Genomic DNA, 42,434 nt, shown 5'->3' on the forward strand with positions numbered 1-42,434 from the left:
CGCGAATGCTAAACTGCGCGGGGACCGGATCAGTCGCAATGCAGCAACGAACATCCAGCAACGCCTCTGGGTTCCGCCCCCAAGCCGGTTTAGAATAGCGCTCGTTTTTTCCGCCTCAAACGGATCTCCGCGTATATGACAACTAACACGCACGTGGCCAAACAGCCGCTACCCTCACTCGCCGTAGCGGCTATCGGCGTGGTGTTCGGCGACATCGGCACGAGTCCGCTGTACTCCCTCAAAGAGGCGTTCAGCCCCGCCCACGGCATTCCGCTTAACGACACTTCCATCCTCGGCGTCATTTCGCTGCTGTTCTGGGCGATCGTGATTGTCGTCAGCATCAAGTACGTGCTCCTCGTGATGCGCGCCGACAATAACGGCGAAGGCGGCGTGCTCGCGCTCATGGCGCTCGCAATGCGCTCGTTCGATCGCAGGAGCAAGGCGGCCGTGGTGCTCACCGCGCTGGGTATCTTCGGTGCCTGCATGTTCTATGGCGACGCCGTGATTACGCCGGCGATCTCCGTGATGTCGGCGGTCGAAGGCCTCGAACTCGCCGCGCCCAAGCTCACGCATCTGGTGCTGCCGATCACCATGGTGATCCTGATCGCGCTGTTCTGGATCCAGCGCCACGGCACCTCGCTCGTTGGCCGCCTGTTCGGGCCGATCATGGTGCTGTGGTTCGTGACCATTGCCGTGCTGGGTGTCGCCCGCATCGTGCAGCAGCCGGGCGTGATCGCCGCGCTCAATCCGTACTACGCCGTCACCTTCATGGGCGCGCATCTGCTGCAGGCCTACGTGGTGCTCGGCTCGGTCGTGCTGGTGCTGACTGGCGCGGAAGCGCTCTACGCGGACATGGGCCACTTCGGCGCCAAGCCGATCCGCTGCGCGTGGTACACGCTCGTGATGCCTTCGCTCGTGCTCAACTACTTTGGCCAGGGCGCGCTGCTGATGCAGGACCATAGCGCGATCGAAAACCCGTTCTTCCTGCTCGCGCCGGACTGGGCGCTGCTGCCGCTCGTCGTGCTCTCGACGGTCGCGACCGTGATTGCTTCGCAGGCCGTGATTTCGGGTGCCTATTCGCTCACGAGTCAGGCCATTCTGCTCGGCTACGTGCCGCGCATGAAGGTGTTGCACACGTCGGATCTCGCCATCGGCCAGATCTATGTGCCGGTGGTGAACTGGATGCTGCTGTTCATCATTCTGTGCATCGTGGTGGCGTTCAAAAGCTCGGACAATCTCGCCGCCGCGTACGGTATTGCCGTGACCGCGACGATGGTGATCACCACGGTGCTGGTCGCCGTCGTGATGACCAAGGTCTGGAAGTGGAACCGGGCGCTGGTGGCCTGCATCATCACGGTGCTGCTGGCCGTCGATCTGGGCTTCTTCGGCGCGAACCTGCTGAAGGTCGAAGAAGGTGGCTGGTTGCCGCTGGGCATTGGCGCGCTACTGTTCTTCCTGCTGATGACGTGGTTCAAGGGGCGCATGATCGTCAAGGAGCGCACGGCGGCCGACGGTATCCCGCTCATGCCGTTCCTGCAGGGGCTGCTGGCGCATCCGCCGCATCGCGTCTCGGGCACGGCCATCTATCTCACGGGCAGCGACACGCTCGTGCCGGTGAGCCTGCTGCACAACCTCAAGCACAACAAGGTGCTGCACGAGCGCACGATCTTCCTCACGTTCAAGATCCGCGACATTCCCTATGTGCCGAATGCGGAGCGCGTGGTCGTGCGCGACATCGGCGGTGGGCTGTATCTCGTGAAGGCCGATTACGGCTTCAACGAGACGCCGGACGTGAAGGCGGTGCTCGAAGAGGTGGGCCGCGCGCAGGGCCTGTCGTTCGAAATGATGGACACGTCGTTCTTCCTCGCGCGCGAAACCGTGGTGCCGACGCAGTTGCCCGGCATGTCGATTTTCCGCGAACGCATCTTCGCGTGGATGCACCAGAACGCCGCGAAGCCGACCGACTTTTTCAGCATTCCCGCCAACCGCGTGGTGGAGCTGGGGACGAAGATCGAGATTTGAAGTGGTTCCGGCGTGAGCCGGAGCCGGACGTAAAAAAGGCGCCCTGGGGCGCCTTTTTTGTTGCGCATGCAACGTGAGCCGAAGAAGGCTCACGCGCACGATACGACAGTTACCGCTTGAGCTTTGCGAACGCCGCCGCCATCGCGCCAGCCGGTTCCGCATCGCGCGAACGCTGACCGCCACCACGATTGGCATTGCCGCCGCGATCGTTGCGGTCGCCACGATCACGATTGCCGCCGCCCGCGCCGCCGCTACGCTGCGCGGCGCTTGCCGGATCGTCGTCCATGCGCATCGTCAGGGCAATACGCTGACGCTTCACGTCGACGTCGAGCACCTTGACCTTCACGACCTGACCGGCCTTGACGACTTCGTGCGGGTCCTTGATGAACTTGGTCGACAGCGCCGAAACGTGCACGAGTCCGTCCTGATGCACGCCCACGTCGACGAACGCGCCAAACGCGGCCACGTTGGTCACGACGCCTTCGAGTACCATGCCCGGCACGAGGTCCGAGACCTTCTCGACGCCATCGCGGAAAGTCGCGGTCTTGAACTCGGGGCGCGGATCGCGGCCCGGTTTTTCGAGTTCGCTGAGAATGTCACGCACGGTCGGCAGCCCGAAGCGTTCGTCGACGAATTCCGTGGGCGCGAGACCCGAGAGCGCCTCGCGATTGCCCAGCACGTCGCCGATGGCGCGCTTGATCTTCGCGAGCATGCGCTCCACGACCGGATACGCTTCCGGGTGCACCGACGAGCGATCGAGCGGATTCTCGCCGCTGTTGATGCGCAGGAAGCCGGCGGCCTGCTCGAAGGTCTTGTCGCCCAGACGCGGCACCTTCTTCAGATGCTCGCGCGAGGGGAAAGGACCATTGGCGTCGCGGTAATCGACGATATTGCGTGCGAGCGTCGAATTCAGACCCGACACGCGCGCGAGCAGCGCGACTGACGCCGTGTTCGCATCGACGCCCACGGCGTTCACGCAGTCCTCGACGACCGCATCGAGCGAGCGCGCGAGTTCGCGCTGGTTCACGTCGTGCTGATACTGGCCCACGCCGATCGCCTTCGGCTCGATCTTCACGAGTTCGGCGAGCGGGTCCTGCAGGCGGCGCGCGATCGACACGGCGCCGCGCAGCGACACGTCCATTTCCGGGAATTCCTTCGCCGCCAGTTCGGACGCCGAATAAACCGATGCGCCCGCTTCGGACACCACGATCTTTTGCAGCTTCAGCTCCGGGTGCTTCGAGATCAGCTCGCTGGCGAGCTTGTCGGTCTCGCGCGAAGCCGTGCCGTTGCCGATGCTGATGAGCTCGGCCTGCGTCTGCGCGGCGATGCGTGCGAGCTTCGCGAGCGAGCCGTCCCAGTCGCGGCGCGGTTCGTGCGGGTAGATCGTGTCGGTCGCCAGTACCTTGCCGGTGCGATCGACCACGGCCACCTTCACGCCCGTGCGCAGACCCGGGTCGAGGCCGATCACGGCCTTCGGGCCGGCAGGCGCTGCCAGCAGCAGATCCTTGAGGTTGCGTGCGAACACGCGGATCGCTTCGCCTTCGGCCTGCTCGCGCAGATTGGTCAGCAGTTCGTTTTCGAGATGCGGCTGCACCTTGACGCGCCAGCACCAGCGGCACACGTCCGAGAGCCACTTGTCGGCGGGACGGCCCTGATTGGCGATGTTGAAGTGGCGCGCGATATGGCCTTCGCCCGGATGCGGCGTGAGCGTATCCAGTTCGCCGCCCAGACCGAGCTTCACCATCAGCACGCCGGCGTTACGGCCGCGGAAGAGGGCGAGCGCGCGGTGCGACGGCACGGTCTTGATGGTTTCGGAGTAGTCGTAGTAGTCGCGGAACTTCTCGCCTTCCTCGTTCTCCTTGCCTTCTACCACGCTCGACATCACCACGCCCTGGTTATGCAGCCAGTCGCGCAGCTTGCCCAGCAGTTCCGCGGTTTCGCCGAACTGTTCCGAGAGAATGTCACGCGCGCCGTCGAGGGCGGCCTTCACGTCGGCCACGCCCTTTTCGGCGTCGACGTATTGCGCGGCTTCCGTCTGCGGGTCGAGCAGCGGGTTCGCGAGCAGGGCGTCGGCGAGCGGCTGCAGGCCGGCTTCGCGAGCGATCTGCGCGCGCGTGCGGCGCTTGGGCTTGTAGGGCAAATAGAGGTCTTCGAGGACCTGCTTGCTGTCAGCGGTCTCGATGGCAGTGCGCAGCTCGTCGGTGAGCTTGCCTTGCTCGTCGATGCTCGCGAGGATCGCGGCGCGGCGCTCTTCGAGTTCGCGCAGATAGATCAGCCGCTCCTCGAGCGTGCGCAGTTGCGTATCGTCGAGATTGCCCGTGACTTCCTTGCGGTAGCGGGCGATAAACGGAACGGTCGCTCCTTCGTCGAGAAGCTGGACGGCGGCCGCCACCTGACGCGGCTGAACGGTCAGTTCGCTGGCGATACGCTGGACGATCTTGAGTGCTACGGTTTCCGTCATAGGGTCTGAAAATTCCTGCGAGGATCGGTTTGCGGTCCGGATTGGAGTTCCGGCAACCGGCGCGGCGACCGGCGGGACAGGTCCGCGAAGGCGCGCCCGCCGGCCAGTGGAGCGGGGCATTTTGCCATAAATGGCGGGGCGCTCAACCCGGGGGGTGTTAGAATTTGCGGCATGTTCCGCTGCCCTCAGAAGACGTTGAACCCATCCCGCTTGTTATCTGTCCGGTCCCGTGCGCGCGAAGGCGCAGCATGGCAGACCACCGCCCGCGCGGCGGCTTGTGCCGTTGCCTTGCTGGCTACGGCGAGTGTTCCGGCCCTTGCGCAGGAGGCAGCAGCCCCTGGGATGGTTTCCGGATTCGATGCAACGGCAAGTGACGCGCAAGGCGCGCGCCCGGCTGCCGGGGCGTTGGTTCCGCTCGGTGCTTCGAGTGCCGCGTCAGGCGCACAGGAAAACGCGGTCCAGAACGATTTCGCTGCGCGCCAGAAGGTGCTCGACCGGCGCTCGGCGGAAAACAACTATGAGTACGGCGTGGCGCAGCATAACTGCTACGACACGTTTTTCGTGAATCACTGCCTTGGCAAGGCGCGCGACTCGATGCGCGTGGTGCAGGCGGACATTCGCCAGCAGCAACTGGCGCTCGACGAAGAGCAGCGTGCCGACAACGCACGTCGCCGCGATGAGCAGGCCGCGTTGCAACGCGCGCGCGATCAGGCCGACGCGCCGCAGCGCGCCGCCAACGAAGCCGCGAGCGCGAAGTCCTTCGAGGACAAGCAGCGCCAGCACGAGCTGGATAAGGCGCAGCGCCAGGCGGAAGCGCCACAGCGCGCGGCGAACGAGCAGGCGTTCCAGGACAAGCAGCGTCAGCACGCGCTGGATCAGGCGCAACGTGAAGGCGCCCAGGCGCAGTCGCAGCGCTCGGCCAATCAGGCCGCCTACGACAAGAAGCAGTCGGACTACCAGAAGCAACTGGATCAAGCCCGCGCCGAAGGCCAGCAAAAGGCCCAGGAACGCGCCGACAAGGCCCAGCGCTTCCAGCAGAAGCAGGACGAAGCAGCAAAGCACAAGGCCGATGTCGAAGCGCGCCAGAAGCAGGCCGCCGAGAAGGCCCAGCAGCAGCAACAGCAAAAGCAGCAGCAGGAACAACAGCAGCAACAGCAGCTCAAGCAGCAGCAACAGCAAGGGCAGTAACAGCAGGATCCCCGGGCAGTACCCGTAACACCACGCTTTTTCAGCCAGACAGCAACCTCAGGCGTGTGACCCTTCGCAAGGCGCACGCCGTTCATGACGAGGAGGCGAGCATGCGCGAGCAACGTGAAGTCAAGAGCGAGGTCCTTCGTGACCGCATTCTGCAACTGGAATCGGAACACGGCGATCTTGACCGTGTGATCGAGCGGATGTGCGAGACGTCGGACTTCGACGATCTCGAGCTGCAGAAGCTGAAGAGGCGCAAGCTCAAGCTGAAAGACAACATCATCTTGCTGCAATTGCAGCTGGACCCCGATTTACCGAAGACTTCGAACGGGCACGCCTGACTTCGGGTCCCGGCAGGCGCCGGGGCGCGGCAGCAGTCGGGCCGCGCTCCGAAGTCCGAGCAGGAACCGCTTGCCTTGAATTCAACGACCGTTTCCCGATCCGGTTCTGCGCGCGACGATAGCGCGCGGAACAGTGACGCGCGCGCCGCGCAGACGGCGTCTGCGCCCACCCTGAGCACGCGCCGCGGCGCCGAGCTCGAATCCCTGTTCGCCGCCGACGGGCTGCTCGCACGCGAGATCGACGGCTATCGTCCGCGCGCCGCGCAGATCGAGATGGCGCGCGCCGTGGCGGCTGCCATGGAAGCCGCCGCCCAGGCGCAGGCCGAGCCGGCCGCTTTCGAGCTGCAATCGCGTCCGGCGCGGCGACTGGAGCGCGGCGCACCCGTCGCGGCACAGGCCGATGAAGCCGGGAGCGTTGCCAGCGCCGCCGCCGAATCCGGCGACAACACCCTGATCGTCGAGGCCGGCACGGGCACCGGCAAGACCTATGCGTACCTTGTGCCGGCCATGCTGTGGGGCGGCAAGGTGATCGTCTCCACGGGCACCAAGCACCTTCAGGATCAGCTATTCGCCCGCGATATCCCGACGGTGCGCGACGCGCTCGCCGTGCCGGTCAGCATCGCGATGCTCAAGGGCCGCTCGAACTACCTGTGCCACTACTACCTGCAGCGCACGGCGGACAACGGTCGCTTGCCGTCGCGTCAGGAGACGGCGTATCTGCAGGAAATCATCCGCTTCGCCAAGATCACGCGCTCGGGCGACAAGGCCGAACTCGCGAGCGTGCCGGAAACGGCCGCGGTGTGGTCGATGGTCACGTCCACGCGCGATAACTGCATCGGCCAGGAGTGTCCGAATTACAAGGACTGCTTCGTGATGCAGGCGCGCCGCGAAGCGCAGCAGGCCGACATCGTGGTGGTGAATCACCATCTGTTTTTCGCCGATATCATGCTGCGCGACACCGGCATGGCCGAGCTGCTGCCAAGCGCGAACACCATCATCTTCGACGAAGCGCACCAGTTGCCCGAAACGGCCACGCTGTTCTTCGGCGAGACGCTGTCGACTACGCAGTTTCTCGAACTCGCGCGCGATTGCGTCGCGGAAGGTTTGAGTCATGCGCGTGATGCGGTCGAGTGGGTCAAGCTCGGCGCAGGCCTTGAGCGCGCCGCGCGCGATGTGCGGCTCGCATTCAAGGAAGATTCGCTGCGCGTGTCAATCACGCAGTTGCCGGACGATCATCCGCTGTTCGATTCGCTCGATGCCTTGCAGACCGAACTTGGCACGCTGGCCAATGCGCTTGCGGGCCAGGCCGAGCGTGCGGAATCGCTAGGCGCGTGTTTGCGTCGCGCACGCGAACTGCAGGGCGTGCTCAACGGCTGGACGGTGCCGGGCGCCGCGGCGGAAGTCGTGGCCAGCGACAACAAGCGCGAGCGTGAAGGCGAGGGTGATGAAGCCCGCCATCCCGCCGATGACGAGAAAGTCCGCTGGGTCGAAGTGTTTTCGCATACGGTGCAACTGCACGAGACGCCGCTGTCCGTCGCGCCGATTTTTGCGAAGCAGCGCGCCGGTGTGCCGCGCACGTGGATCTTCACGTCGGCGACGTTGTCGGTGCGCGGCGACTTCACGCACTATGCGGCGCAGATGGGCCTGAGTTCGCGCCGCTCGATGACCTTGCCGAGCCCGTTCGATTATCCGCAGCAGGGCTTGCTCTACGTGCCGCGCAATATGCCGCAGCCGTCCTCGCCGCAATTCACCGATGCCGTGTTCGATGCCGCGTTGCCGGCCATCGAAGCATCGGGCGGTGGTGTGTTCATGCTTTGCACGACGCTGCGCGCAGTCAACAAGATCGCCGACCGGCTGCGCGAGACGATCGAATCGCGTGGCTGGAACACGCCTTTGCTCGTGCAGGGCGACGCGAGCCGCACGGAATTGCTGGAACGCTTCCGTGCCTATGGCAACGCGATCCTGGTGGGTAGCCAGAGCTTCTGGGAAGGCGTGGACGTGCGAGGCGACGCCTTGTCGCTCGTCGTCATCGACAAGCTGCCGTTTGCGCCGCCCGACGATCCCGTGCTGGCCGCACGACTCGACGCGCTCACGAAGAAGGGCTTGAGCCCGTTTGCGGTCCACCAGTTGCCGCAGGCCGTCATTACGCTCAAGCAGGGCGCGGGGCGTCTGATTCGTGCGGAAACCGATCGCGGCGTGCTGATGATCTGCGATACGCGTCTGGTCGACAAACCTTATGGCCGGCGTATCTGGCAAAGCCTGCCGCCGTTCAGGCGCACGCGCGAAATAGAAGTCGTGCAGGCGTTTTTCTCGGGAGAGGAAGAGGCGCAGCAGGACGCGTAATACACGCTTGCAGATCGTAGAGATGGGTTACATGCGAGTTGCATTTGCGTTGCATGTGTCAGGCATGAAATCCATCTTTATCTAGCGACGATTTCGATTTCGACGCAACAAACAAAAAAGCCACGAACTTGCGTTCGTGGCTTTTTTGTGCCCGTCGAGCGTCTGACAATGTTGTCAGGCTGCACGACGGTTCGCTCCGATACCCGCAGAAGCCTGGGCCTCGCACGGGCAACGTGCGAATGCAGCTTACTGGCTTGCGCCCGATGCCGGAGCAGCAGCCGAAGCAGCTGCGTCCGAAGCAGCAGCGCCAGCGTCCGAAGCAGCAGCCGTAGCCGAAGCAGCAGCGTCGCTCGCAGCAGCAGCAGCGCCCGAAGCAGCAGCTGCGGAATCCGAAGCAGCAGCAGCCGGTGCCGAAGCAGCGGTCGCATCGCTAGCCGGCGCAGCAGCTTGGTCGCTGCTCTTGTTGCATGCAGCCAGTGCAACAGCTGCCAGCAGGGATGCTACGAGGAGGGATTTCTTCATGATCACGTCCTTTTATGGTTAAAGGTAAGCAACAGCGCAAAATAATACCGGTAATGTGCCCCAACACCGACCTTGAGCCGCTGGTGGAGATGCACTGCAAGAGCGTGAATCTTCCCTACGGCCTGGGCGGAAATTATAGGCACTTTCGTATCGACCGTCGACAAATCCGGGGACAATACGTTGTCTTTCTCATACAAGCACTATATTAGTACGGTATAACAGCCCGAAGCGCTTAGGCAAGCGCCCCCAGCCGTATCCAGCCCGCACAATACCACTCGTGTAGCAACACTGTCACACTCGAATCGTGTGAGAGTGTTACAAAGCGTTTCCCATCCAGCAAGCGGTTATCGGCCAATGCCGGCAGCCACTTCCTTGCTTCTTTGAGCAAGTACTGTTCCCCGTTGAGGTAATACGACCGCGCATCGTAAAGCAGGATTGTCCTGCGGTCGAGTGTTATCCCGCTTTTCGCGGCGCGCGCAACAAAACGGGCCTCGTCGAGGGGTTTTTCGGGGGCGTCGAACACCACATTGGATTTCGGTTCTGAAAGCCAGGAGCCCACGAACGACGATACATCCGCGTCGTTCCAGCGCACTTTAGCAAGCACCGACGAGACGCGCTCCACAAGTGCCGGGGGCAGTTGTGCAGGATGCGACACAGCGGGCTGATCGGGGTCGCGATAAAGCGTGGGACTGCCCGTCGATCCACCCGCCGATGCCTTGTCCGCGCCGCGTTCCGCGAGCCAGTAGAGAAACTGGCTGGTGAGTTCGTCGGTGGAAGGCGAACGAAAGCCAATCGAGCACGTCATGCACTCGCCTTCGGCCACGCCGTCGTGCGCGATGTGAGGCGGCAGGTACAGCATGTCGCCCGGCTCCAGCACCCATTCCTCTTCCGGCTCGAAGTTCGCGAGCACCTTGAGCGGCAATCCTTCCTGCAACGACAGATCGCGCTGCGCGCCGATGCGCCAGCGCCGCTTGCCATGCACCTGAAGCAGAAACACGTCGTAGGAGTCGAAATGCGGGCCTACGCCGCCGCCGTCGCTCGCGTAGGAGATCATCAGATCGTCCAGACGCGCATCGGGTGCAAAGCGGAAGCGTTCGAGCAGCGCGCGGGCGCGATCGTCGTGAAGATCGGCGCCTTGCACGAGCAGGGTCCACTGGCGCGTCTTTGGCGTCGGCAGTTCGTCTTCGGCGAACGGGCCGTGTTCGAGCGCCCAGCGCTTGCGGAAATGCGTGATGAGGCGCGACTCGACATCGTCGTTGTCGGCCAGCGCGAAGAGTTCGTCGCGCGAGAGCGGTGCCTCGATGCCGGGTATCGCCTGGCGGATCAACAATGGCTTTTTCTGCCAGTATTTCTTCATGAACTGCGCCGGACTCAGGCCGCCAAGCAGCGGCGTGGGCGTATCAGGTGCAGGACATGCCAGGGAAGGCGAGGCGCGCCGCTTGCGGGCGTCCTCCGGGTGGTCAGGGGACCGCTTGGGCATCGTATAATGTGGTCTGTAATCTGGAGAATCGAATGAAAATCGCAAAGGACACCGTCGTGTCGGTCGCTTACAAGCTATCGGATGCGCAGGGCAATCTGATCGAGGAAAGCGACGAGCCGATGGTCTATCTGCACGGCGGCTATGATGGCACGTTCCCCAAGATCGAGGAAGTGCTGGACGGCAAGGAGCCGGGCTTCGAGACCCAGATCCAGCTTGAGCCGGTAGACGCATTTGGCGAATACGATCCCGAACTCGTGAAGATCGAGCCGCGCGGCCGCTTTCCGGAGCCGCTCGAAGTCGGCATGCAGTTCGAAGGCACGCCCGAAGAGGGCGACGAGGATCTCGACTCGCTCATCTACACCGTCACGGATGTGGCGGAAGACAAGGTCGTGCTCGACGGCAACCACCCGCTCGCGGGCATGGCGCTGCGCTTCTCGCTGACCGTCAAGGAAGTGCGTCAGGCAACCGAAGACGAAATCGAGCATGAGCACGCGCACGGCGCGGACGGTCTCGAAATCGCCGATGAGGACGAAGACGAAGACGGCGACGAAGAAGATTCGAAGCCGACCCTGCACTAAACAGCAGGACGATACGCCGGCCCGGGTTTTCCGGGACCGGCGTTTTTTATTGAGCGATCAGTTTGAAGGCGCCGTGGGCGTGGACTGCTGAATCCACGGCGGCGGCATCAGCGGTCGCGGCGGCGCAAGCGTTTGCGGTGCGCCCGATCCCGGCACGGTCGACCCACCCATCGCCTCACCACTTCCGCTTGCCGCACTCGCTGCATTGAGATCCGGCGCCTGCTGCATCCCAGGAATCTCTGTCACGTCGGGCATCGACGATATCTCCGGCATTTCGGGCGATATGGGTTGCTGCTGCGGCGGCAGCAAGGGCAAGTGCTTCGGCACGTCGTGCACGCTCACGCGCAGCGGCGTGTTGCGCGCCATGTCGGCATCGATCTGCAGCCATTGCGTGAGCGGGTCGCGCAGCGAGAACGCCACGCGCGTTACGTTAGCAATCCTGATTCCTTTTTCGTTGCGCAACGGCTGGTCGATCGTGAAGCCGCGCGCAAGTTTTGCTTCGTCCGGATGCACGACGATGATCGGTCCGCGAAAACTATCCGCGAGCTTCACGAGGCTACGACGCAATTCCGCATAACCATCACGCGGCGCGCGATGAAAACGCAGCCACGCGAAGCGATCCGAACGGTCGTCGCGATCGGGCAAGGCATCGGCCTGCATGAAGATGACGATGGCGCGTGCGTTGCGCCGACGCGCGAATTCCGCCGCGTGGTCGAGCCAGAAACCGTTGGCGATCACGCGGTCCTCGAACTCGCCATTGCGCCCGCCCGCGGTCAGGAAGTGGTTGTTGCCGTTGGGCACGTTGAGCGTGACGAACACCGTATCGCCAACCTGCCAGCGCACGTTTTCGCGATAAGGGCGAAAGCGCGAGACTTCGCTCTCGCGTGTGAGCGCAAGCGGCGTTTCGCCGAGCGCATTGGCGTCGCCGTAAAAGTTCTGGCGCAGAAAATCCAGCCGCTCGACCGGATCGTAGCCGCCCGCGCCGCTGGTCCCGCAGGTGATCCAGTCACGCTGTCCCGGCACGAACACGACGGGCGCGCGCGACGCTTCAAGCAGATCGCGGCGCCGCTCGTAAAGATGATCGACGCACGATTCGCGCGGACCTTTGAGATTGCCGTCGTAGACGAGAAAGGAGATTTGCGGATCGCGCCCAATGGCATCCACCAGGCGTTGCAGTGCGGTTTCGTCGCCGGGTTCGGTGACGACGTTGGCCACCACGGCGAATGCGTAGCGCCAGAGCGGGGGAGGCGACGATTGTGCCTTGGCCGCTAACGCAAGGCCGGGTACGCCCACCACAGACAACGCGATGAGCCCGGCGAGCGCGCGCAAAGCAAAGCCGCCGCGGCCATGTTGGGATGGCCGCGGCGGCGTCGCGGGGCGACGCTTAGCGTTTGGAGTCCGGCGAATTCGCCAGCTCATGCAGTTCGTACAGGAGGTCGAGCGCTTCGCGCGGGCGCAACTCGTTGGGGTCGAGCGCGCGCAGGCGTTCGGCGACGAGTGCGGCGGCGGGGTCTTCGGGCAACGATGGCGCGTCTTCCGCATAAGGCTGCGTAGCCATGTCGTCGAAATCTTCGACCGATGCCATTGACGAAGCCGGTGCCGCAAACAGATCGAGTTGCGGCGTAGGCTGCCCCGCCGACAGCTGCTCCAGATGCACGAGATGCTTGCGCGCCGCGCGGATCACGGCATTCGGCACGCCCGCGAGCTGCGCGACCTGCAGGCCGTAACTCTGGTTCGCGGGCCCTTCGCTGACCGAGTGCAGGAACACGATGCCGTGCCCATGCTCGACCGCCGACAGATGCACGTTGGCCGCCTGCGCGAATTCCGCGGGCAGTTGCGTGAGTTCGAAGTAGTGCGTCGCGAACAGCGTATGGCAGCCGTTGCTGGACAGCAGATGCCGCGCGATGGCCCATGCGAGCGCAAGGCCGTCGAAGGTCGAGGTGCCGCGCCCGATCTCATCCATCAGCACGAGGCTTTGCGGTGTGGCGTCGTTGAGAATCGCAGCGGCTTCGGTCATTTCGACCATGAAGGTCGAACGCCCGCCCGCGAGATCGTCGGCCGCGCCAATGCGCGTGAAAATGCGGTCGATCGGGCCAAAACGCGCGCGTCGCGCGGGCACGTAGCTGCCCACATAGGCCAGCAGCGCAATCAGCGCGGTCTGGCGCATGAACGTCGATTTACCGCCCATGTTCGGGCCGGTGATGAGCAACAGCTTGCGGTCGGCGTGCAGCGAACAGTCGTTGGCGATGAACTGCTCGACCTGCGCTTCCACCACAGGATGGCGACCCTGTTCGATTTCGATGCCGGGCGCCTCTGAAAACTCCGGCGCATTCCAGTCGAGGGCGCGCGCGCGTTCGGCGAAAGCGGCGAGCAGGTCGAGTTCCGCAAGCGCTGCGGCCACGCGCTGACAGTCGGCGATGAAGGGCAGCAGCGCTTGCAGCAGCGCGTCGTACAGCCCTTTCTCGCGCGCCAGCGCACGTTCCTGCGCGGACAGCGCCTTGTCCTCGAAGGTCTTCAGCTCCGGCGTGATGTAGCGTTCTGCGTTCTTGAGCGTCTGACGGCGGCGATAGTCGTCGGGCACCTTGTCGGTCTGGCCGCGCGTGACTTCGATATAGAAGCCATGCACCTTGTTGTACTCGACGCGCAGATTGCCAATGCCGGTGCGCGCACGCTCGCGCGCTTCCAGATCGATCAGGAACTGGCCGCAGTTCTCGGACATGTCGCGCAGTTCGTCGAGTTCCGCGTCATAGCCGCGCGCGATCACGCCGCCGTCGCGGATCATCGCGGCGGGTTCGGGCGCGACGGCGCGTTGCAGCAGATCGGCGCATTCCACCGGCGGCTCCATTGCATCGACGATGCGCGCCAGCGACGCAGATGCGCCACCCGCCGCCGCGACCTGTTCGCGCAGCGTGGGCAGTGCGGCGAACGTGTCGCGCAGGCTCGAAAGATCGCGCGGGCGCGCGGAGAGCAACGCCAGGCGCCCCGTGATGCGTTCGACGTCCGCAATCTGGCGCAAGGCGCCGCGCAGCGCATCGACGCTCGCGGGCGGCGGCGCATCGAGCAGCGCGCCGATGGCCTGCTGGCGCGTCTGTGCGATGCCCGCGTCGCGCGGCGGATGATGAAGCCAGTGACGCAGCAGACGGCTGCCCATGGTCGTGCTGCAGGTATCGAGCAGCGAGCACAGCGTGGGCGATTCGGTGCCGCGCAGCGTCTCCGTAAGTTCGAGATTGCGGCGCGTGGCCGGATCCAGGCCAATGTATTCGGATTCCGCCTCGACCTTGAGGCTGCGTACGTGACGCAACTGCTGGCCTTGCGTGGCGGCTGCGTAAAGCAGCAGCGCACCGGCCGCACCGCAGGCGCTCGTGAGCGTCTGTGCGCCGAAACCATCGAGGCTTGCGACGTCCATCTGATCGCACAGGCGTTGCTTGCCCGAGGCGAGATCGAAGTGCCACGCGGGCACGCGCGTGAGCGCGCCCACACCCGCAGGCGGTGCCCAGCCCGACGATTCCGTAGGCATGTCCGCGACCAGCACTTCGGCGGGACGAATGCGCTCGAAGGCCGTGGCGACCTGCTCGGGCGCGACTTCGGCCAGACGCAGTGCGCCGCTCGCCAGATTCAGCCATGCGAGGCCCACGTTGACGGCCACACCGCGCCGGTTGTGACCGGGGCAGACCGCCATCAGGTAGACGTCGTTCTTGTCGGAGAGCAGGGCGGCGTCGGTGAGCGTGCCGGGCGTGACCACGCGCACGACCTTGCGCTCGACCGGGCCCTTGGACGTGGCCGGATCGCCGATCTGTTCGCAGATCGCGACGGATTCGCCCAGCTTCACGAGCTTGGCGAGATAGCCCTCGCAGGCGTGATGCGGAATGCCCGCCATCTTGATCGGATTGCCGGCCGATGCGCCGCGTTGCGTGAGTGTCAGATCGAGCAGGCGCGCGGCTTTCTCGGCGTCGCCGAAGAACAGCTCATAGAAGTCGCCCATCCGGTAGAACACCAGCGTGTCCGGATGTTCGGCTTTGATGCGCAGGTACTGCTGCATCATGGGGGTGTGTTGCGCGATGTCGCCGGCGCTGGCGGTGTGTGTAGCCATCCTCGGTGTCTTGCTAAGGTTCAGGGCGTGAGTGTAACCCGCGCCGGGGGCATGTGAACCTGGCCAGATGGCCAGGCGGCGTGCAAATCCGCACGGGATAGCGTAGTAATGCGCGCCAGATTGACGGAGATCGCGTGCCGGGGCGCGCTGGACGGCCGAGCCTTATTCGTCGACCAGCGCCTGCATGTCGACCGTGCGTGCGTTTGCCGCACTGCGCCGCATGGCGAGCCAGATCAACCCGGAAACGAAGATGCCGAATACGACGATGATCCACTTCGCCGGCATTTTCGCCGTGAGCAGCAGTGCGTACGCGCCGAGCATCAGCAGCACTGCGAGGTTCTGGTTGAAGTTTTGCACGGCGATCGAGTGCCCCGCCGAAAGCAGGGTCGCGCCACGATGCTGGAGCAGCGCGTTCATCGGCACGATAAAAAAGCCTGCGAGCGTGCCGAGCAGAATCATCAGCGGATAGGCGAACAGCAGATAGAAGGGCATCACGAAAGTGCCGATGCGCACGCCTTCGCCGGCCGGGAAAAGATTCTTGCTGTAGAAGGCCATCGCCACCGACACCACGCCGCACAGTACGCCCACGGGCAGCACGCGCAGCGATGCGCGCAACGACACCCATGCGGCGGCGGCGGCCGCGCCCAACGCGATGCCCAGTCCCGTTACGCCCTGCATCACGGCGGCCTTCGAAAGCGACAGGCCGAGGTTCGCGTCGGCCCATTTGAGCACCAGCAATTGCAGCGTGACGGCCGCGCCCCACATCAGCGTCGTGACCCACAGCGCGATTTGCGCGAGCTTGTCGGCCCACAGCACGTTGAAGCAGTGCGTGAAATCGGAGACCAGGCGGCCCGGCTCTTTGAGACGGTTTTCGTAGCGCGCGCCGGTGTCCGGAATGCCGATGTTGATGAGTGCGGCGATCGCGTAAGTGATCATCGTCGCGAGCATTGCGAGATCCGCGGCCGAATGAATCAGCGGCAGCGGATGATGTGTGACAAAGCGCGCGGCATAAGTGGAGACGAGCGCGCCGCCCATCATCGTGCCGACGATCGTGGACAGCACCGTCGCCGATTCGAGCCACGCGTTGGCGGCCACGAGTTTATCGGCGGGCAGCAATTCGGTGAGGATTCCGTACTTTGCGGGCGAGTAGGCCGCAGCGCCAAAACCCACCACGCCATAGGCCAGCATCGGATGCACGCCCGCGATCATCATCAGGCAGCCGATCGCCTTGAGCGCGTTCGAGACGAACATGACGTGGCGCTTTTGCAGCGCGTCTGCGAAGGCGCCGACAAATGGCGCGAGCAGCACGTAGGAGACGGTGAAAAAGATCTGCAGTAGCGGCGTGACCCAGGCCGGCGACGAAATCACCGTGAGCAGCGCGATTGCCGCAATCAGGAGCGCGTTGTCGGCGAGCGACGAAACGAACTGCGCGGCGATGATCGTGTAGAAGCCTTTTTTCATCGCGGGTGGACCGGGGATGGATCGGGCAAAAGAATCAAGCGGCGCCGTCAGGCACTGGCGCGCGAAACAAAAAAGCGGCCGAAGCCGCTTGACGCGTCGGGGCGGGCTGCAACGTCAGCCACGCTCCCGGCGATTGTGACATGGGCGGCCGCGCGCTGCAGCGGCCCGCCCACGTCATGCCGGACTCAGAGCCGGACTCAGGCTTCCTTCGTTTCCTTCTTGACGCGCGTGTACTTCGAGAGGATCGGCACCATTTGCGCGTAGATCTTCGGGTTGCCCGCGACCACTTCGCCCATGTGCAGGAAGTCCGAATCGCCCGTGTAGTTACCGACCAGACCACCGGCTTCCGTGATCAGCAGCGCGCCTGCGGCCACGTCCCACGGGTTGAGGCCCTGTTCGAAGAAGCCGTCCATGCGGCCCGCGGCGACGTTCGCCAGATCGAGCGCGGCGGCGCCCGGGCGGCGCAGGCCGGCGCAGGCGTTGGTCATGTCGGCGAACAGTTCGCAGTAGCTGTCGAGGCCGTCCTTTTCGCGGAACGGGAAGCCCGTGCCGATCAGGCCGTCGGCCAGACGGTCGCGGCGGCCCACGCGGATACGGCGGTCGTTCAGGAACGCGCCACGGCCGCGCGAGGCGGTGAACAGGTCATTGCGGGTCGGGTCATAGACCACGGCCTGCGTGATGACGCCGCGGTGCACGAGCGCGATCGACACGCAGTAGTACTGGAAGCCGTGGATGAAGTTGGTGGTGCCGTCGAGCGGATCGATGATCCACTGGTATTCCGACTCGTTGTCCGACTCGCCCGATTCTTCGGCGAGGATCGCGTGATCGGGATAGGCGGTCTTGAGCGTTTCGATGATGGCGGCTTCGGCCGCCTTGTCGACTTCCGTGACGAAATCGTTGTGCTGCTTCTTCGCGACCTGCACGAGGTCGAGATCGAGCGACGCGCGGTTGATGATCTGTCCGGCGCGGCGCGCGGCCTTGACAGCGATGTTGAGCATGGGATGCATGAGCCTGGATCCTTGTTGTCCGGCGCGCGCGGGCGACGCGGCGCACGGGGGTGCCGAAGATAAAAGCGTCTAACGATTGGACAGGGCGCAAGCCACGTGGCTTGCGGTGCCTGTCCCGCCAACGGAGACGAATTGGATAAGAGCGGGGCGCGGTGGCTTGACCGACAGAAAAATGCCGACAAAACGCGCGCGAACCTCGCATTTTACCTGAGTCTTGGGCGTCTGGGCTGACGGTGCGCGCGTAATGCATGAATGTGACCGTGTGAGGCTTCACGGGCGTTTCGCCGACGGCCCGCATAGGCCACGGGCGCAAGGCGCGCTAACATAGCTGTTTCCTTACGCCGTTCTCAGAGATTCATCTTGGTCCAACCCGCTGACTCCCATCCCGATCAACCCGGCGACCAACCCGCCGACCAACCCGCGCACGCCACCGGCGAGGCCCACGAGCCGCTGCGCGGCGGTTTCACCTCCACGCGTTTCGTGCTGGTCGAGCCGAGCCATCCCGGCAATGTCGGCGCGGCGGCGCGTGCGATCAAGACCATGGGTTTTTCGCGCCTGGTTCTGGTTGCGCCGCGCGTGCCGCAGGTTCAGCTCGACCCCGAGGCGATCGCCATGGCGAGCGGCGCGGACGACGTGCTGGCTGCCGCCCACATCGTCCCGACCCTCGCCGATGCGCTGGCGGGCACGCAATGGTCGCTCGCGCTCACGGCGCGTATGCGCGAGTACGGGCCGCCGCCGGGCGCGCCGCGCCATGCGGTGCAGGATGCCTGCCGCCAGGTTGCGCACGGCGACATCGCGCTCGTGTTCGGCAACGAGCGCACCGGCTTGTCGAACGAAGATGTGGAGCGTTGCAGCGCGCTGGCGCATATCCCGGCCAATCCTGCTTATAGCTCGCTCAATCTTGCCCAGGCGGTGCAGGTGCTCGCCTATGAATTGCGGATGGCTTATCTAGACGAGAGCGGCGCTGGTGCGGCGCTGCCCGTTGCTGGCGGCGCTGGCGCGTCGGGCGCGCCCGGCACCGGTACGCCGCTTGCCACTAGCGACGACATCGAGCGCATGTACGTGCACCTCGAAAACGCGCTGATCGCGCTCGATTTTCTCGATCCCGCCAATCCGAAGAAGCTGATGTCGCGTCTGCGGCGGCTTTTCGCCCGTTCGGGGCTGGAGCGCGAAGAGGTCAATATCGTGCGCGGCATCGCCAAGCACATCCTCATGCTCAAGGGCACGGACGGCAAATAGGCGGAAATCGGGTTGCCGCGGGCCGCGTAGCCTCCAACCTTGCTGGCCGCGGGGGCTTCCCGGCCGCCGCGCGCCTTTCGCCTACAATCGATTCCACATCATAAGCAAATCGGCACGGCTGCTAAGGCCCTGTGCCCGAGCCGCGCGCCGGATTCAGATCCGCAACGCGTGGCCGCGTCATCCCCCTGTTCCTCACGTCCAGCGTGTGACTGTCATGTTCAAGAGACTTCGCGAAGACATCGCCACGATCCGCGAGCGCGATCCCGCCGCCCGCAGCGCCTGGGAAGTCCTGACCTGTTATCCGGGTCTGCACGCGCTCGTCCTGCATCGCTTTGCGCACGCCTGCTGGCGGGCGAAGCGCCGCTGGCTCGCGCGCTATGTCTCGCAACTGGCGCGTTTTCTGACCGGCATCGAAATCCACCCCGGCGCGACCATCGGACGGCGTGTTTTCATCGATCACGGTATGGGCGTGGTGATCGGCGAGACGGCGGAAGTGGGCGACGATTGCACCATCTATCAGGGCGTGACGCTCGGTGGCACGTCGCTCACGCGCGGCGCGAAGCGGCACCCGACGCTCGGTCCCGGCGTGATCGTCGGCGCGGGCGCGAAGGTGCTGGGCGGTTTCACGGTGGGCGCGCAGGCGAAGATCGGCTCGAACGCCGTGGTCGTCAAGCCGGTGCCCGCAGGCGGCACCGCAGTCGGCAATCCGGCGCGGATCATCGCACCGGCAAGGAGCGGCGTGGAGCAGGCGAAGCCGGCGTCGGCGCGCGAGGGTTTCTGCGCCTACGGCATCACGCCGAACGCGGACGATCCCGTGTCGCTCGCCATTCACGGTCTGATCGATCATGCCGCCACGCAGACGCAGCGCGTCGATGCGATCGTCGCCGCGCTTGAACGCCTGGGTGCGCGTCTTGAGGCGTTGCATGGCGCGGACGCGGCCCTCGTCGAGTTGCGTCGCCTGTCCGCGGGACTGGAGGGTGAAGTGATCCCGCAGGAGAAGGCTCAGGAGGACGCGTCAGCACACGTCTGAATCCGTCCTCGCGCCCAAAAAAACAGCCGCTTCAAGCGGCTGTTTTCATTTCGCGGGCCTGATGCGGCTGCGCTCAATCGAGCGGAAACACCCTGAAGCCTTCCGCATCGACGCGCAGATAGCCGCCACGCCGCGTGCCGTGATCGAGTTCCCAGTCGGGCAGCACCCAGCGCGTGCCGCCAGGCTCCGCATGGCGCGCGGGCCGATGCGTATGCCCATGAATGATCGTGTTCGCGCGGGCGCGCTTGAAGAGCGCCGCTACGCCTTTGGCGGTGACGTCGTATTTCGCGTTAGCCGGGGAAACTGGCCGTTCGCGCCCAGCTTCGCTCTTGCGGCGCATGCGCTCGGCCAGCGCCCGGCGCCAGCGGAACGGCCACGCCAGAAATAGCAGTTGCGCGAGCCGGTTGCGCGCGAGCTTGCGAAAGAGTTGGTAGCCGCGATCGTCGGTACACAGCGCGTCGCCGTGCGCGAGCGCGATTCGTGTGCCGAACGCGGTGATGGCGATGGGGTCGGGCAGCCAGATTGCGCCCGCCGCTTTCATGAAGCGCTTGCCCATCAGGAAGTCGCGGTTGCCGTGCATGATGTAGAGCGCGATGCCGCGCTCGGAGAGCGTATGCATCAACGCGGCCATGCGCGCGACGAAGGGTTCGACGAGCATGTCGTCGCCGATCCAGTATTCGAAGAGGTCGCCGAGTATGAACACCGAGTCGGCCTGATCGGCCGTGACCCGGATGAAGTGTTCGAACGCGGCGACCGTGCGCGGAATCGCTTCGCTCAAATGCAGGTCGGAAATGAACAGGAAGGGACGTGCCGCGTGCGGACGCTTGCCCTCACCGGGCACGCCCGCGGCGGCCATCCCCAATCCCCGTGTCTTTTCCTGCAGCATCGATGAAGCGTGCGCCTGTGTGTTTAATTCAAACCGTTAATGCCAGCGTACGTCGCGATTATTCGACGACGACAGCCTTTTCGATCACGACGTCGTCGACCGGCACGTCCTGATGGAAGCCCTTCGAGCCCGTCTTGACCGACTTGATCTTCTCGACCACGTCCAGACCGTCCACGACCTTGCCGAACACAGCGTAGCCCCAGCCTTGCGGCGTCGGCGACGAGTGGTTCAGGAAGTCGTTATCGGCGACGTTGATGAAGAACTGTGCCGATGCCGAATGCGGGTCATTCGTGCGCGCCATGGCGATCGAGCCACGCACGTTCTTCAGGCCGTTGTTCGCTTCGTTTTCGATCGGTGCCTGGGTGGGCTTTTGCTTCATGCCCGCTTCGAAGCCGCCGCCCTGGATCATGAAGCCGTCGATGACGCGGTGGAACACCGTGCCGCTGTAGTGGCCGCTCTTGACGTATTCGAGGAAGTTGGCGACCGTCTTCGGTGCCTTTTCGGCGTCGAGTTCGAGCTTGATGACGCCGTGGTTCGTATGCAGTTCGACCATGATGGAATCCTTTGCCTGTGGCTGGGGGGAGTGGGGCGGCGCAGTGCCGGTACGAGGCGGGACGTGTGCCTTCGCGTGTACCGGTGCCGCGCCGCGCGGAGAATGAGGGAGGTGGCCGTAACGCCGGGCTGGTGATTACTTGCCGACCAGCGTAGCCGACTGGATCACGATTTCCTTTTGGGGCACATCGGACATCGGGCCGCGCGAGGTGGTGGGCGCCGCTTCGATCTTCTTCACGATGTCCATGCCCTGGGTGACCTTGCCGAACACCGCGTAACCGTTGCCGTCCGGATTCGGATAGTCGAGGTTGGCGTTATCCACCGTGTTGATGAAGAACTGCGCGGTCGCCGAATTCGGGTCGCTCGTGCGCGCCATCGCAAGCGTGCCGGTCTGGTTCTTCAGGCCGTTCTTGCTTTCGAGCGGGATCGGCGCACGCGTGGGCTTTTCGACGAAGCTGGTCGTGTAGCCGCCGCCCTGGATCATAAAGCCGCGGATCACGCGATGGAAGATCGTGCCGTTGTACTGGCCGGCCTTCACGTACTGGAGGAAATTGTCGACGGTCTTGGGCGCTTTCTCGGGATACAGCTCGACGCGAATGTCGCCTTCACTGGTCTTGATCAGCACCTGCGGATGCGCGGCCTGGGCCTGCGGGGCCGACTGCGCAAAAGCGGGCGCGTTCGCGATCAGGGCGGCGCTGCCGAGCGCCAACATCAACCATTTCATTTGAATCCTCGGAAGTACGGGAAAAACATGTCGAAGCGCGCCGTTGGTTTTTAAGTGCTGTTTTGACTGCTGTTGTGAGTCCAGCGGCGCGCGGCGGCGGCTTTGCTTCTTTAGTTCGACGGCGCCATGAAGGGCGGCATCGCCAGCGACCCGGTGGGGCCGCCGAACTGGTACACCGGATTGTCGAGCATCGGGCCGACGCGCGTGGCGCTGGCGCCGGTCGCGGCTGCGGCTTCGTGCGCGGTCTTGCCCGCTGCCGGCGGATTGACGATCTTGTCGATGTCGGCGAGGCGCTGCTGGGTCGCGCCGCTCGTGTGGCCGAGCGTGCTCGCACGGCGGTACGAAGCGGAAGCCAGGCGCAGATACAGGTCGCCCAGGTTTTCCCAGGCGAGCGTGTACGACGGATTGGCCTTGGTCGCCGTTTCCAGCGCAATGCGCGCTTCGTCGTAGCGGCCGTGCTTCGCGTAGAGCGCCGCGAGGTTGTTGTACGGCTCGGGCAATTCGGGGTAAGTCTGGGTGAGTTCGGTGAACGCTGCGATCGCGTCGTCGTCGCGGCCCAGGCGCGCGAGGATGGTCGCGCGCTTGAATTTCGCCTGCACGTCGCGCGGGTTCGACTTGATGCGCGCGTCGAGTTCCGTGAGCGCCGCGGCCCAGTTGTGCTGGGCAATCGCGGTGTCGGCGCCGGGCGTGCCGTCGGCCGTCGCAGGAGGCGCCGCAAGCGCAGCGCGAGCGCCGCAAAGGACGATCGCGACACTCGCGAGAGCCGCCATGGCAAAGGTCGCAGCGCGAGGCGCGCGGCCGCTGGAAGATTTCATAGGGTGAGGTCGCGGTGTTATACTCCGAGCCATTCTAACAAAAGGTCTGTGCGTTTCGTCGCGCGCTTTGGTGGCGCGCCGGTTGAGCGCCTGTTCCGGTTCGTTGCAGTCCCGATTCCGGACGGTCGGCTCCCGCGAAATGCACGGCTTTCTTTCGCCACTCGTGGTCGTCTCCGCCCTGATGACTGATTGAGCGCGACTGTACGCAGCCTCGAGCAAAGCGGTGCCATGCACCCACGGGCTGCTGTCGGCGCTGCTGCGGATTTCTTTCGACCCACGTATCCACCGTCTTTATGGAATCACTGCGCATCTACAACACGCTCGCGCGTGACAAGCAAAATTTCGTGCCACTTGAGCCCGGCGTCGTACGCATGTACGTCTGCGGCATGACGGTGTACGACTATTGTCACGTTGGCCATGCGCGTGTGATGGTGGTGTTCGATATCGTGCAGCGCTGGCTGCGCACGCTCGGTTACAAGGTGACCTATGTGCGCAACATCACCGACATCGACGACAAGATCATCCGTCGTGCGGTGGAGAACGGCGAAACCATCAAGGCGCTCACCGACCGCTACATCGCCGCGCTGCATGAAGACGCAGACGCGCTCGGCGTCGAGCGTCCCGATCACGAGCCGCGCGCCACGCAATACATTCCGCAGATGCTCGACATGATCGGCACGCTGGAAAAGAACGGCTACGCCTACCAGGGCACGGACGGCGACGTGAACTATGCGGTGCGCAAGTTCGCGCACTACGGCGCGCTCTCGGGCAAGTCGCTCGAAGACCTGCGCTCGGGCGAACGTGTGGCCGCCAACGATGCCAAGCAGGATCCGCTTGACTTCGTGCTGTGGAAACAGGCAAAACCGGAAGAGCCGGCCGACACGAGCTGGGATTCGCAATACGGTCGAGGCCGTCCGGGCTGGCACATCGAATGTTCGGCGATGGGTTGCACGCTGCTGGGCGATCATTTCGACATTCATGGCGGCGGTCAGGATCTGCAGTTCCCGCACCATGAGAACGAAATCGCGCAGAGCGAAGGCGCGACGGGCGAGAAGTTCGTCAATTACTGGATGCACAACGGGTTCGTCAATATCGACAACGAGAAGATGTCGAAGTCGCTCGGCAACTTCTTTACGATCCGCGAAGTGCTGGCGAAGTACGATGCCGAAGTGGTGCGCTTTTTCATGGCGCGCGCGCATTATCGTTCGCCGTTGAATTACAGCGACGTGCATCTCGACGACGCGCGCAGCGCGCTCACACGGCTTTATACGGCGCTCAAGGATGTGACGCCGGACGCGGGCGAGCTGGACTGGAACGAAGCGCATGCGCAGCGTTTTAGCGCGGCGATGAACGACGATTTCAACACGCCTGTGGCCATCTCGGTGCTGTTCGAGCTGGCAAGCGAAGTGAACCGCACTGGCGACGCCGTGCTGGCGCGTCAGTTGCAGCGCCTCGCGCGCGTGCTCGGCGTGCTCGTGCGCGAGCCGCGTGCGTTTCTGCAGCAGGGCGCAGGCGCGCTCGATGTGGCAGGCGCGCTCGACAGCGCCGCGATCGAAGCGAAGATCGCCGCACGCACGGCCGCGAAGCAGGCTAAGCAATATGCGGAGGCGGACCGGATCCGGGCCGAACTGCTCGATGCCGGTGTCGCGCTCGAAGACAAACCGGGCGGATTGACCGAGTGGCGCCGCGTCTAAGCGGGCTGTCCAGTTCCCACTGATCGATTCGCGAGGCAGGAGGCAGGATGGCAACGGCCACGAAGACGCAGGCCAGGCGGTCTGCGTCACTAACGGGCGCGGCGGGCGACGAAACCAGCCCGGCCGCACGACGTGCGGCGCGCGGTGGCGCGCTCACGGCACAGCAGGAAACCGAAGCCGCCAAAGCGGCCGGCGCGAAGAAGGGCACAGCGAAGACCGTTTCCGGTCGCGGCGCGAAGGCGCACGCAGACACGGACACGCACGCCATCAACGGCGCGGCGAAGCCGTCGCGCGCGAAGGCCAATGGCAGCGCCATCGACGGCGCGGGCATCATGCCCGCAGCGTCGGAGAGCGCCGCGTTGGGCGACGCCACCCAGGCGGCAGCCGCACCTTTGGGTGACGCGGAGCATGAAGTCGTGCGCCCCGATTACTGGGACAAGGCCTGTGCGGACCTCGTCAAGCGCGACCGCATTCTCAAGAAGCTGATTCCGAAGTTCGGCCCCGTGCATCTCATGAGCAGCGACGACCCGTTCGTTACGCTCGCGCGCTCGGTGGTCGGCCAGCAGATTTCGACGGCGGCGGCGCAAGCGCTGTGGAAGCGCGTCGAAGCCGCATGTCCGAAGCTCGTTCCGCAACAGTTCATCAAGCTCGGTCACGAAAAACTCGCAGCCTGCGGGCTGTCGAAGCGCAAGACGGAATACATCCTCGATCTCGCCCAGCATTTCGTGTCGGGCGCGTTGCACGTGGGCAAGTGGACCACGATGGACGACGAGGACGTGATCGCCGAACTCACCGCGATTCGCGGCATCGGCCGCTGGACCGCCGAGATGTTCCTGATCTTCAATCTCGCGCGCCCGAACGTGCTGCCGCTCGACGACCTGGGTCTGATCCAGGCGATCAGCGTCAACTACTTCAGCGGCGAACCCGTCACGCGCAGCGAAGCGCGCGAAGTGGCGGCCAACTGGGAGCCGTGGCGAACCGTCGCAACGTGGTATATGTGGCGCAGCCTAGAGCACGCGTGAGAGCCGGTTGCCGTCCGGAATGGCGCCACGCTGCTGGCGCGGCGGCCTGGCCCTCTTAAGCGCCTCCCAGTTTTATCAGAATTTTCCTATCACTATCTGAATTCGATAGTTCCGCTCTGATTTCGATCTTAGCCGGCGCGGTTAGAATACGCGCTGCCGCAAAGTGCAAGGATTCCAACACATGAAAACCACGTTTCTGGATTTCGAACAGCCGATCGCTGAACTCGAAGCGAAAATCGAAGAACTGCGCTTCGTTCAGGACGACTCGGCCGTCGATATTTCGGAAGAGATCGATCGCCTGTCGAAGAAGAGCCAGCAGCTCACGAAGGACCTCTACGCGAACCTGAGCCCGTGGCAGGTTTCGCAGATCGCACGTCATCCGCAACGCCCGTACACGCTCGACTATGTGAACGAGCTGTTCACCGACTTCCACGAACTGCATGGCGACCGCTCCTACGCGGATGACCTGTCCGTGGTCGGCGGTTTCGCGCGTTTCAACGGTCAGCCCTGCATGATCATCGGCCACCAGAAGGGCCGCGACACCAAGGAGCGCGCTGCGCGCAACTTCGGCATGCCGCGTCCGGAAGGCTATCGCAAGGCCGAACGTCTGATGCGTCTGGCGGAAAAATTCGGCCTGCCGATCTTCACGTTCGTCGACACGCCGGGCGCGTACCCGGGCATCGGCGCGGAAGAGCGCGGCCAGTCGGAAGCGATCGGCCACAACCTCTACGTGATGGCTGAACTCAAGACGCCGATCATCACGACGATCATCGGCGAAGGCGGTTCGGGCGGCGCGCTCGCGATCGCCGTGGCTGACACGGTCATGATGCTGCAGTTCTCGACGTACTCGGTGATTTCGCCGGAAGGGTGCGCGTCGATTCTGTGGAAGAGCGCCGCCAAGGCGCCGGACGCCGCCGAAGCACTGGGCCTTACGGCGCACCGCCTGAAGGCGCTGGGCCTGATCGACAAGATCGTCAACGAGCCGCTGGGCGGCGCGCACCGCGATCCTAAGGGCATGGCCGCGCTGCTGCGCCGCGCACTGTCCGACTCGCTGCGCCAGTTCCAGGGCATGAGCATCGCCGAACTGAAGCAACGCCGTTTCGAACGCCTCATGGCTTACGGCAAGTACAAGGAAACGACGCCGGGCGCGTAAGGCGCCGGGCGTTCAAGGCTCACGCGCCGTCATGCCGTGACTGCCCATTCCGAGTTTGATTCCGGTTCCGACGCCGGGCGCATCGTTCGCGACGCGCTCGGCGTTGTGCTTTCTGCGCTGCCAGGCGATGTGAAGATCGCCATCGCGTATAGCGGTGGGCTCGATTCGTCGGTGCTGCTCGATGCGGCCGCGCGTATCGCGGGCGCGGAGCGCCTCATTGCGTTGCATGTGCATCACGGCCTGAGTCCGAACGCAGATGCATGGCTCGCTCATTGCGAAGCCACGGCGCGCGCGTATGGCGTGAGCTTCGACGCGCAACACGTGGACGTCGCACCCGACGACGCGGCGGGCGTGGAAGCGGCGGCGCGCGACGCGCGCTATCGGGCGCTCGATGCGATGTGCGCCGCGCACGGTGTGCAGGCGCTCTGGCTTGCCCAGCACGCCGACGATCAGGCCGAAACCGTCTTGCTGCAATTGCTGCGCGGCGCGGGTCTCGCGGGACTCGCCGCGATGGCGCCTGCGCGCGAGGTGGCGGGTGGCGTGACGCGCGTGCGGCCGCTGCTGGGTTTGTTGCGCGCACAACTTGAGCGCTATGCGCATGCGTACGACCTGCGCTGGATCGAAGACGAATCGAACGCCGATACGCGCTACGCGCGCAATGCACTGCGTCATGACGTGATGCCTGCGCTGTCCGCGCATTTTCCGGGCTTTCGCGAGGCGCTCGCGCGCACGGCGGCGCATGCGGCATCGGCGCAAGGTCTGCTCGACGATCTGGCGCGCGGCGATCTGCAGGCGGCTCGCGCCAGCCGTGACGATGCGCTCTCGCATCACGCCGTGGTCGCGCTCGACGATGCGCGCGCGCTCAATCTGCTGCGCTACTGGATGCGCACGCTCGGCTTGCCGGCAGCGTCCACGGCGCGGTTAGCCGATGCCTTGCGCCAGTTGCGCGAGATCGCACGCGAGGGCGAGGGTCACGCGCTGCGCGTCGATCATGCGGGTCGTACGCTGCGCTGTTATCGCGGCGAAGTGTTCTGGGATGCAGTGGTTTCCGTAGCCGTTACGCAGACGCCAGGCGAGGGCGTGCAACGCGAGCCTGTGCAGTTGATCTGGCGCGGCGAGGAAATCTGGCGCTTACCGCCATGGCGCGGCACCTATGTTTTTGCCCCCGCCGACGCAAGCGATCCTGATGCCGTGCCCGAATCCGTGCTGTGGCAAGCGCCGCTTGTGGCGAGAGCGCGCGAAGGCGGCGAGCGTCTGCGCGACGAAGCCGCGAATCTGAGCCGCACGCTCAAGAACCTGTTCCAGTCGCGCGGCGTGCCCGCGTGGGAGCGCGACGTGCCGCTGCTTTATAGCGGCGAGACGCTGCTGTTCGTGCCCCGCATTGGCGTGAATCGTTCGGCGTTCGGCGAGCAGGACAGGGCGCATCCGCAAGGGTGGCGCCGCATCGAATGGCGCGAAGATCTGCAGATCGCCTGAGCCGCTGCGGCCTTGCGTGCCGGTCATTTTTGCCGCGCGGTGGCGAATCCCGTTGGGGGTATCGCATCGCTGCGCTGGCGGCCGGTGTCGTCAGGACGCCGCAAATCCTTGCCGCACAAGCCTTTTTGGCTTCCCGTCGGCCACTTTGATCTTGTAATTTCGACCTTGATCGGGTAGGGTAAGTTGTTTGTCCAGCCCGCTTTTTCGCGTTCACGGACGCCGTCAAAAGCGGCGCACTCCCTGAAGGCGCGATTTTTCCTTCGAGCGGTATCCGACGGTTGCAAGGACGTCGTAGCGGTGTGCGGGCGGAGCGCGCGAACCACCATGGCTTCGCGGTTCCGGGGCAAATTCCGCGTGTGCTGCACGCGCCAAGCCGCTGCCGCGGTCCGGTTTTCTGGTCGTCTTCGTCGTCCTCACCGGCCTTTCGGGCAGCGCCGTCTTCGGTGCGCCAGCGCGGTAACATCTCCAGTTCAGAACGACAATGGCACTCATCGTACACAAATACGGCGGCACCTCGATGGGCTCGGTCGAGCGCATCAAGAACGTTGCCAAGCGCGTTGCCAAATGGCACAAGGCCGGCCACAAGATGGTCGTCGTGCCCTCGGCGATGTCCGGCGAAACCAATCGTCTGCTCGGTCTCGCGAAAGAAATTTCGCCGCAGCCGAATCCGCGCGAGCTCGACATGATTGCGTCGACCGGCGAACAGGTGAGCGTCGGTCTGCTCTCGATCGCGCTGCAGGATGCGGGCGTGGACGCCATCAGCTACACCGGCTGGCAAGTGCCCGTCAAAACCGATAGCGCCTTCACGAAGGCGCGCATCAACGACATCGACGGCGAACGCGTGATGGCCGATCTCGACGCCGGCAAGGTGGTCGTGATCACGGGCTTCCAGGGCATCGACCCCGAAGGCCACATCACCACGCTCGGCCGCGGCGGCTCGGACACTTCGGCGGTTGCAGTGGCGGCTGCGCTCAAGGCCGACGAATGCCTCATCTACACCGACGTGGATGGCGTCTACACGACCGACCCGCGCGTGGTGGACGACGCACGGCGCCTCGACCGCATCACCTTTGAAGAGATGCTGGAAATGGCCAGCCTCGGCTCGAAGGTGCTGCAGATCCGCTCGGTCGAATTCGCGGGCAAGTATCAGGTGAAGACGCGCGTGCTCTCCAGCCTGACCGACCCGATGATGGACCTCGACGCGGAAATGAAGTCGGGCACCCTGATTACTTTTGAAGAAGACGAGACCATGGAAAAAGCAGTCATCTCGGGTATCGCGTTCCAGCGCGACGAGGCCCGCATCATCGTGGCCGGTGTGCCCGACAAGCCCGGCATCGCGTATCAGATCCTCGGCCCGGTGGCGGACGCGAACATCGACGTCGACATGATCATCCAGAACCAGAGCGTGGACGGCAAGACCGACTTCACGTTCACGGTGCCGCGCGGCGACTATCAGCGCGCCGTCGACGTGCTCAAGAACACCGTGCAGGGTCACGTGAGCGCGGAGAAGGTGCTCGGCGACGCGAAGGTGTCGAAGGTCTCGGTGGTCGGCGTGGGCATGCGCTCGCACGTGGGCGTGGCGAGCAAGATGTTCCGCACGCTGTCGGAAGAGGGCATCAACATCCAGATGATCTCGACGTCGGAAATCAAGATTTCGGTGCTGATCGACGAGAAGTACATGGAGCTCGCCGTGCGCGCGCTGCATAAGGCATTCGAGCTCGAACAGGCTTGATGTTGTGACGGCGGTGTGACGCCGAAAGGTCGTAGTAGACGCTGCGCGTGACGCGTTCGATGGATGGTTTGAACCCGTTGCCGCGCTTGCTGAAAAAAGTTAGCAAAAAAAGCGTCTTATGAATTGACCGATCGGCTTTAACCCGCTATTATCTTGGCTTCGTTGCGCTGCCTCCCTGGCGCCAACGAAGATTTTCGGGAGACGTGGCCGAGAGGTCGAAGGCACTCCCCTGCTAAGGGAGCATCTGGGCCAAAACCTGGATCGAGGGTTCGAATCCCTCCGTCTCCGCCAGTAATGGCGGTGGAAACCCCGCAAGTCTCGGCTTGCGGGGTTTTTCTTTTTCCGCGCGATTTTTTACGACGCGCGGCTCCCCGACAGGTACTCACTTTCTGCGGAGTGAACGTACCAACGCATTCCGATAGGACTGCGACAATTTTCGAAGTCCTCCCTGTTTTAACGTGTGCTGACGGAATTCGCGCGCGCGTGGCATTCGCGTGTGATTCGTTAGAGAGAGATGAATGCGCGGCAGTCTGACAGGCTCACATAATGCGTTGATAGCCGTCGTGGGCCTTCGCCTAAAATTGCGATGCAAGCGATGGGTGGTGTCCTCACGCTCGCGCCAGTTTAGTTTGGTATCCGAAGTAAAATTTCGCCGCCGCAGTATCAGGGAATTTTGTTGGAAGGATTGTTGTAAGCGATCCGGCAGGCATATCGCATGCTGCCGTAGGGTTGCACGAAGCGCCACGATCCACAATCGGCGAGATGCCTGCAAGCGCGTTCACGCTTGATGCAAAGCGATGATATCCTCCGGGTCGCCGTCACAAGGGCAGCGCTGCGGCAGTGCGCAAACGGTTGCTCTTGACACGGCAGGCATGCTGGAACTATCGCCCGTAGATGCTTTCTCGAAGGCGCTTTATTGCGACGACCGATCCGATGTAACTGGACGTTACGCAAAGAGGGATAGCGTGCTTTTGTGCATCAGTTCTTACAAAGTTGAAATACGCGGGCTGGGGAGCCTGCGCTATATTGGCTTCAACAAAACATCAACCCCAAAAGGTGAGTCCATGAAGTTCGCTCGTGTTGTTGCAATGCTGCTCGGGGGCTTGGCTATCGGTGCGTCGAGCGCGGCCTTCGCTGGCGTGAGCGTCGGTGTCAACATCGGTATTCCGGCCCCGGTTTATGTCGCTCCGCAACCGGTCTATGCTCCGCCGCCTCCGCCGCCCGTCGTCTATCAGCCTGCGCCGGTGTATGGCTATGGCGCGCCTGCGATCGTGATTGGCTGGCACGGCGACCGTTACTGGGATGGCCGCCGCTACTGGGCGCGCGATGACTGGTATCGCCATCATGGCGGTGGCTATGGCCCGGGCCGTGGTCGCGGCTGGGATCACGGTGGCCCGCCGCCGGGACATTGGCACTAAGCTGATTTCATCCTACGCCGCGCGTGTTTCTCGTCGCAGGACACGCACAGCGCAGGAAAAAAGAAAGCCGCCTTCGGGCGGCTTTTTTTGTGCTCTGCATACCGTTGCATACGCAACAAAGTCGGTTCAAGGCGCCATGCCCGATGCGCGTCTTATTCGCCCAGATGCGCCATACCGCCGACCACGGCATTGAAGCCCGCATCGACGTGCACGATCTCGGCCGTCACGCCGCCCGCCAGATCCGAAAGCAAAAACGCCGCCGTATTGCCGACCTGTTCGATCGTGACATTGCGCTGCAAGGGCGCATTGTGTTCGACGAACTCCAGGATCTTGCCGAAACTCTTGATGCCGCTCGCCGCGAGCGTCTTGATCGGCCCCGCCGAAATGCCGTTCACCCGCACGCCCTTCGCGCCGAGCGACACCGCAAGATAGCGCACGCTCGCTTCGAGCGAAGCCTTCGCGAGCCCCATCGTGTTGTAGTTCGGAATCGCGCGCTCGGCGCCCAGGTAGGTGAGGGTGAGCAGCGCTGCGTTGTCGGCCAGCATCGGCTGCGCGGCTTTGGCAAGGGCGGGGAAACTGTAGGCCGAGATGTCGTGCGCAATGCGGAAGTTCTCGCGCGTCATGCCGTCGAGAAAGTCGCCGGCAATCGCTTCGCGCGGTGCGAAGCCAATCGAATGCACGAGCCCGTCGAGCGTGCCCCAGTGCTGTTTGAGATCGGTGAAGAGGGCGTCGATCTGTGCGTCGTCGGCCACATCGCAGGGAAATATAAGCTCGCTGCCGAACTCTTGGGCGAATTCAGTGATGCGCTCCTTGAAGCGCTCGCCGACATAGGTGAAGGCGAGTTCCGCGCCTTCACGTCTGCAAGCCTGAGCGATGCCATAAGCGATCGACCGGTTCGACAGCAGCCCGGTCAGAAGAATGCGTTTGCCAGCAAGGAAGCCCATGACGTCTCCTGAACGGGTTGGTGCAGTCGATCGAGCGCGCGGCGTGGCGCGGTTTGGGTAGAATTCTCCCACACATGACCTGGCACGCTGGACAACCCCGACGGACACCCCGATCTATGACGACAGGAACGCGAGGCAGCACAGCGTGGCGGCGCGCAGGACGCATTCGGCGTATCGAGCGGGCTCTCGCGGCCGTGACCGCCGCCTTTGCGCTCACATGGATCACGATGCCTGCCGCGCACGCCGTCTACGCGATCGCGCAGTACGGCGAGCCGAAATACCCCGCGGATTTCAAGCACTTCGACTACGTGAATCCGGATGCGCCTCATGGCGGCACGCTGGTACTCGCGAATCCCGACCGCTCGACGAGCTTCGACAAGTTCAATCCGTTCACGCTGCGCGGCAATGTCGCGCCCGGCATCGGCATGCTGTTCGAGAGCCTGACGACGGGCAGCATGGACGAGGTGGCTTCGGCCTATGGCTTGCTCGCCGACGATATCAACGTCGCGCCCGATCGCCGCTCCGTGACGTTTCATCTGAATCCGCGTGCGCGTTTTTCGAACGGCGACCCGGTGACCGCTGACGATGTGAAATTCTCGCTCGATACGCTCAAGAGCCGTCAGGCCGCGCCGTCGATGCAGGCCTATTACGGCGATATCGTGCGGGCCGTGGTGGTCGACCCTGCGACGATCCGCTTTGAGTTTCGCAACACCAATCGCGAATTGCCGCTAATCGCGGGCGGCTTGCCGGTGTTCTCGCACAAGTGGGGCTTGCGCGCCGACGGCAGCCGCATTGCGTTCGACCAGCTCGCCTTCGAGGAGCCGATCGGCAGCGGTCCGTACGTGATCGAGCGTTATTCGAATGGCCGCACCATCACCTACAAGCGCGACGAGCACTACTGGGGCCGCGATCTTCCGGTGCGCGTGGGCCAGAACAATTTCGACCGCATCGTCTACAAGCTGTATTCGGACGATGTCGCGCGGCTCGAAGCGTTCAAGGCCGGCGAATACGATGCGCTGGTGGAGTACGTCGCGCGTAACTGGGTGCGCCGCGATATCGGCAAGAAGTTCGATAGCGGTGAGCTGGTGAAGCGCGAATTCCCTCAGCACAACGGCACCGGCATGCAGGGCTATGTGATCAACATGCGCAAGCCGATCTTTCAGGACGTGCGCGTGCGCCAGGCGCTCGACCTCGCGCTCGACTTCCAGTGGCTCAACCGCATGCTGTTCTATAGCCAGTATCGGCGCATCGACAGCTGGTTCGTCAACACCGATCTGCAGGCCAAGGGGCCGCCGTCGCCAGGTGAAATGGCCTTGCTCGAACCGTTGCGCAAGCAACTGGATCCGGCGGTGTTCGGACCGCCCCCCGCGCAACCGGACACCAACCCGCCCAATTCCTTGCGCGCCAATCTGCTCAAGGCGCGCGCGCTGCTGGCCGACGCCGGCTGGACTTATCGCGACGGCGCGCTGCGCAATGCGAAAGGCGATCCCTTCGTGATCGAGGTGCTCGACGACACCGCAGCGTCCGCGCAGTGGGCGCCGATCATGGCGCAATACACCCAGGCGCTTGCACGTCTGGGTATCGGCGTGAATTATCGTTCGGTGGATTTCGCGCTGTACCAGAAGCGTCTGGACGACTTCGACTTCGATCTCACCACGATCAAGTTCCCCGACGTGCAGGTGCCGGGCGCGGAGGAACTCGACCGCTTCGGCAGCAAGGCGGCGGGTGAGTCCGGTTCGGGCAATCTGATCGGCCTGAAGTCGCCCGCGGTCGATGCGATCATCAAGGCGCTGATGCAGGCGCAGACCCGCGAGCAACTGCTCGACGCCACCCACGCGCTCGACCGGGTGCTGCTGCACGGCTACTATGTGGTGCCGCAGTGGTACAGCGCGACGCATCGCGTGGCCTATAAAAACACCCTGGCGTATCCGGCGACGCTGCCGCTGTACTATGGCGCGATCGACTGGATCATCTCGACGTGGTGGCTCAAGCCGGCATCGCCGTCACAACCCCAGCCGCAGCATTGACCTTTTTCGACGGAACACATTCATCATGTGGAGCTACATCGTCAAACGCCTGCTGCTGATGATCCCGACGCTGCTCGGCGTGCTCACGCTGACCTTCGCCGTGATCCAGTTCGTGCCGGGCGGTCCCGTCGAGCAGGCCGTGCGCGACCTGCGGCGCGGCGCGGAGCAGGGCATGCCGTTCGGCATGCGCGCACATTCGGGCGTGGACGCGCAGCAGATCGCGCAACTCAAGCAGCTCTATGGCTTCGACAAACCGCCGCTGCAGCGCTATTTCATGATGCTCAGCCGCTTTGCGCGCTTCGATCTCGGCCAGAGTTATTTCCATCACCAGAGCGTGTGGTCGCTGGTGGTGTCCAAGCTGCCAGTGTCGATCAGCATCGGCCTGTGGACCTTCTTTCTGACCTATCTGATATCGGTGCCGTTGGGGATTGCCAAGGCGGTGCGCAACGGCACGCGCTTCGATCTCGTCACGAGCCTGGTCGTGCTGGTGGGTTACGCGATTCCGGGCTTCGTGCTGGGTGTGCTGCTGCTCGTTCTGTTTGGCGGCGGCAGTTTTCTGCAACTGTTTCCGCTGCGCAATCTCACTTCGGACGACTGGGACACGCTCTCGCTCGGCGGCAAGATCGTTGACTATCTCTGGCACATCACGCTGCCCGTGACGGCGTCGGTGGTCGGCAGCTTCGCGGTGACGACGATGCTCACCAAAAACGCCTTCCTCGAAGAGATCCGTCGCCAGTACGTGCTGACCGCGCGCGCGAAGGGGCTGTCCGAGCGCACCGTGCTCTGGAAACACGTGTTTCGCAATGCGCTGCTGCCGCTCGTGGTGGGGTTTCCTGCGGCCTTTATCGGCGCGTTTTTCACGGGTAGCCTGCTGATCGAGACGTTGTTCTCGCTTGACGGTCTGGGGCTGCTTTCGTACGAGTCGGTGGTGCGGCGCGACTATCCGGTCGTGCTCGGCACGCTGTACCTCTTTACGCTGATCGGTCTCTTGACCAAGCTCATTTCCGATCTTTGCTACGTGTGGGTCGATCCCCGCATCCAATTCGAACAACTGGAGCGCTGAGTTGAACCGAGTCCGCACTGGCGCCGAACCCGAACCGCGCATCGACACCGTGCGCGCCTTCAAGTCGCCCACGCCCGCGCGCCGCGTCTGGCTGCGCTTCAAACAGCAGCGCCTGGGCTACTGGAGCCTGATTATCTTTATCGTCGCGTTCGCGGCGAGCCTGGCGGGCCCGCTCTGGTGCAACGACAAGCCGATCGTCGTGCGCTACGAAGGGCATCTGTATTTCCCGCTCTTCAAGGACTATCCGGAGACGGTCTTCGGCGGCGATTTCCCGACGCCTGCCGACTATCTCGATCCGTATATCCGCCATCGCTTCGACACGCCCGGCAACTTCGCGCTCTATCCGCCCAATCCGTACTACTACAACACGCTTAACTACTTTTCGAAGGTGCCGAATCCCGCGCCGCCGTCACGCCAGAACTGGCTGGGCACCGACGCGAGCGGGCGCGACCTGTTCGCGCGCCTGCTATACGGCTTTAAGGTTTCGGTGGAGTTCGGGCTGGTGCTCACGGCCATCGGCACGCTGCTGGGCGTGCTGGCGGGCGCGTTTCAGGGCTACTTTGGCGGGCGTATCGACATCGTCGGGCAACGGCTGATTGAGATCTGGAGCGCGCTGCCTGAGTTGTATCTGCTCATCATCTTCGCGTCGATCTTCGAGCCGGGCTTCATCCTGCTGATCGTGCTGCTGTCGCTGTTCGGCTGGATCGGGCTGTCGGACTATGTGCGCGCGGAATTTCTGCGCAACCGCAACCAGGATTATGTGATCGCGGCGCGCGCCATGGGCCTGTCGAACTGGCAGATCATCTGGCGTCATGTGCTGCCCAACAGTCTCACGCCCGTCATCACGTTTTTGCCGTTTCGCATGAGCGGATCGATTCTCGCGCTCACGAGCCTCGATTTTCTGGGGCTGGGCGTGCCGCCGCCGACACCGAGCCTCGGTGAGTTGCTCGCGCAAGGCAAGGGCAATCTGGACGCCTGGTGGATTTCGATGTCGACGTTTGGCGTGCTGGTGGTCACGCTGCTGCTGCTGACCTTCATGGGCGACGCACTGCGCAATGCGCTCGATACGCGCATCTCCGACGCCATGAAGGCCGGAGGCAATCAATGAGCGCGCTGCCTGAAGACTTCGAAACGCCGCTGCTGTCGATCGAAAACCTGAGCGTGCGCTTTGGCGACACGCTCGCGGTAGACGATATCGCGCTGGCCATCGGACGCGGCGAGCGCGTGGCGCTGGTGGGCGAGTCCGGTTCCGGCAAGACCGTCACGGCGCTGGCGATCCTGCGCCTGTTGAGCGACGCGCGCATCGACGGTGCGATCCGTCTGGACGGCGACGATCTGCTCGCGAAAAGCGAGCGCGCGATGCGCGGCCTGCGCGGCAACGAGATCGCGATGATCTTCCAGGAGCCGATGACGGCGCTCAATCCGCTTTACACGATCGGCGAACAGATCGCCGAAACCATCGTGCTGCACGACGGCGTGCCGAAGAAAGCGGCCTACGAGCGCGCTGTGGGCCTGCTGGAGCGCACGGGCATTCCCGAGCCGCGCCGGCGTCTGTTCAGCTATCCGCATCAGTTGTCGGGCGGCCAGCGTCAGCGCGTGATGATCGCGATGGCGCTGGCGTGCCGTCCGCGCCTGCTGCTGGCGGACGAGCCCACCACGGCGCTCGACGTAACGATACGCGGCCAGATCGTCGATCTGCTGCTCGAATTGCAGCGCGAGGAGGCGCAGCGGCGCGGCATGTCGGTGCTGCTGATCACGCACGACCTCAATCTCGTGCGCCGCTTCGCGCAGCGCGTGGCGGTGATGGAGAAGGGCCGCCTCGTGGAAACGGGCACGGTCGAGCAGATTTTCGCCTCGCCGCAGCATCCGTACACGCAGCGGTTGATCGCCAGCCGCCCCGAGCGCAACGTGCTGCCCGTGCTGCCGATCGCGCCGGTGCTGCTGGAAGCGAAGGACGTGAGCGTCGATTTCGCGACGAAGCTGTCGGGTTTTCAGGGCTGGTGGCGGCGCGGGCGCTTTCGCGCCGTCAATGACGCGAGCGTGTCGGTGCGCCAGGGGGAGACGCTGGGCATCGTCGGCGAATCGGGGTCGGGCAAGTCGACGCTGGCGATGGCCTTGTTGGGTCTGCAACGAACTGCGGGCGGCGGCGTGGAGTTCCAGGGACGGCCGATTGGGAGCTATCAGGGCCGTGAGCGCATGGGCCTGCGCGCACATCTGCAGGTGGTCTTTCAAGATCCATTCAGTTCGCTTTCGCCGCGTCAGACCATCGAGCGCATCGTAGGGGAGGGGCTGGCGCTGCATCGGCCCGATCTTTCCGCCGACGAGCGCCGCAAGCGCATCGTGGCGGTATTGCGCGAAGTGGGCCTCGATCGCACGGCGCTGCAACGGTATCCGCACGAGTTTTCGGGCGGCCAGCGCCAGCGCATCGCCATCGCACGCACGCTGGTGCTGGAGCCGCGCGTGATCGTGCTAGATGAGCCGACCAGCGCGCTTGATGTGTCGATCCAGCAGCAGGTGCTGCGATTGTTGACGGACCTGCAACGCAAATACAACCTGGGCTATGTGTTCATCAGCCACGACCTGGCGGTGATCGGGGCGATGGCGCATCGGGTGGCGGTAATGCAAAACGGCGCAATTGTGGAAGCCGGAGATGTAACAAAAATCTTCGACGACCCCACCCACGCTTACACGCGAAAGTTGCTGAAAGCTGCCTTCGATCGCTGAACCTCCTGAGAACTTTAGAGGCATTTTTGGTGAAATTCACCAATGAGGTGCGCGTCGCGATTGTATTTTTCTATAAGTTTTGACACACAAATACTATCTGGCTAGTATCGTCCAAACTTTTCTTCTAACTCCCTGATTTACGGGCAATTTCTACCGACCCATGCAGCACCGATACCTGACCCAGGCTTGCACGCGCGTCGTCGCCGGCATGTTCATCGGCGTACTGATGGCAGCAGCTAACGGCGCATTTGCCGACGAAGCCAGCAGCTTTAACCAGAATGTCTCATTCGCCCCCTCCAGCCAGGCGAATTCGCAGTCGCTCCCCTCGGCCCAGGCGGCCGTCCAGAGCGCTCCTTCCACACCTTCGGGCACCCAATCCGCACCGGCTCCGTCCGATGGCGGCGGCGCACGCGCATTCCTTTCCGGCATGGCTGGCAAGGCAGGTGACGTCGTTGTGGGCGCGCTGAACATGATCGGCGTGCGTTACCGCTGGGGCGGCAACACGCCGGATTCGGGGCTCGATTGCAGCGGCTTCGTGCGCTACGTGTTCCAGGACACGCTGGGCATGAACCTGCCGCGCCGCGCTGAAGAAATGAGCCGCGTCGGCGAAAAGGTGAGCATGAGCAACCTGAAGCCGGGCGACCTCGTGTTCTTCAACACGATGCGCCGCACGTTCTCGCACGTGGGCATCTATATCGGCGACAACAAGTTCGTGCACTCGCCGTCCACCGGCAGCACGATCCGCGTCGACGATCTGGACGACGGCTACTGGGAAAAGCGTTTCACGGGCGCTCGCCGTATCGAGACCTCGTTCACGCCGGATCAGCAGCAAAGCCTCAAGCAGCGCGTGAGCGCGCAGTTTGACAGCACCGGCGGCAACTAACTGACGGCGGTGTCACCGGATCAAAGATTAACGATCCGGACAACAAAAAGCCTGCTTCATGGAAGCAGGCTTTTTTGCGTCTGGGCCCGGCGAATCTGTCACTCAGATCGCCAGGCTACAACTCAGGCCACCGCGCCGCGCGCCGCGGCCAGCTTGCGCTCGATTTCCGCTGCCGCGCGTGCCCCGGCTTCCTCGCCCGCGAGGATCGCCGCGTTGCGCTGGGTGAAGTCGCTGCTCGACATGGCGTTCAGGCTCGGGCGGATCACGACGTCGGCGTATTTGTCGAGTTCGTAGGTCTTGATCGACTGACCCATGATCGTGAAAGTCTGCATCAGCACGTCGAACTGGCTGAGCGTCGATCCCGATTCCGGGCGCGACGAGATATCCACGGCGATCACGAAATCGGCGCCCATTTTCTTCGCGAACGAGGCAGGGACCGGGCTGACCAGGCCGCCATCGACATATTCGTGGCCGCCAATCTTCACCGGCTCGAAAATCGACGGGATGCTGCACGACGCGCGCACGGCGATACCGGTATTGCCGCGCTGGAACAGGATCGGCTGGCCGGTTTGCAGGTCGGTGGAGACGACGCCCAGCGGCTTGTTCATCTTCTCGATCGGGCGGTCGTGCAGGGTGGTGTTGAGGAAGTTCTGCAGCGCCACGCCTTGCAGGATGCCGCGCGTGCGAAACGGCATGGCCCAGTCGCTGATGGAAGCTTCGTCCATCGTCAGCGCGAGCTTGTTGAGCGCGAAACCGTTCATCCCCGACGCGTAGAGCGCGGCCACCACCGAGCCTGCGCTCGTGCCTGTCACCAGATCGACCTGGATGTTGCGGGCTTCCAGCGCCTTGATTACGCCGATATGCGCGAAACCGCGCGCTGCGCCGCCGCCTAACGCCAGACCCACGCGGATCGGGCGCTGCGTGCGCGCGATGGGCGGCGGGGCGACCTGCGGCTTGTTGTCGGGGGATTGCGTGCCGGTGCTGGTGCAGGCCGCGAGGACGCTGGAGGCGGCCGCGAGCGAGAAGTGGCGGCGGCGCAGCGAAACCGATGGGCTGGTGGACGCGGCGAGAGACGCGGAATCGGATTGCGTAGTGGACGAAAAATCGGACGAAAAATCGGGCGAAAAATCGGACGGCAAGTCGGGCTTCGAGCTGGGCTTCAAGCAATTTCTCCAGGCGGCGCGCGAACAGGCAAGAGCGTGTGGCGGGCGCGTCGCGTTTGTTCTGGTGGCCCGCAACGGCGGGCCGGTTCAGGCCGGCGAGGGCGCCAGCGCGCCGACATAATAAGGCAAAGTGCTACGCGCACACGCGTTGTGCGTGTAACGCGATGTGACGTCCGATGTGACGTCCGATGTGACGTCTGATGCCGGTTAAATGCGCGATAAATCGCGGCCGAAACGTCGTCATGCGGCACGAATGACGCGAGCCTTTGTCCCCCGCGCCCAGGGGCGGCCGAAGCGCCGTGCGGCGGGTATAATCCCGTCTCTAATTTTCCCGGTTTTTCGTTCGCTTTCGGCGCGCTGCGCGCACCTGCCCGCGCCCGGCGCAACAGGCAACGCCAAGCACCTAAAGCCGTCCACCGCTGGCCGGATCTGCCGCCTTCGTCATGCACGAAGCGGCGCGAACCGGTCGCGAGACAGCACTGTCCTCGAGTATTCGCCCATGACCACGACCCCCGTCCGTACCCGTTTCGCGCCGAGCCCGACCGGCTTCATCCACCTCGGCAACATCCGCTCCGCGCTTTATCCGTGGGCCTTCGCACGCCACAACAAGGGCATCTTCGTGCTGCGGATCGAGGACACCGACGTCGAGCGCTCGTCCACTGAAGCCGTGGACGCGATCATCGAAGGCATGGCCTGGCTCGGTCTCGATTTCGACGAAGGTCCGTTCTACCAGATGCAGCGCATGGACCGTTACCGCGAAGTCCTCGCGCAGATGCAGCAGCAGGATCTCGTGTACCCGTGCTACATGTCGACCGAAGAGCTTGATGCGCTGCGCGAGCGCCAGCGCGAAGCCGGCGAAAAGCCGCGCTACGACGGCACGTGGCGCCCGGAGCCGGGCAAGGTCCTGCCGACGCCGCCCGAAGGCGTGCAGCCGGTCCTGCGCTTCCGTAATCCGCTCACGGGCGTGGTGGTATGGGACGACGCCGTGAAAGGCCGGATCGAAATCTCGAACGAAGAGCTCGATGACCTCGTGATCGCGCGCCCGGACGGCACGCCCACCTACAACTTCTGCGTGGTGGTGGACGACCTCGACATGAAGATCACGCACGTGATCCGTGGCGACGACCACGTCAACAACACGCCGCGCCAGATCAACATCCTGCGCGCACTGGGCGGCGAGCCGCCGGTCTACGCCCACCTGCCGACCGTGCTCAACGAGCAGGGCGAGAAGATGAGCAAGCGTCACGGTGCGATGAGCGTGATGGGCTACCGCGACGCGGGCTACCTGCCGGAAGCGGTGCTCAACTACCTGGCGCGTCTGGGCTGGTCGCACGGCGACGCGGAAGTGTTCACCTGCGAGCAGTTCGTCGAGTGGTTCGATCTGGACCACCTCGGCAAGTCGCCGGCGCAGTACGACCACAACAAGCTCAACTGGCTCAACAACCACTACCTGAAGAGCGTCGAGAACGCGCGTCTGGCCGAACTCACGAAGCCGTTCCTCGCCGAACTGGGCGTGGACGACGCGGCGCTCGCCAAGGGCGCGCCGCTCGAGGGCGTGGTCGCGCTCTTCAAGGATCGCGCCAATACGATCAAGGAAGTGGCCGAAAGCGCTGCAATGTTCTATCGCGAGCCGCAGCCCGAAGCCGACGCCGTCGCCCAGCACGTAACCGATGCAGTGCGCCCGGCGCTGGCCGATCTGCTCGCCGCGCTCAAGGGTGCGGAGTGGGAGAAGGCCGCGATCTCGGCTGCCTTCAAGGCGACGCTCGCTACGCACAAGCTCAAGATGCCGCAACTGGCCATGCCGGTGCGCCTGTTCGTGGCGGGTACGACGCACACGCCGGCCATCGACGCGGTGCTCGAACTGTTCGGCCGTGACGTGGTGCTGAGCCGCATCGAAAAGGGTATTTCTGCGGCAGTGTAAAAAAACTGAAGTTTTTCTTGCTCTGGCACTAGCGCCAGAGCAAGAAGTCCTGTAGTATTCGGTCTCCTCTGAACGGGGAACGCAAGAAAAGCAGCAGATCTTGCGGAAAGTACCAAGAATCAAGCAACGAAGTTTCGCCAAAACTTCAAAGCGTAGTAAAAAAATGATTCGAAAGTGCTTGACAAGCGAAAAAATGCAGTTTAAAATTTCGCTTCTGTTTTGCAAGGGGGTATAGCTCAGCTGGGAGAGCGCTTGCATGGCATGCAAGAGGTCAGCGGTTCGATCCCGCTTACCTCCACCAACAAAACAGTGTGTTTGGCAGTAAAGTGTAGCAAGGCATTATCTGCAAAGATCATGTCCCCTTCGTCTAGAGGCCTAGGACATCACCCTTTCACGGTGAGTACAGGGGTTCGAATCCCCTAGGGGACGCCAGACATAGGCGTCGTCAACGAGGTTGACGCTGCGGCAGGTG

32 protein-coding genes and 3 tRNA genes are annotated in these 42,434 nt (G+C 63.8%); 22 read left to right on the top strand and 13 right to left on the bottom strand.

Going from position 1 to position 42,434, the window contains the following annotated elements; all coding sequences use genetic code 11:
• The first annotated feature begins 135 nt into the window (after nt 1-135).
• On the top strand, nt 136-2,022 hold the full coding sequence (locus tag VG320_RS08765; protein ID WP_327199728.1) for a potassium transporter Kup: 1,887 nt from the start codon (nt 136-138) through the stop codon (nt 2,020-2,022).
• Nucleotides 2,023-2,131: 109 nt separating this feature from the next.
• Here VG320_RS08765 and VG320_RS08770 read toward each other — a convergent pair whose 3' ends face one another.
• Nucleotides 2,132-4,483 (bottom strand): Tex family protein, encoded by a 2,352-nt coding sequence (locus tag VG320_RS08770; protein WP_327199729.1) that lies wholly within the window; start codon nt 4,481-4,483, stop codon nt 2,132-2,134.
• Between the two features lie 342 nt (nt 4,484-4,825).
• Here VG320_RS08770 and VG320_RS08775 point away from each other — a divergent pair, with 342 nt between their 5' ends.
• The 3 genes from VG320_RS08775 (at nt 4,826) to VG320_RS08785 (ending at nt 8,358) form a co-directional block, all read left to right on the top strand.
• Nucleotides 4,826-5,671 (top strand): colicin transporter, encoded by an 846-nt coding sequence (locus VG320_RS08775; RefSeq protein WP_327199730.1) that lies wholly within the window; start codon nt 4,826-4,828, stop codon nt 5,669-5,671.
• Between the two features lie 110 nt (nt 5,672-5,781).
• Nucleotides 5,782-6,015: a DUF465 domain-containing protein gene (locus VG320_RS08780; RefSeq protein ID WP_103704113.1), complete on the top strand. Its 234-nt coding sequence runs from the start codon at nt 5,782-5,784 to the stop codon at nt 6,013-6,015.
• Between the two features lie 75 nt (nt 6,016-6,090).
• Complete coding sequence (locus VG320_RS08785; RefSeq protein ID WP_327199731.1) at nt 6,091-8,358, top strand: ATP-dependent DNA helicase; 2,268 nt, start codon at nt 6,091-6,093, stop codon at nt 8,356-8,358.
• A gap of 246 nt (nt 8,359-8,604) precedes the next feature.
• Here the strand turns inward: VG320_RS08785 and VG320_RS08790 are convergent, their stop codons facing one another.
• Together VG320_RS08790 and VG320_RS08795 are read right to left on the bottom strand one after the other, a co-directional pair.
• Entirely contained in the window at nt 8,605-8,880 is a 276-nt protein-coding gene (locus VG320_RS08790) for a hypothetical protein (RefSeq protein ID WP_103703960.1), read from the bottom strand.
• Between the two features lie 232 nt (nt 8,881-9,112).
• The gene (locus tag VG320_RS08795; RefSeq protein WP_327199732.1) at nt 9,113-10,360 is read right to left on the bottom strand and encodes a cupin domain-containing protein; all 1,248 of its coding nucleotides are present in this window, start codon (nt 10,358-10,360) and stop codon (nt 9,113-9,115) included.
• Nucleotides 10,361-10,392: 32 nt separating this feature from the next.
• Between VG320_RS08795 and VG320_RS08800 the strand changes: the two genes are divergently transcribed.
• Nucleotides 10,393-10,938, top strand: a complete 546-nt coding sequence (locus tag VG320_RS08800) for a peptidylprolyl isomerase (RefSeq protein ID WP_327199733.1) — start codon at nt 10,393-10,395, stop codon at nt 10,936-10,938.
• A 57-nt stretch (nt 10,939-10,995) separates the two neighbouring features.
• On the opposite strand, the gene VG320_RS08805 is transcribed toward VG320_RS08800, so the two are convergent.
• From VG320_RS08805 to VG320_RS08820, 4 genes are all read right to left on the bottom strand, one after another.
• Nucleotides 10,996-12,267 carry a hypothetical protein gene (locus VG320_RS08805; protein ID WP_327199734.1) on the bottom strand — a complete coding sequence of 424 codons (1,272 nt, stop codon included), beginning with the start codon at nt 12,265-12,267 and terminating at the stop codon, nt 10,996-10,998.
• 55 nt (nt 12,268-12,322) lie between these two features.
• Nucleotides 12,323-15,028: a DNA mismatch repair protein MutS gene (mutS, locus tag VG320_RS08810; protein ID WP_327199735.1), complete on the bottom strand. Its 2,706-nt coding sequence runs from the start codon at nt 15,026-15,028 to the stop codon at nt 12,323-12,325.
• Between the two features lie 162 nt (nt 15,029-15,190).
• Nucleotides 15,191-16,489 carry a lysophospholipid transporter LplT gene (gene lplT, locus VG320_RS08815; protein WP_327199736.1) on the bottom strand — a complete coding sequence of 433 codons (1,299 nt, stop codon included), beginning with the start codon at nt 16,487-16,489 and terminating at the stop codon, nt 15,191-15,193.
• Nucleotides 16,490-16,686: 197 nt separating this feature from the next.
• Nucleotides 16,687-17,496 (bottom strand): inositol monophosphatase family protein, encoded by an 810-nt coding sequence (locus tag VG320_RS08820; protein WP_183723004.1) that lies wholly within the window; start codon nt 17,494-17,496, stop codon nt 16,687-16,689.
• A 450-nt stretch (nt 17,497-17,946) separates the two neighbouring features.
• On the opposite strand from VG320_RS08820, the gene VG320_RS08825 reads away from it, so the two are divergent.
• The gene (locus VG320_RS08825) at nt 17,947-18,735 is read left to right on the top strand and encodes an RNA methyltransferase (protein WP_327199754.1); all 789 of its coding nucleotides are present in this window, start codon (nt 17,947-17,949) and stop codon (nt 18,733-18,735) included.
• 214 nt (nt 18,736-18,949) lie between these two features.
• Nucleotides 18,950-19,765 (top strand): serine O-acetyltransferase, encoded by an 816-nt coding sequence (cysE, locus tag VG320_RS08830; RefSeq protein WP_327199737.1) that lies wholly within the window; start codon nt 18,950-18,952, stop codon nt 19,763-19,765.
• Between the two features lie 73 nt (nt 19,766-19,838).
• Here cysE and VG320_RS08835 read toward each other — a convergent pair whose 3' ends face one another.
• The 4 genes from VG320_RS08835 to VG320_RS08850 form a co-directional block, all read right to left on the bottom strand.
• Nucleotides 19,839-20,651, bottom strand: a complete 813-nt coding sequence (locus tag VG320_RS08835) for a UDP-2,3-diacylglucosamine diphosphatase (protein ID WP_327199738.1) — start codon at nt 20,649-20,651, stop codon at nt 19,839-19,841.
• 58 nt (nt 20,652-20,709) lie between these two features.
• Complete coding sequence (locus tag VG320_RS08840; RefSeq protein ID WP_327199739.1) at nt 20,710-21,204, bottom strand: peptidylprolyl isomerase; 495 nt, start codon at nt 21,202-21,204, stop codon at nt 20,710-20,712.
• A gap of 135 nt (nt 21,205-21,339) precedes the next feature.
• The gene (locus VG320_RS08845; protein ID WP_327199740.1) at nt 21,340-21,927 is read right to left on the bottom strand and encodes a peptidylprolyl isomerase; all 588 of its coding nucleotides are present in this window, start codon (nt 21,925-21,927) and stop codon (nt 21,340-21,342) included.
• Between the two features lie 110 nt (nt 21,928-22,037).
• Nucleotides 22,038-22,742 (bottom strand): tetratricopeptide repeat protein, encoded by a 705-nt coding sequence (locus VG320_RS08850; protein ID WP_327199741.1) that lies wholly within the window; start codon nt 22,740-22,742, stop codon nt 22,038-22,040.
• A 293-nt stretch (nt 22,743-23,035) separates the two neighbouring features.
• Here VG320_RS08850 and cysS point away from each other — a divergent pair, with 293 nt between their 5' ends.
• The 7 genes from cysS to VG320_RS08885 all read left to right on the top strand — a co-directional run bounded on the left by cysS (nt 23,036) and on the right by VG320_RS08885 (nt 31,237).
• Complete coding sequence (cysS, locus tag VG320_RS08855) at nt 23,036-24,436, top strand: cysteine--tRNA ligase (RefSeq protein WP_327199742.1); 1,401 nt, start codon at nt 23,036-23,038, stop codon at nt 24,434-24,436.
• A 47-nt stretch (nt 24,437-24,483) separates the two neighbouring features.
• Nucleotides 24,484-25,458 (top strand): DNA-3-methyladenine glycosylase, encoded by a 975-nt coding sequence (locus VG320_RS08860; protein WP_327199743.1) that lies wholly within the window; start codon nt 24,484-24,486, stop codon nt 25,456-25,458.
• Between the two features lie 181 nt (nt 25,459-25,639).
• Nucleotides 25,640-26,611 (top strand): acetyl-CoA carboxylase carboxyltransferase subunit alpha, encoded by a 972-nt coding sequence (locus VG320_RS08865; protein ID WP_327199744.1) that lies wholly within the window; start codon nt 25,640-25,642, stop codon nt 26,609-26,611.
• Nucleotides 26,612-26,647: 36 nt separating this feature from the next.
• Nucleotides 26,648-28,087 carry a tRNA lysidine(34) synthetase TilS gene (tilS, locus tag VG320_RS08870; RefSeq protein ID WP_327199745.1) on the top strand — a complete coding sequence of 480 codons (1,440 nt, stop codon included), beginning with the start codon at nt 26,648-26,650 and terminating at the stop codon, nt 28,085-28,087.
• Between the two features lie 481 nt (nt 28,088-28,568).
• Nucleotides 28,569-29,819, top strand: a complete 1,251-nt coding sequence (locus VG320_RS08875; RefSeq protein ID WP_327199746.1) for an aspartate kinase — start codon at nt 28,569-28,571, stop codon at nt 29,817-29,819.
• A 197-nt stretch (nt 29,820-30,016) separates the two neighbouring features.
• Nucleotides 30,017-30,110 (top strand) — tRNA-Ser (locus VG320_RS08880).
• 773 nt (nt 30,111-30,883) lie between these two features.
• A complete protein-coding gene (locus tag VG320_RS08885) occupies nt 30,884-31,237 on the top strand; it encodes a hypothetical protein (protein WP_327199747.1) in 354 nt (117 codons plus the stop codon).
• Between the two features lie 152 nt (nt 31,238-31,389).
• Here the strand turns inward: VG320_RS08885 and fabI are convergent, their stop codons facing one another.
• Nucleotides 31,390-32,181 (bottom strand): enoyl-ACP reductase FabI, encoded by a 792-nt coding sequence (fabI, locus tag VG320_RS08890; RefSeq protein WP_327199748.1) that lies wholly within the window; start codon nt 32,179-32,181, stop codon nt 31,390-31,392.
• Nucleotides 32,182-32,297: 116 nt separating this feature from the next.
• Between fabI and VG320_RS08895 the strand changes: the two genes are divergently transcribed.
• The 5 genes from VG320_RS08895 (at nt 32,298) to VG320_RS08915 (ending at nt 38,878) form a co-directional block, all read left to right on the top strand.
• A complete protein-coding gene (locus VG320_RS08895; RefSeq protein WP_414696002.1) occupies nt 32,298-34,208 on the top strand; it encodes an extracellular solute-binding protein in 1,911 nt (636 codons plus the stop codon).
• A gap of 25 nt (nt 34,209-34,233) precedes the next feature.
• The gene (locus VG320_RS08900) at nt 34,234-35,271 is read left to right on the top strand and encodes a microcin C ABC transporter permease YejB (protein WP_327199749.1); all 1,038 of its coding nucleotides are present in this window, start codon (nt 34,234-34,236) and stop codon (nt 35,269-35,271) included.
• Between the two features lies 1 nt (nt 35,272).
• Nucleotides 35,273-36,379 (top strand): ABC transporter permease, encoded by a 1,107-nt coding sequence (locus VG320_RS08905; RefSeq protein ID WP_327199750.1) that lies wholly within the window; start codon nt 35,273-35,275, stop codon nt 36,377-36,379.
• Entirely contained in the window at nt 36,376-37,995 is a 1,620-nt protein-coding gene (locus tag VG320_RS08910) for a dipeptide ABC transporter ATP-binding protein (protein ID WP_327199751.1), read from the top strand. Before VG320_RS08905 ends, VG320_RS08910 begins: the two co-directional genes overlap by 4 nt.
• Before the next feature lie 160 nt (nt 37,996-38,155).
• The gene (locus VG320_RS08915; protein ID WP_327199752.1) at nt 38,156-38,878 is read left to right on the top strand and encodes a C40 family peptidase; all 723 of its coding nucleotides are present in this window, start codon (nt 38,156-38,158) and stop codon (nt 38,876-38,878) included.
• 122 nt (nt 38,879-39,000) lie between these two features.
• Here VG320_RS08915 and VG320_RS08920 read toward each other — a convergent pair whose 3' ends face one another.
• Nucleotides 39,001-39,918 carry a patatin-like phospholipase family protein gene (locus VG320_RS08920; protein ID WP_327199756.1) on the bottom strand — a complete coding sequence of 306 codons (918 nt, stop codon included), beginning with the start codon at nt 39,916-39,918 and terminating at the stop codon, nt 39,001-39,003.
• A 622-nt stretch (nt 39,919-40,540) separates the two neighbouring features.
• Here VG320_RS08920 and gltX point away from each other — a divergent pair.
• The 3 genes from gltX (at nt 40,541) to VG320_RS08935 (ending at nt 42,394) form a co-directional block, all read left to right on the top strand.
• Nucleotides 40,541-41,962: a glutamate--tRNA ligase gene (gltX, locus tag VG320_RS08925; RefSeq protein ID WP_327199753.1), complete on the top strand. Its 1,422-nt coding sequence runs from the start codon at nt 40,541-40,543 to the stop codon at nt 41,960-41,962.
• A gap of 225 nt (nt 41,963-42,187) precedes the next feature.
• A tRNA-Ala gene (locus tag VG320_RS08930) sits at nt 42,188-42,263 on the top strand.
• Nucleotides 42,264-42,318: 55 nt separating this feature from the next.
• A tRNA-Glu gene (locus VG320_RS08935) sits at nt 42,319-42,394 on the top strand.
• The last annotated feature ends 40 nt before the right edge of the window (nt 42,395-42,434 follow it).

Origin of the sequence: Paraburkholderia sp. (assembly GCF_035948235.1) — a bacterium.
Lineage (GTDB): Bacteria > Pseudomonadota > Gammaproteobacteria > Burkholderiales > Burkholderiaceae > Paraburkholderia.

Coding starts and splice junctions, on each gene's coding strand:
- VG320_RS08765 (WP_327199728.1), top strand. CDS start 136: ATGACAACTAACACGCACGTGGCCAAACAGCCGCTACCCTCACTCGCC.
- VG320_RS08770 (WP_327199729.1), bottom strand. CDS start 4,483: ATGACGGAAACCGTAGCACTCAAGATCGTCCAGCGTATCGCCAGCGAA.
- VG320_RS08775 (WP_327199730.1), top strand. CDS start 4,826: ATGGTTTCCGGATTCGATGCAACGGCAAGTGACGCGCAAGGCGCGCGC.
- VG320_RS08780 (WP_103704113.1), top strand. CDS start 5,782: ATGCGCGAGCAACGTGAAGTCAAGAGCGAGGTCCTTCGTGACCGCATT.
- VG320_RS08790 (WP_103703960.1), bottom strand. CDS start 8,880: ATGAAGAAATCCCTCCTCGTAGCATCCCTGCTGGCAGCTGTTGCACTG.
- VG320_RS08795 (WP_327199732.1), bottom strand. CDS start 10,360: ATGCCCAAGCGGTCCCCTGACCACCCGGAGGACGCCCGCAAGCGGCGC.
- VG320_RS08800 (WP_327199733.1), top strand. CDS start 10,393: ATGAAAATCGCAAAGGACACCGTCGTGTCGGTCGCTTACAAGCTATCG.
- mutS (WP_327199735.1), bottom strand. CDS start 15,028: ATGGCTACACACACCGCCAGCGCCGGCGACATCGCGCAACACACCCCC.
- lplT (WP_327199736.1), bottom strand. CDS start 16,489: ATGAAAAAAGGCTTCTACACGATCATCGCCGCGCAGTTCGTTTCGTCG.
- VG320_RS08820 (WP_183723004.1), bottom strand. CDS start 17,496: ATGCATCCCATGCTCAACATCGCTGTCAAGGCCGCGCGCCGCGCCGGA.
- cysE (WP_327199737.1), top strand. CDS start 18,950: ATGTTCAAGAGACTTCGCGAAGACATCGCCACGATCCGCGAGCGCGAT.
- VG320_RS08835 (WP_327199738.1), bottom strand. CDS start 20,651: ATGCTGCAGGAAAAGACACGGGGATTGGGGATGGCCGCCGCGGGCGTG.
- VG320_RS08840 (WP_327199739.1), bottom strand. CDS start 21,204: ATGGTCGAACTGCATACGAACCACGGCGTCATCAAGCTCGAACTCGAC.
- VG320_RS08845 (WP_327199740.1), bottom strand. CDS start 21,927: ATGAAATGGTTGATGTTGGCGCTCGGCAGCGCCGCCCTGATCGCGAAC.
- VG320_RS08850 (WP_327199741.1), bottom strand. CDS start 22,742: ATGAAATCTTCCAGCGGCCGCGCGCCTCGCGCTGCGACCTTTGCCATG.
- cysS (WP_327199742.1), top strand. CDS start 23,036: ATGGAATCACTGCGCATCTACAACACGCTCGCGCGTGACAAGCAAAAT.
- VG320_RS08860 (WP_327199743.1), top strand. CDS start 24,484: ATGGCAACGGCCACGAAGACGCAGGCCAGGCGGTCTGCGTCACTAACG.
- VG320_RS08865 (WP_327199744.1), top strand. CDS start 25,640: ATGAAAACCACGTTTCTGGATTTCGAACAGCCGATCGCTGAACTCGAA.
- VG320_RS08875 (WP_327199746.1), top strand. CDS start 28,569: ATGGCACTCATCGTACACAAATACGGCGGCACCTCGATGGGCTCGGTC.
- VG320_RS08885 (WP_327199747.1), top strand. CDS start 30,884: ATGAAGTTCGCTCGTGTTGTTGCAATGCTGCTCGGGGGCTTGGCTATC.
- fabI (WP_327199748.1), bottom strand. CDS start 32,181: ATGGGCTTCCTTGCTGGCAAACGCATTCTTCTGACCGGGCTGCTGTCG.
- VG320_RS08895 (WP_414696002.1), top strand. CDS start 32,298: ATGACGACAGGAACGCGAGGCAGCACAGCGTGGCGGCGCGCAGGACGC.
- VG320_RS08900 (WP_327199749.1), top strand. CDS start 34,234: ATGTGGAGCTACATCGTCAAACGCCTGCTGCTGATGATCCCGACGCTG.
- VG320_RS08910 (WP_327199751.1), top strand. CDS start 36,376: ATGAGCGCGCTGCCTGAAGACTTCGAAACGCCGCTGCTGTCGATCGAA.
- VG320_RS08915 (WP_327199752.1), top strand. CDS start 38,156: ATGCAGCACCGATACCTGACCCAGGCTTGCACGCGCGTCGTCGCCGGC.
- gltX (WP_327199753.1), top strand. CDS start 40,541: ATGACCACGACCCCCGTCCGTACCCGTTTCGCGCCGAGCCCGACCGGC.